Source organism: Bradyrhizobium sp. USDA 4506, assembly GCF_054058795.1.
In genome coordinates this window covers 4703217-4758598 of the sequence record NZ_JBSSBM010000002.1, presented here as the reverse complement: position 1 = coordinate 4758598, position 55382 = coordinate 4703217, and the positions used below count along the sequence as shown (strand labels likewise).

Below are 55382 nucleotides of genomic sequence, written 5' to 3'. Positions count from 1 at the left end.
CCCAACCGCATGTCCAGCAGCCGCCGGCCTTCGCCCTTCAACAGCTTCTTCACCGCGCTCGAGGCGATCACCTCGCCATTGTTGGCGTAGGCTTCGTGGTTCTTCTCGATGTCGTCGAGGCGGTAGAGGTAGTTGACCATGATGCCGGCGGATTCGCGCAGGCCCTTGGGTGAGAGGTCGCCGAGCCAGTTGATCCGCTCCAAGCGTGCGCCGTTGCCGAGATGGAAGCGCGCGACCGAATCGATCAGTCGTCCCTTCGGCGTGCGCGCCTTCAGGAAATAGTAGGCGGCAAGCGGCTCCAGCACGGCGCGCAGCTGGGTGGCGAGCTCGGCGTTCTCGAACCAGTCGGGCTTGCCGAGGCTTTCCAGCAGCTGGCGGTCCTCCTCTGTGAGCGGCACGTCGTCGGCCTGCTTGACCCACTGCATGAAGCCCGGCACCGGCGACAGAGTCACGAAGTTGTCGAGCTTCGGCAATTCGCGGCGCAGCTCCTCGACCACCTGCTTGATCAGGAAGCTGCCGAAGGAGATGCCGCCAAGGCCGCGCTGGGTGTTGGAGATTGAATAGAACACTGCGGTGCGGGCGCGCTCGACCGGCACCGGCTCGCGCTCTTCGGCCAGCAGCGGCGCGATTGCGCCCGAGATGGCTTCCGTGAGCGCGACCTCGACGAAGATCAGCGGCTCGTCGGCCAGCGCCGGATGGAAGAAGGCGTAACAGCGGCGATCGATCGGATCGATGCGGCGGCGCAGATCGTCCCAATCGCGGATCTCGTGCACCGCCTCATAACGGATGATCTTCTCCAGAATATTGGCCGGAGACGACCAGTCTATCCTGCGCAGCACGAGGAATCCCCTGTTGAACCAGGACGAGAGCAGATGCACCACGTCGCGATCGAGCGCGGCAAGGTCCTTGTTGCCCTTCATCAATGAAAGCAGATCCGAGCGGATCGACACCAGCTCGCCAGTGCCGCCCGGCGCGCGATTGAGCCGGCGGATCAATTCCTGGCGGCGCGGCTCGGAGGCGAAATGCAGGTCGCTGGCGTCGTCGCCATTGGCTTTGGCGCGCCAGCTTTCGATCGCCTGCGCCAGCTTGGCGTGATCGGGGCCGAAATCGCGGGCCAGCGTCTGGAAGAACGACAGCCGTCCGGCGGCATCGAGGTGGTGGTAGCGGTCGAGTACTTCGCGCGCCATCGCGGTGCCGGAGGCTTCGCCGCGGCCGGACAGCAGTGCTTCGCACAATTCCAGCAGTTCGGACGCATCCTGCTTGTCGTTGGCCGGGCTGGCGCGGCCGAGCAGGACGCGGCCGCGTTCGGAAATCGTCGAGAGCAGATCGGAGAAGAAGGCATTGGCCATGAGCAGGTCGTATCCAGCAGGTCGTATCCAATGAAGCCGGACCTTACACGGGATTTAAGGTCGGGAGCACAGCAATCAAGCGCATGGATCGTACGGAAATATGTCGCAGCGCGACAGCGGTATAATTCGTCGTCGCTGCGCCCGGTGACAAACCCGGTTCACGTTTTCTCGCACGTTTTCTCCGCGAACGCGGTCGGTGTCTTGCCGGTAACCTGGCGGAACGCGTGGGAAAATGCCGGTACGCTGGCATAGCCGAGGTCGGAGGCGACCTGCTTGACCGAAACATTCGCGCTGCTCGACAGGCGCTCGATCGCGGCCGCGATGCGGGCGCGCTGGCACCAGCTCTTGAACGAGAGCTGCGTTTCCGCCGAGAACAGCCGCGACAGCGTCCGCGCCGAGGTGCCGACGGTGCGCGCCAGCGCATCGATGTCGTGGTCCTGCGTCGGATCGGCCAGCACGAGGTCGGCGGCGCGGCGGCAGCGCGGCTCCTGCGGCAACGGGATGAAGGTCGCGGAGTCCTCGGCCTGGTGCAGCTCCAGCATCACGAGGCGGATCAACAGATCGGTGCGCTCGCGTCCGCATGAGGCGTCGAACAGCGCGAGGATCGCCTGGTGCACCAGCGGCGACACCCGCACCACGAATTCGTGGTCGAGGCTGTCACTGCGCTTTTCGCGCGCGAGCCAGGCCTGGTCGAAATACAGCGTGCGCATCTCGATGTCGGCAAGCACGTCGATCGCGTGCGGGAGCAGGGCAGGGACCCACACCGCGCGGTCCGGCGGCACCAGCCAGCGCCCCTTCGGCGTCGTCACCTGCATGGTGCCGCTGGCGGCATAGACCAGCTGTGCCTCGCGGTGCATGTGCGGGTCGAGCCGGACGCCCTTGCGGTAGGTGCGCGCCACCAGATGCACGCCGTCCCCGGTGACGCGCCGGTCCTGGTGGAGGGCTCTTATTGGCGGCTCAGCGATAGTCATTGGCGACATCCCGTCAGGACAAGCACCTATAACCTATTTTCGAGCAATTGAAGAATCGCGTGAGAGACGTGCCGATGAACAGTCCTAGCAACAGTCCAAGCCGGGTGATCACCTTCGTCAACGCCGCCCATTTCATCGATCACTACGCGATGCTGATCTTCGCCGCCGCCGTCATTATCATGGGCCCGGCGCTCGGCATGGCCTATTCGGAACTGCTGCCCTATGCGACCCCGGGCTTCATCGCCTTCGGCGCCGGCTCGCTGATCACCGGCTGGCTCGGCGACCGCTGGAGCCGCCGCCACATGATGGTGATCTTCTTTGTCGGCATCGGCCTGTCGATGATCTCGGTCGGCTTCGTGCAGACGCCGCTGCAGCTCGGCGCCGCGCTGCTGGCGATCGGCGTCTTCGCCTCGATCTATCATCCGGTCGGCACCGCGATGATCGTGTCCTATGCCGAGAAGCTCGGCGCCCAGATGGGGATCAACGGCGTCTGGGGCAATCTCGGCGTTGCCTCGTCGGCGCTGGTCACCGGCGTGATCGGCCAGTATCTCGGCTGGCGCTGGGCCTTCATCGTGCCCGGCACGGTCACCGTGCTGATCGGCATCGCCTTTGCGATGACGGTGGTGCATGAGGACCGCAAGGGCTCCAGGCAGGCCGCAGCGCAGGTGCGGGTCGCCAAGGAGGACATGTGGCGGGTGGTGCTGTCGCTGCTGATCGTGGTGATCGCGATCTCCACCACCTTCAACGCGGTGACGGTGGCGCTGCCGAAGCTGTTCGCCGAACGGCTCGCCGACCTGACCAAGAGCCCGGCGCTGCTCGGCGTGATCGCGGCCGGGGTCTATGTGTTCGGCGCGATGACGCAGTACACCATCGGCAAGCTGCTCGACAGATATTCGCTGAAGACGGTGGCGCTGCCGCTGTCGTTCCTGCTGGCGCCGTTCCTTTATCTGGCGGCGAGCCTAAACAACCTGCCGCTGATCGTGGTCTCGATCGGCATCGTGATGGGCGCGTTCGGGCAGGTCACGGTGAACGATGCCATGGTCGGCAAGTACACCACCGAGGAATGGCGCTCGCGCGCCTATGCGGTGCGCTATTTCGTCGGCTTCACCGCGGCCGGCGCGTCCGTCGGCCTGGTGGCATGGCTGTACGACCAGGGTGGCTTCTCGATGATGCTGCGCGCGTTCGCGGCGCTCTGCCTGCTGGCGATCGCCGCCGCGATCATCCTGCCGCGCGAGATCCGCACCCCGGCCGCGCAGGCGGGCTGACGCAGGCGTTTTGCCGCCCGTTTGCCGTTGCGACGAGGCGTGCCCGCCCGACCGGCGGGCCTCGGCCGACGGCGGACAACCGTGACATGGTCACGCTTCGCGAACTTTGTCCCGACCCGCAGGTGTGGTAGGTTGAAACGGGCCTCGGGGACGAAGGCGCCGGTTGCGCCTTGAACACGTCTTTGCGGAGCAGCCGGAGCGCTATGGGAGAAATTCGCGACTTCAAGTCAGGCCGGTCACAGGCCGACAATACCCAGCCTCCCGGCGATTCAATGCCGCGGCGCCTCGCGGCGATCGTAGCGGGCGATATCGCCGGCTACAGCCGGTTGATGCAGCTCGATGAGGAAGGCACGCATACGCGCGTCAAGCGGACCCTGCGCGATCTGATCGAGCCCACCATTGCCGAGCACCACGGCAAGCTGGTCAAGACCACCGGCGACGGCTTTATCGCGATGTTCGACAGTCCGGTCGAGGCCGTCCGCTGCAGCATCGTCATCCAGCAGAACATGATCGGCCGCAACGCGGCGATCGCGAGAGATCACTGGATCGAGTACCGGATCGGCGTCAACCTCGGCGACGTCATCATCGAGCCCGACGATATCTATGGCGACGGCGTCAACGTGGCCTCGCGCCTGGAAGGGATCGCAGCGCCGGGTGATGTCTTTATTTCCGGCGGCATCTACGAGCAGATCAAGCACAAGATGGTCTGCGGATACGAATCGCTCGGCGACCGCAAGGTCAAGAACATCACCGATCCGGTCCGGGTTTATCGTGTGCTGCCGGACGCCGCTGCGTACCAACGGACGCGCAGGCGCCGCGAGTCCGTCCTGCTCACGCTGCTCGGACTGGCGGTCGCGATCATCGCCGGAGGCGTGCTGTGGTATCTGCTGGCGCAACCGCGCGGCAAGCCGGCCGATGTGGCACAGGCGCCTCCGGCACCGGCGGCATCGCCTGCCGTCCAGCCGCCGGCACCAAGCCCGGCTCCGACCCAAACCGCAAGTCCGACCCCGGCGGCACCGACACAGCAAGCGTCGCCTCAACCCGCGCCCTCGGCGAGCCCTACCCCGGAGCTGCCGGAGCCCGAACTGGTCTCACTTCAAGCCGGCAGCTTCTCGATGGGAAGCAATGACGATCCGTCGGAGCGGCCGATCCGCCGGGTGACGGTCAAGCCCTTTGCCATGGGCAAGTATCCGGTCACGGTCCGCGAATGGAACGCCTGCGCAACGGCCAAGGCCTGTGGCTTCACGGCCAGCGGCAAGGACGACGTTCCGGTCACCAATGTGAGCTGGAGCGACGCGAAGCAATATGTGACCTGGCTCGCCGAGCGCACCAAGAAGCCCTACCGGCTTCCGAGCGAAGCCGAGTGGGAATACGCGGCGCGCGGCGGAACGCAATCGAAGTACTGGTGGGGCGACCAGGTGCAATCGGGCCACGCCGGATGCAAGGATTGCGGCGGCGACAGTTCGGCCGAGCAGCCGGTCAAGGTCGGCAGCTACAAGCCGAATCCGTTCGGCCTCTACGACATGGGCGGCGGGGTCGATCAATGGGTCGAGGATTGCTGGCACAGGAATTACCAGGGCGCGCCGACCGACGGTGCGGTCTGGTCCGGCGGCGACTGCGCCTCCCATGTCATCCGCTCCGGCTCGTGGAAGAATGACGCACGCTATGTGCGTCCGGCCAATCGCGATAATTACGACACCAATGTCCGTTATCCGACCCACGGTCTCCGGGTTGCGCTGTCTCCCTGAGCGATCATCCCTGATCGCCAGGCTTCATGGAGGGGCTATGAAAAGTTTGGGCTTGATCATGCTCGCTGCGGCACTGACGCTGTTCGCGGCCCCGGCCGACGCGCAGAACAAGCCGGCCGGCAAGGACACCAAGCTGTATTTCATCTGGCCACGCGACGGCGCTAAGCTGAAAAGCCCGTTCTGGTGCCGCTTTGGGCTGCGCAACATGGGCGTCACCCATGCCGGCGACGACTACCCGAACAGCGGCCATCACCACCTTCTGATCGACGTGAATGAGCCGTTGAATGCGAATGAGCCGATTCCGTCGGACAAGTCTCATCTGCACTTCGGTGCGGGCCAGACCGAGACGCAGCTCGATCTGGCTCCCGGCAAGCACACCCTGCAGTTGGTGCTGGGCGACGCCAAGCACTATCCATTCAGCCCGCCGGTCGTCTCCGAAAAAATCACCATCCGCGTGAGATAGGCCGATACGGATAGCTCCCTTGCGAGAACCGGCGCTTGCACAAGGCCGCGCCGTGCGGTTTGTTGCGCGCCTGCCGGACAGCAAGATTCGGTGTGGAGGACGTCCGATGTCGTCTCGACTGCTGCGTCTGGCTGGCTTCGTTCTGGGAGTGATTGTCATGGCCACATCAGCGGATGCCGACGCCTTGAAGGATCAGATCGCGCCGACCGGAAAGCTCCGGGTCGCGATCGCGATCAGCCCGGCCGGCGGCGCGTTCTGGTCGACCAAGACCGAGAACGGCTATGCGGGCGTTCCCGTCGACCTCGGCCGCGAGATGGCGGCGCAACTCGGCGTCCCCGTCGAATATGTCGTGCACCAGAATTCCGGCCAGATCACCGACGCGGCGGCTAAGAACACCTGGGACATCACCTTCCTGCCCAAGGATCCCGAGCGCGAGACCAAGATGACGTTCGGGCCGATCTACGAGGTTGCCGACGCCACCTATATCGTCAAACCCGGCTCGACGATCACGAATTTCGCCACGCTCGACCAGGACGGCGTCAAGGTCGCCGCCGTCAATGCCACCACCACGATGCGCGGCGCGATCGCCCATCTCAAGCACGCCAAGGTCACGGGCTATCAGACCTATGACGAGATCTTCAATCTGCTGAAGAGCGGCGAGATCGACGCCTTCGCATTGTCGCGCGATCAGCTCAATGCGATGGCGAAGAAGATCCCGGGCACGCGCGTGCTGGACGAGACCTTCAAGCAGACCGTCACCGCGGTCGCGGTACCGCTCAACCATCCGCTCGCCGCGGCCTTCGCCACCAGGTTCATGACGGAGGCGATCGCCAACGGCACGCTCCGCAAGGCCTACGACAACAACGGGCTGAAGGGCGCGCCGGTCCGCACCGAGGTGAAGTGACGTAGCGGTGCGTATCGACCCTTTCCCCGTCACCCCAGCGACAAAGGCGAAGCCTTTGCGCGGGGATGACGGTGATGGAGGGGCGCGCATCCTCTGGGCGACATCTGGGCATGCTGCATAATTCCGCGCCATCGCGCCATGCGGTTCCTGCGCCACCAGCCTAACTCATTGTATTAACGGGGATTTAAAGCCAAGCGCCAGCGTCGCCGCTTGGCACATCCATTGCTTTTGATTGCACCAGTCAATGACGACTGCCGTTCTCCGGATTGCCGAGGCCAGTGCTGGCCGAGGCGAGGGGATCAAGGTGCCCGGCCCGGGCGTCTCGAGCAATCGTTGCAGCCCCATCTCCCCGGACGGACGAGCATTTCAACCAACCCGCGTCGCTTCCGGCAGGCAACCGGCGCGGCCGAATTGCGCAAGGGGATTTTACGAATGGCCTATCTCGCTCCGTCCGAATTCGTCACCAAGATGGTGGATGCCGGCGAATCCAAGATCTTCATGTCGACCCGCGACACCGTGATCCGCGCCTATATGGCCGGCGCGATCCTCGCGCTGGCAGCCTGGTTTGCCGTGACGATCAACGTCAATACGGGTCAGCCGCTTGTCGGAGCATTGCTGTTTCCGGTCGGCTTCGTCATGCTCTATCTGCTGGGCTTCGATCTATTGACCGGCGTGTTCGTGCTCTCGCCGCTGGCGCTGCTCGACAAGCGCCCCGGCGTTACGCTCGGCGGCGTGCTGCGCAACTGGGCTCTCGTGTTCATCGGCAATTTCGGAGGCGCGCTCACGCTGGCGTTCATGATGGCCTTTGTCACGACATTCGGCTTCACGCAGGAGCCCGACAAGGTCGGCATGACCATCGGCAACATCGGCGAGGGCCGGACGCTGGGCTACGCGGCGCATGGCGCGGCCGGCATGGCCACGCTGTTCATCCGCGGCATGCTCTGCAACTGGATGGTTTCGACCGGCGTCGTCGGGGCGATGATCTCCACCACGGTGCCCGGCAAGGTGATCGCGATGTGGATGCCGATCCTGGTGTTCTTCTACATGGTGTTCGAGCATTCGGTGGTGAACATGTTCCTGTTCCCGTCGGGACTGATGCTGCATGCGAAGTTCTCGATCATGGACTACCTGATCTGGAACGAGATCCCGACCGTGCTGGGCAACCTCGCCGGCGGCCTCGCCTTCACCGGGCTCACGCTCTACACCACGCATGTGAAGACGGCGCCGAAGCGCCAGCGCCTCGCGGCTTGATCCTCGACGACTTATGGGGCTCTCCTGTCGCGGAGGGCCCCATTGACTTTGGGACGGTCGATGCCGCGCGCGCTGACAATATCGGTCGGGCAATTCTCTGATCAGGGCCGCAAGGACGCCAATCAGGACTTCCACGGCGCCTTGATCCCCGAGGAGCCGCTGCTTGGCCTGAAGGGCATCGCGGTGGTGCTTGCCGACGGCATCTCCTCGAGCAGCGTCGGCCGCATCGCCGCCGAGTCCGCGGTCAAGAGCTTCCTGACCGACTACTACTGCACCTCGGAATCCTGGTCGGTGAAGACCTCGGTGCAGCGGGTGCTGGAGGCGACCAATTCCTGGCTGCACGCGCAGACCAGGCGCAGCCAGAATCCCTACGACAAGGACAAGGGTTACGTCTGCACGCTGAGCGCCCTGGTCGTCCGGTCGACCACCGCGCACCTGTTCCACGTCGGCGACTCCAGGATCTACCGCGTCGCCGGCAACAGCCTCGAGCAACTGACCAACGACCACCGCGTCGTGATCTCCTCGCAGCAGAGCTATCTCGGCCGCGCGCTCGGCGTGAACCCGCAGCTCGAGATCGACTACCAGGCTTTCCCGCTGGAGCGCGGCGACATCTTCCTGCTGGTGACCGACGGGATCTACGAGCATGTCCCAGCGCGGCAGCTGGCGAAGACGATCAAGGACGGCGCCGCCGATCTCGATGTTGCCGCGAAATCGATCGTCGAGCAGGCCTATGAGAACGGCAGCCCGGACAATCTCACCGTGCAGATCGTCCGGATCGACGAATTGCCCGACGGCGATGCCGGCGAGGTGTTCGGCCAGCCGACCGAACTGCCGCTGCCGCCGCTGCTCGACGCACGGATGCTGTTCGACGGCTATCGCATCGTGCGCGAGCTCCACGCATCGCACCGCAGCCACATCTATCTCGCGGTCGATGAGGACAGCGCCACCACGGTCACGATCAAGATCCCCTCGATCGACCTGCGCGACGATCCCTCCTATCTGAAGCGCTTTGTGATGGAGGAGTGGGTCGCTCGGCGGATCGACAGCCCGCATGTGCTGAAGCCGTTTCTGCCGCAGCGCAAGCGCAACTTCCTCTACGTCACGATGGAATATATCGACGGTCAGACCCTGACGCAGTGGATCACGGACAATCCCGCACCGGCGCTGGAGACGGTGCGCGACATCACCGAGCAAATTGCAAAAGGGCTGCGCGCCTTCCACCGCAAGGAGATGCTGCATCAGGACGTCAGGCCCGACAACATCATGATCGACAGGACCGGCACGGTGAAGATCATCGATTTCGGCTCGACGCGGATCGCTGGTGTCGCCGAGGCAGTGCCGGCGGGCGTCGAGGACATCCTGGGCACCCAGCAATACACCGCGCCGGAATATTTCCTCGGCGAGGGCGGCACCGCGCGCTCCGACCTGTTCTCGCTCGGCGTCGTCACTTACCAGATGCTGACGGGACGCTTGCCCTACGGCGCGCAGATCGCGCGGGCACGGACGCGATCCGACTTCAACCGGCTGGTCTACCGACCGGCCGCGCATGGCGGCCGTGATGTCCCGACCTGGGTCGACGGCGCGCTGGAGCGCGCCGTGCATGCCAATCCGCTCAAGCGCTACGAGAGCTTTTCGGAATTCTTGTTCGACCTGCGCAATCCCAACGCAAAATATCTGACGACGTCATCGACCCCGCTGATCGAGCGCAACCCGGTGCTGTTCTGGAAGTCGACCACCCTCCTGCTGGCGCTGGTCGTGGTGCTGCTGCTCGCCTACGGCGCGCATCATTGGCGGTAGTGTATCTAGTCGCCATCTAGTCCCGTCACCCTGAGGAGCCCGCACTTGCGGGCGTCTCGAAGGGTCGACGGCCACCAGCCGGGCCGTGCATCCTTCGAGACGCCCGCAAGTGCAGGCTCCTCAGAGCCTGACTGAAAAATGGGTGAGTGATCTCAGTGGGGTGTGATTCCATCGGATTTGCAAAGATTCGAGGGAGAGCACGATGCCCTGGACCAAGATCACTCGGGAGCAATATCGGCGGGACGATCTGCGTTATGCAAGCGATATGACCGATGCGGAGTGGGCGCTGATCAGACGCCTGTTGCCGCGAGCGAACCGGCGCGGCCGGCCGCGTAAGACGGAGCTGCGTCGTGTGATCGAAGCGATCCTCTATATCGTTTCGACCGGCTGCCAGTGGCGGGCGTTGCCGCAGGAGTTCCCGCCCTATTCGACGGTGCAGGGCTATTTTTATAGATGGCGGGATACAGGCCGGTGGCAGAGGATTGTCAGCGTGCTTGTCCGACGGGCGCGAAAAAAGCTTGGACGGACACCGAAGCCGACGGCAGCCGTGATCGACAGTCAAAGTGCGCCGACCACGCAAGCTGGCGGACCGCGCGGCTACGATGCAGGCAAGCGCATCTACGGCCGCAAGCGGCATATCGTGACGGATACCAATGGCCTCCTCCTCGGGGTTCATGTTCATCCGGCCAACGTTCAGGACTGCCATGGCGCCGTACCGCTGCTGAAGAACGTGCGGATGAACTTCCCCCGGCTGCGCCACGTCTTTGCCGACCGGGTCTACCGCGGAAATCAACTCCTCGACGCGCTCTCAGACTGCGGTCCATGGACTGTCGAGATCGTCGAGCGGCCTCAAGGCGTCAAAGGCTTCCAGCTTCTGCCGAGGCGGTGGGTGGTTGAACGCACATTCGCTTGGTTCGGCAGATGCCGCCGCCTCGCCAAGGACTTCGAGGCGACGGTGGCAACCGAAGCTGCCTGGCTGCTGATTGCACACATCAGGCTCCTGACCCGCAGACTCGCGGCTGCAGCTAAGGTTGGGTGATTTATGAGTCAGACTCTCAGGATGACGGGGAGGGAGTAGAACGGGGAGAGAGTCGGACGCCGCTAATGCGTCCCACCCGCCGCAATCGGATCGAGGCCGCTCTTCACCAGCGCGTCGTGCGCATCCGGCGAGGCGAGGAAGCTGATCAGCGCCTTGCCGGCCTCACGCTCCTTTGCAACCGTCGCGATCCCGGCAGAAAACACCGTGATCTTCTGCAACGGCTCCGGCAGTGGGCCGACGATCTCGATGCCGGCGACCGGCTTCAGCTCGGAGATCTGCTGCAGGCCGATCTCGGCCTCGCCCTTGGCGACGATCTCGCCGACCGGGGTCGCCGGGATCATCCGCGCCTTGTCCTTCATCTGATCGGCGATGCCGAGCTTTGCGAACATCTCGGTCGAGACATAGACGCCGCTGGCGCTGTCGGAATAGGCGACAGACTTCGCCGCCAGCAGCGCCTGCTTGACGGTGTCGGCCGAGCCGATGTCCGGTTTTGGCGCGCCGGCCTTCACCGCGATGCCGATCGGCGACTTCACGAGGTCGACGCGGCTGTCGGCCAGCACTTTGCCCTGCTTGATGAGATCGCCGAGCGCATAGCCGACCATGATCAGCACGTCGGCCGGCTCGCCGCGCTCCAGCCGCACCGGAATGGCGTTCGTCGTGGTACCCATCGACGGCCCGAAGGCGGTCACCACCTTGTGCCCGGTCTTGCGTTCGAACTCCGGCACCAGCGCCTTGTAGGCCGCCGTCAGCCCGCCCGAGATCATGACATGGACTTCGGCGGCAGTTACGGCTGAGGTGAAGGCGAGGGCGCCGATCACGGCAAGCGTGAGGGCACGGAAGGCAGTGGGCGCGCGCATGGAGTTTCTCCCTGGACGATTCTTCGGAAGCGGGTCGTCGTGGCCGGGGAGACTACTGCGCGAGGGCAGGCATGGCTAGCGCCACACCGTCATTGCGAGGAGCGCAACGATACAGATGGAGCATTGTCGGGAGGCGAGATTTCGTAGCCCGGATGAAGCGGAGCGAAATCCGGGGGCGGCTTCTCCGCGGAAACACCTTCCCGGATTGCGCTTCGCTTCATCCGGGCTACGGGGAATCTGTCACGAATTCACATGCACGAAGTCGCGCAGCAGCGGGTAGATCTCGTTGTTCCAGCGCTTGCCGGAAAACACGCCGTAATGGCCGACGCCGGCCTGCATGTGATGCACCTTGCGATAGGTGCGGACTCCGGTGCAGAGGTCTTGCGCGGCGAGCGTCTGGCCGATCGAGCAGATGTCGTCCTTCTCGCCTTCCACCGTCATCAACCCCATGCGCCGGATCGCCGCCGGAGTCACCGGGCGGCCGCGATGCATCAGCATGCCCTGCGGCAACAGATGCTCCTGGAACACGTCGCGCACCGTCTCGATGTAAAACTCCGCCGGCAGATCCATGACCGCGAAATACTCGTCGTAGAAGGTCTTGATCACAGCGGCCTTGGCGGTCTCGCCCTTGGCGAGATGATCGGCGAGATCGATGTGCTGCTTGATGTGCCGCTCCAGGTTCATCGACACGAACGCCGTGAGCTGCACGAAGCCGGGATAGACCTGACGCAACGCGCCCTTGCACTGCATCGGCACGTAATTGATCAGATTGTCCTCGAACCATTTGATCGGCTTGCTCTTGGCGAATTCGTTCACCTTGGTCGGCTGGATCCTTGTGTCGATCGGCCCGGCCATCAGGGTGAGCGAGGCCGGCCGCGCCGGGTGATTGTCCTCCGACATGATCGTGGCGGCCGCCAGCGCCGACACCGAAGGCTGGCAGATCGCCACCATATGCGCGCGCGGGCCGAGCTGGCCGAGGAAGTCGATCAGATGGTCGGTGTAATCCTCGAGCCCGAAGCGGCCCTTGCTGCGTGGGATGTCGCGCGGGTTGTGCCAGTCGGTGATGTAGACGTCGTGGTCCTGCAGCAGCGTCTTCACGGTACCGCGCAGCAGGGTGGCAAAATGCCCGGACATCGGCGCCACCAAGAGCAGCCGCGGTTGCTCCGGTCCGTCCACCTTCCTGAAATGCAGCAGCGAGCCGAACGGCGTGGCATAGGCGACCTCCTCGGTCACCTCTAACTCCCTGTTGCCGACCGTCACGCTGCCGATGCCATAAGGGGGCCGCGCGTAGGTCAGGCTGGAGCGCGAGATCAGCTCGAGCGCGGCCGCGAGCCGGCCATACATCCGGTCAGCGGCGCCCTGCGGCACCAGATTGAGGTATTTCAGCGCCGCTGCAGCCCCGGTCCGCCATGGCGCCGTGAGGTCCATGTGGTTCTGATAGGCTTGGTACATCATTGACATCATACGCATCCACCCGTGGCCTGGCTTGCCATGCAATATCGACGCCAGAGGCGGGCCGGCCGCCCGGCAAATTGGCACGTGGCTTGCTGCAAAAGCTGATGGCTCCGGGTGCGCGGCGGCTGAACCGGCGCGCGATATCCGGGAGCTGAGGACGCGTTCAGGCGTGAGGGACCGATATGGCGAAAGCGACACTCACCATCAGCAGCAAGAATTACTCCTCCTGGTCGCTGCGCGGCTGGCTGCTGGCGAAATTCGCCGGGCTCGACTTCGAGGAGGTGGTCACCGCGCCCGACGACCCGTCGGCCCGCGCCGAGCTGCTGCTGCTGTCGTCCTCGATCCTGGTGCCCTGCCTGCGCCACGACGGTGCGACGGTGTGGGATACGCTGGCGATCGGCGAGTATCTCAACGAGATCATGCCGCATGCCGGGCTGTTGCCGGAAGACCGGATTCAGCGCGCGCATTGCCGCTCGATCTCGGGCGAAATCCATTCCGGCTTCACCACGCTGCGCTCTTCGCTGCCGGTCAATCTCAAGGGCCATTTCCCCGGCTTCAAGATCTGGTCGCGAGCGCAGGCCGACATCGATCGCGTCTGCACCATCTGGCGCGATTGCCTAGGCGCGTCGGGCGGGCCGTTCCTGTTCGGCGAGCGCCGCACCATGGCGGACGCGATGTATGCGCCGGTCGTGACCCGCTTCATGACCTATGACGTCAAGCTCGAGCCTGCACTTGCGGTGTATGCCAGCACCATCATGACGATGCCCGAGATGCAGGAATGGATCGAGGCCGCAAAGGCGGAGCCGGCCGACGTCGAGGAGCTCGAGGTCGAATATTAGGCAGCGCCCGTGCCGGCCTGCCTGCATCGGCGGCTCAAGCACGAGGCAAGCCTTGCTCAATGGACGTGCCACCGGCGTCGGGTACCTGCCATGCGCGACGGACGCGCGCGACAGCCACTGAGGCGCAAATTCGCGCCTCGCTCCAAATGCTTCCGCGGCGATATCAGCGCATGGCGAGACGGTTCGCCGCAGCCCAATCCGGCTGGCAAGGATTTCGCATGGCATGACCGAGCTGTGACCGCGACGATGCGACGCTGCCGAAAATTTGGACGCCGAGCCGCGCCGCGATCTCGCGAACACGAGAACCGTGGAGGCTTGAAATGAACCAGCACGCCGTCGTCAGCAAATTCTCCCACGTCAAACCCGGTGACACCGAGTTCAAGGGCGGAGGTCTGCGCGACTTCTTCCTGTATCGCGATCTCGGCATCGCCGATGCCACCAGCGGGCAGGTGATCTGCCACCTGGTCAAGGCCAATCCCGACATGCCGCCGGAGCAGGGCACCGGCTGGCACAAGCATCTGTGCGATTTTCAGATCGTCATCATGACCAAGGGCTGGGCGCGCTTCATGTACGAGGACAAGGAGACGCTTGTCGAGGCCGGCGACGTCATCCATCAGCGTCCCGGCATCACCCACTACCTGTTCGATTACTCGAAGGACATGGAATACCTCGAGATCGTCAGCCCGGCCGATTTCAAGACCGTGGACGTGCCGCCGGCGACCGAAGCGGTGCCGCCGATCACGCCGTGGAAATGATCGCCAGGCAGGACAGAGAGGAGGGATCGCAATGTCGTCTGCGGAGGAGTTAACTTTTGTTATCGGCCGCTGGCTGCGGCCGATCGTCATGCTTCTGTATGTGGTGCGCAGCCTGGGGCTGATGACCACATCTAGCCGTGAACAACGCAGTACGCTGCTCGATCAGTGATTCGGACGCGGTTCGTTCCACCCGCGTTCCAAATCTTAAGGCACGGTGTGCGCGCGTCGCGTTTTGAAACAGCGCGCGCCGATGCCGGCCTCAGGCCATGCCCGCCTGCTTCTCGCGCGGCTTCCGCCAGGCGATGACATTGGCTTCCAGCGCGCCGCCGGTGGTGTCATTGCGCCACTGGCCGTTGACGAAGCGGCAGGCGAACGGCAGCTGATACGTTCCGCTATGATCCTCACAAAGTACTTCCACGCGCTGTTCCGGCGCAGGTTCGCCATTGCCGTCGAATTGCGCCAACCGTTTTTCGCGCGTTGCCATGCGATCTGTCTCCACTGCCCAAGGTCGAGCCAAAAGGGATCGAACCAAACAAGTTCCGAAGGCCCCCGTCCCCACGAGTAGTCCCGTAATGGGTGAAGCACACCGCTTGAATGCGGTTTCAGTGTGGTATGTCTGCCTCGCTTTCAGCGTCGCGAGCACAAAACTGTGAATGACGCATTTGCCTGGAGACGCCGATGACCGCTCGTTTTGTTCTCGCCTTGCTGGCACCGCTCGCACTCGGCGTCGCCGGAACCGCGCATGCGCAGGACGTTCCCGGCATCGAGATCTGCACCGTCGAGAAAACCATGGAGCGGCGCACCAGCTGTCTGCAGAGCAATGTCGACTTCCTGCAGAAGACGATCAACAAGCTCACGTCGGATCATCAGCAGAAGCTCGACGCCGCCAACCGACAGATCGCGAGCTTGCAGAGTTCGGTCGCGAGCTTGCAGAAGCTCGTCACCGATCTGCAAACAGCGCAGGTCAAGCTGACCGAGGATCTGAAGAAGAAAGCCGACGCGCCGCCGGCGAAGGATGCCGCGCCGGCTGCGAAGGACGGGACGAAGTAGGAAATCGTCATTGCGAGCGAAGCGAGGCAATCCATCCCACCGCGCGTGCGGAACGATGGATTGATTCGTCGCTTCGCTCCTCGCAATGACAGGGTCTCAGCTACGCCACCCGATACTGCTCCATCACGTCGCGATCCGGCTCGTAGCCGAGGCCGGGTCCCTGCGGCACGGCGACATGGCCGTTGGCGTCGACGTCGATGCGGTCGCCCCACAGGCAGGCGGGACGCTTCATGAAGAACACCTCGATCAGCCCGGCGTCGCGGATCGCCATCAGATGCAGCGTGGCGAGGAAGCCCGGCCCGAAATAGGGCGAGTGCGGAATCACCTGGACGCCGAACTCGTCGGCGAGGACGGCCACCCTCAGAAATTCGGTGATGCCGCCGACCTTGATCACGGAGGGCTGCGCGTGACTGACCGCGCCCGCGGTCATCATCTGGCGGAATTGATGCACGGTGCAGGCGTTCTCGCCGGCCGCGATATCGAGCCGGCCTTCTCTGCGCACCTCGGCGAGCGTCGCAAAATCCTCCGGCGGCCAGACCGGCTCCTCCAGGAACAGCGGCGCGGCCTGCTTGCAGTCGCGCGCGAACTGGATCGCCGCGGGTCCGTCCAGCGGGCAGTTCATGTCGACCATCAGTGGCACGTCGGGGCCGATCGCCTCGCGCGCGGCGGTGACCGCAGGCACGGTGGTCTCGTGCAGCTTGATCGCCGAATAGCCCAGCTTGATCGCCTTCTTGCATTCGGCGGCGATATGCGCCGGATTGCCGATCCGCATCAGGCTCGCATAGGCCGGGATCGTGCTGCGCTTCGCGCCGCCGATCAGTTGATGCAGCGGCACGCCCTTCACCTTGCCGGCGAGATCCCATAGCGCGATGTCGAGCGCCGAGATCGCAAACATCGTGATGCCGTAGCGGCCGAACAGATGCAGGTTGCGCTGGATCTGCTCCATCGCGGCGGGGATGCTGGCGGCGTCGGGCACCTCGAGGCCGCGCGCCTGCGGTGCGATCATCTCGGCCACCGCCGTGCAACTCGTCTTCGGGCAGACATAGGCGAACGCATCGCCCCAGCCGGTGAGGCCGGCATCGGTCGAAACCTCGACCAGCACCATGTCGAGCGCCGAGATCGCGGAAGCTCCCTGGCGGAAGCTCGCGGGCCCGGCGTCGTAGGGAATGCGGATATGGTAGGCGCGGACGTCGGTGATTTTCATTGTTGTTGTCCTTCCGATCGCAGGATGTGCCTGGAATTCGTGGTGGCCGGACACTTGAGCTTGAAGAACGGCGGCGCTTCGGCTGGTCTGGGTTCCGGTCATCGCAAATCTTGCTCGTAACGAGTCTTGCTTGCGACAAGTCTTGCTCGTGAATCATGTCGAAGACGTGGATGCCCGGCGCACGGCCGGGCATCACGAACCGCAAAGTTGTGGAGGAAAGCCCTCAACTGCTCTTCTCGCCGCTCATGATGGGGCCGAACCGCTCCCAGCTCTCGCCCTTGAAGCGCATCATCTGCAACTGCTCGATCGGCGCATAGTCGTCCGGCCCGGTCTTGATCTTGGTGCCGGGCAGATAGATGCCGATCTCGAGGTTGAGGCTAGCCGCCTGCTTCATCAGGTTCTCGCGGGTGAGATTGTCGCCGCATTGCCGCAGCACCTGCTCGAGCCCCTTGGCGACACCATAGCCGAATACGGTGGCGGCGTCGTCGAGGTCGCCTTCGGGATACCACTTGGTCATGAAGGCGCGCCACTCGGTCATCGCCGGATCGTTCTTCCACTCGGCATCCTTGGGGTCCTTGAGATACGCCGTGGACAGCACGCCCTGGCTCGCTTCATAGCCGGCCGGCTTCATCACGCCACCGATCGAGCCGGAGACGTTGGTCAGGAACTGTACCGGATGCCAGTCGAGCTCGGCGGCTTTCTTGATCGCCTGCGCCGCGAATTTCGGCGTTGCAATGTTGACGAAGATGTCGGGGTTGGCGCCCTTGATCTGCACGATCTGCGAATCCACCGTCGGTGACGAAGTCTCGTAGGAGGATTCGACGACGATCAGCTTCTTGGCCTGGTCGCCGAGCCCGTCATGCAGGCCGATCAGATAGTCCTTGCCGAAATCGTCGTTCTGATAGAGCACGCCGATGGTCTTGCCCGGATAGTTCTGCAGAATGTACTTGGCATAGATGCGCGCTTCGACCTGGTAGCTCGGCTGCCAGCCCATGGTCCACGGGAAGTTCTTCGGATCATTCCACTTGGCCGCGCCGGTGGAGACGAACAGCTGCGGCACCTTCTTGGCGTTCATGTATTTCTGGATCGCGGTATTGCCCGGCGTGCCCAGCGGATTGAAGATCAGGAGCACCTCGTCGCTTTCGACCAGCTTGCGGGCCTGCTCGACCATCTTCGGCGGCGAGTAGGCGTCATCGTAGGAGATGAAGTTGACCTTGCGGCCGTTGATGCCGCCTTCGCTGTTGAGCTTGTTGAAATAGGCGGCTTCGGTCTTGCCGATCGTGGCGTAGGCCGACGCCGGACCGGAATAGGGCATGATGTTGCCGACCTTGATCTCGGTGTCGGTTGCGCCCGGATCGTATTTCTTCTGCGCGTTGGCGGCGCTGGCGACGGCGATGGTCAAAAGCCCCGCAAGCGCCGCTGATTTGACGCAGTTGGCATAGCTCAAGCGTTGGTGGTGCATCATTGTCCTCCCTGACATGCTGGCCGCGGCTCTTGCAGTCTTGATTATCGGGCAGCTTGATGAGCCGTCGGATCGATGCGTTGGCGAGTATGCACGATTGCAACATTGTTGCCAGCGACGGCTTTGCGGGTAAATTTCCGTGGAGCGGAACCGCGGTTTCGCCGTCGGGCAGCAAGGACTGTCAAATGCCGCGCGCGGCAGCCGTGCATGATGCCCGAGCTTTGCAGGAAAGCCGTCATCCATGAATCCAGCCCAGAAGGCGCTCTGGTATATCGAAAGCCATCTCGGCGCGCCGCTGACGCTCGACGAGATTGCCGCCGTAGCCGGCGTCTCGCGCTTCCATCTGGTACGGGCGTTCGCGGAGGCGACCGGGTTCTCGGTGATGCGTTATGTGCGGGCCCGGCGGCTCAGCGAAGCCGCGCGCCAACTCGCGGCCGGTGCGCCCGATATTCTCAGCCTCGCGCTGGATGCGGATTACGGCTCCCACGAAGCATTCACCCGCGCGTTTCGCGACCATTTCGGCGTCACGCCCGAGACGGTGCGCGCGACAACGTGTCTGACGACACTCAATCTCCAGGAGCCGATCACCATGATCTCGACAGCTCTCGACCACATCGATCCGCCGCGCATCGCCACCGGGAAGGCGTTCCTCGTCGCCGGCATCGGCGAGCGTTACAACCACGGCAATGGCAGCGATGCCGGCATTCCGAACCAGTGGCAGAGTTTCCACCAGCAATGTGTGCATATTCCCCGTCAGATCGGCAATGTCGCCTATGGCGTCTGCTGCAATGGCGATGATGCCGGCAATTTCGATTACATCGCCGGCGTCGAGGTCGCCGATTTCTCCGACCTGCCGCGCGAGTTCGCGCGCGTCCGGATTCCCGAGCAGAAATACGTCGTGTTCACCCACGCCGACCACATCTCGACCATCCGCCGCACCGTCAACACGATCTGGAATCGCTGGCTGCCGCAATCCGGCATGAAGGTCGCGGACGCGCCGAACTTCGAGCGCTACGACGAGAAGTTCGATGCGAGTACCGGCAATGGCGGGCTGGAGATCTGGGTGCCGGTGAAGGAGTAGCGGGCGCCGGTGCAGCAAACCCTGGTGTCGCCCCCGCGAAAGCAGGGACCCATGACCACCGATGCTTGTTATTTGCGTGACGCTAGAATGACGAGACCCACCTACAACTCTCGCCGCGGAGTATGGGTCCCTGCTTTCGCACTAGGGCATTTACACATCTCTTCGAGGCTAGAAAACCGACTCATCATCAAGGGGTTAGCTACTAGGCGAGAGCCGAAATCGGCGGGCGCAACCCTAGTGCAGATGAGTAAGTTCTCTGCGGTTTTCGGCCAACTCTTTGAGAAGACTCCGGAAAGACTGCGGAGGATATGTATATACGCTAGTGCTTTCGCAGGGACGACACCGTCGATCGTGCCGACGTTGTTGGGTGAGCCATACACCTGAGTTGCCCGGGCCAACAAACTCGATGTCGTCCTGGCGAATGCCAGGACCCATTACCCCAAATGGCAATTGTTGCGCGACGCCGGGGCCGCGATCTCTTTCACCATCAAATTCGGTGGCCATGGGTCTTGGCTTGCGCCAGGACGACAAATATTTTGCGACGGGCGGTGCAACAAACTGGGTGTCGTCCCTGCGAAAGCAGGGACCCATAACCGCCGATGCTGCTTATTGTGCGATGTTGGAACGACGAGTCCCCGTCACAACTTCGGCCGCAGAGCATGGATCCCTACTTCGCAGGGACGACACCGTCTTGTTGTTCGCGAGTGCCTAGATCAATGAGAGCGCGCCAGGCAGAACGCGACGACCTCTTCCAGCGCGGTCTTCATCGGCGAGGGTGGGAACAGCGCCAGCGCGTCGACCGCCATCGCGCCGTAGTGCTGGGCGCGGCTGATGGTGTCTTCCAGGGCGCGGTGCTTGGTCATCAGCCCGATCGCGTGATCGAGGTCGGCCGACCCGATCTCGCCGCGCTCCAGCGCGCGGATCCAGAACTTGCGTTCGGTATCATTGCCGCGGCGGAAGGCGAGCACCACCGGGAGCGTGATCTTGCCCTCGCGGAAATCGTCGCCGACATTCTTGCCGAGTTTTGCGGATTTGCCGCCATAGTCGAGCACGTCGTCGACGAGCTGGAAGGCGATGCCGAGATTCATGCCGACCGAGCGGCACGCGGTCTGCTCGGCCTTCGGACGGTTGGCGATCACGGGGCCGACCTCGCAGGCGGCGGCGAACAGCTCCGCGGTCTTGCCGCGGATCACCGCGAGATATTCGTCCTCGGTGGTCGCGGTGTTCTTGGCGGCGGCAAGCTGCATCACCTCGCCCTCGGCGATGGTGGCGGCGGCGGCGGAGAGGATGTCGAGTGCGCGGAGCGAGCCGACCTCGACCATCATCCGGAACGCCTGGCCGAGCAGGAAGTCGCCGACCAGCACGCTGGCCTCGTTGCCCCACAGCATCCGCGCGGACAATTTGCCGCGGCGCAGCTCGCTCTCGTCGACCACGTCGTCATGCAGCAGGGTCGCGGTGTGCATGAACTCAACCGCGGCGGCGAGCTTGATATGGCCGTCGCCGGAATAGTCCGCGAGCTGGGCCATTGCCAGCGTCAGCATCGGGCGCAACCGCTTGCCCCCGGAGGAGATCAGGTGATTGGCGACCTCGGGGATCATGGTGACCTCGGAGCCGGTCCGCGAAAGGATCGTCGCGTTGACGCGCTCCATGTCGGCGGCGAGAAGTCCCACCAGCCCGTCGATCGAAGCATTGGACGGGCTTTCGAAGGGTACAATAACCGCCACGCTGGTCTCCAATTTTGCCGAATACGCACTATGCTCAGCTATAACAATAGAAACTGAGCGGTGCAGCGGCAAGGCCATCAAGTTATTGACATGTGGCGCAAGTGCCGCACTGCCGGGGCGACAGGAGAGCGTATTTTGCGGGAATTGGTACGGACCAATGACATGGTGCTGGTCTCCGCCATCGGCGCGCTGCTCGACAGCGCTAACATCCATCATCTGGTGCTGGACCAGAACATGAGCATCATCGAGGGCTCGCTCGGCGTGCTGCCGCGGCGGATCCTGGTGCATGAGGACGACAACCACGAGGCCCGCCAGCTCCTGACCGATGCCGGCCTCGGCCACGAATTGCGGGCCGATGACTAGAGCGTTTTCGAGCGAAATGGGCCCCGGTTCGCGTGAAGAAAACGCGTCAAAAAGCGAGTCTCCGGCCGCCGGGATCACCGAAGACGGATTTCTCGGTGGCCAATTGCGCCTGCGGCAACCCCGCAGCGGCCACCGCGCCGGCCATGACGCGATCCTGCTCGCCGCGGCGACGCCGGCTCGATCAGGCGACCGCGTCGTCGATCTCGGCTCCGGCGTCGGCGCGGCCGGGCTGGCGGTGGCGCGGCGGGTGAGGGGGATCGATCTCGTCCTGGTCGAAATCGACCCGGCCCTGGCCGAGCTTGCGCGGAATAATGCCGCCACCAACGCGATCATGGCGAAGGTGATCGTGCTTGATGTCGAAGCCGGCGCCGCAGCCTTCGATGATGCCGGCCTCGGGCCGGATAGCGCCGACGTCGTGCTGATGAACCCGCCGTTCAACGATCCGTCGCGGCACCGCGCCTCGCCGGACGGTGTGCGCGAGCGCGCCCATGTCGCGAGCGCGACCACGCTGGCCGGCTGGGTTCACGCGGCGCGGCGGATTCTCAAGTCGAACGGGCAGCTTGCGCTGATCTGGCGGGCCGACGGCATTGCCGAGGTGCTGGCTGCGCTGGACCGTGGTTTTGGCAGTGTCGAGATCCTGCCCGTTCACGGCGACGGGGCGTCGCCGGCGATCCGAATCCTGGTGCGGGCGACCAAGGGCGGCCGGGCGCCGACGCGGCTGCATGCCGCACTGCTGCTCAATGAAGAGTCAGGCGTGCCCAATAAATGGGTGCAGGAGATTCTGGCCGGGAAGGGGGATTTGCCGCTGGCGCGGCGCTAAAAAGATCATGCTCGAACAAGAAGCCAAGGCGCGATGGCATTGCGCTTTAGCGGGCAGGCATGCTGCCCACGTCGTCAGAGGCACTAAATCACTGCGAAGCCGTTTCCGACTGGCGGTCCGGCGTGGACGTGAAGTGGATCGCCGCCAGGAGTGTACCGATCAGCAAAATCAGCAGATAGATTTTCATGAGTCCCTCTCCGCCCGCGCATTGCAGCCCCAATGACAAAATGCAAAACGCGTTCCACGGATTCCAATGACAGTGGCGTGATAAAAAGTGGTTAATTCGAGGTAACGGCATGAGTGAACAAATAAGTGATCACGCTGGACGTTCGGGACTGCTCGAACGCGTGCAGGCAGTGTTGCCGGCGCGCTTCAGGCGCGGCGCGGCCGTCGTGCCGGTGGTGCGGCTGGCAGGCGTGATCGGCGCGGTGACGCCGTTGCGGCCCGGCATGACACTCTCCGGCGTCGCCAAGATGCTGGAGCGCGCCTTTGGCACGCGGAATGCCAAGGCGGTAGCGCTGGTGATCAATTCGCCGGGCGGCTCGCCGGTGCAGTCGCGGCAGATCTATCTGCGCATCCGGCAACTCGCCGCCGAGAAGAAGCTGCCGGTGCTGGTGTTCGTCGAGGACGTCGCGGCGTCCGGCGGCTACATGATCGCCTGCGCGGGCGACGAGATCTATTGCGACCCGTCCTCGATCCTGGGCTCGATCGGCGTGGTCGGCGGCAGCTTTGGCCTGGAGGGGCTGATCAAGAAGATCGGGGTCGAGCGCCGGCTGTATACGGCGGGGAGCCACAAGGCGATGCTCGATCCGTTCCTTCCCGAGAACCCGGACGACGTTGCCCGGCTGAAGGCGATCCAGCGCGAGATCCATGCGATCTTCATCGCGCTGGTGAAGCAGAGCCGCGGCAGCCGCCTCAAGGGCGCCGACGACATGCTGTTTACCGGTGAATACTGGGCCGGCGATACCGCGATCGGTCTCGGGCTCGCCGACGGCATCGGCGACATCCGCTCCACGCTACGGGCCCGCTATGGCGACAAGGTGCTGACCCCGGTGATTGCGCCGGCCAGCGGCTTGCTGTCCGGCCTGCTCGGCCGGCGGGCGCCGGGGGCAGGGTCGCTGGCGGCGCTGGACGGGCTGGCCGCGCTGCCGGACGAGGTGATCTCGGCGCTGGAAACCCGGGCGATTTGGGCCAGATTCGGGCTGTGAACACAGGGATGTGAGCGCGCCATTTAGCCCCAAAACCGCGATTGCGGCGCAGGCCGCCTTGCGCGAGAATGCCTGTCGTTGGGGGCCTGACAGACGTGAACGACAAGGATCGACCGATGCCGCCGCTGATTGCATTCGCAGGCGTCTTGGGAAGCCTGGCCGTGGTCCGCTGGGCGTACAAGACGGCCGTCCGGATCAACCAGGAACTCGAAGAGGCGCGATTGTCCCGCGTGGCCGAGGCCACCCGCGCGGGCGAAATCAAGACCCTGCGCCGCGACCCCGTGACCGGGGCCTATCGCCCGGGCTAGGGCTTGGATCTCCCTCGCCCCGCTCTTGCGGGGAGAGGGGCTGTTTCCGCAGATTCGAAAGACCTAAGTTCGCGGAGAGTCCCCCTCACCCGAAATGCGCGCTGCGCGCGAATTTCGACCTCTCCCCGCAAGCGGGGCGAGGTGCAGAAACATCCTCCATCGCCTTGATTCCATTGGCTGCCGCCGATACGGTCCCGCGCGCCTCACACCCCCTCGCGAGATCGATTCCAACGATGGATGCCCTGCCTGACCACATGCGCCCGGAACGTTCGTTCCAGGGCTTCATCCTGGCCCTCCAGCGGTTCTGGGCGGAGCAGGGGTGCGTCATCCTGCAGCCCTACGACATGGAAATGGGCGCCGGCACCTTCCATCCCGCGACCACGCTGCGCGCGCTGGGGCCCAAGCCCTGGAACGCGGCCTATGTGCAGCCCTCGCGGCGGCCCAAGGACGGTCGCTACGGCGAAAACCCCAACCGCCTCCAGCACTACTACCAGTTCCAGGGTGATCATGAAGCCGTCGCCGCCGAACCTTCAGGACCTGTACCTGAAGTCGCTGGCCGCGATCGGGATCGACGCCGCCGTCCATGACATCCGCTTCGTCGAGGACGACTGGGAAAGCCCGACGCTCGGCGCCTGGGGCCTCGGCTGGGAATGCTGGTGCGACGGCATGGAAGTGTCGCAGTTCACCTACTTCCAGCAGGTCGCCGGCGTCGAATGCGCGCCGGTCGCGGGCGAGCTTACTTACGGACTCGAGCGGCTCGCGATGTATGTGCAGGGCGTCGACCGCGTCTACGACCTCAACTTCAACGGCCGCGAGGGCGCCGAGAAGGTCACCTATGGCGATGTTTTCCTGCAGGCCGAGCAGGAATATTCGCGACACAATTTCGAGCACGCCGACACCGCGATGCTGTTCGAGCAGTTCAGGATGGCCGAGGACGCCTGCCGCAAATATCTCGCCGCCGGCTGGCGTGAGGGTGGGAATCAAAAGGAACATCTGATGGCCTTGCCGGCCTACGACCAGTGCATCAAGGCGAGCCACGTGTTCAACCTGCTCGACGCCCGCGGCGTTATCTCGGTGACGGAGCGGCAGAGCTACATCGCCCGCGTGCGCGACCTGGCGAAGGCCTGCGGCGAGGCATGGATCCACACTGAAACGGGCAGGGCGGTCTGATGCCCGATCTTCTCCTCGAACTGTTCTCCGAAGAAATTCCCGCGCGCATGCAGGCGAAAGCGGCCGACGATCTGCGCCGCATGGTGACCGACAAGCTGGTCGCTGAAGGCCTGGTGTACGAGGGCGCCAAGGCGTTCGCAACCCCGCGCCGTCTTGCGCTCACCGTGCACGGCATCCCCGCGCGCCAGCCCGACCTGAAGACCGAACGTCGCGGCCCGAAGATCGGCGCCCCCGATGCGGCGGTGCAGGGCTTTCTGAAAGCGACCGGTCTCACGTCGCTGGAAGAGGCAAAGATCCAGAAAGACGCGAAGGGCGACTTCTACATCGCGCTGATCGAAAAGCCCGGCCGCGCTGCGATCGACGTGATCGCGGAGATGCTGCCGGTGATCATCCGGACCTTCCCCTGGCCGAAATCGATGCGCTGGGGCGCGCGCTCGGCGAAATCAGGCTCGCTCACCTGGGTGCGCCCGCTGCACGCCATCACCGCGACCTTCGGTCTGGAGACCGAGGAGCCCGACATCGTCAAGTTCTCCGTCGACGGCATCGAGGCCGGGCAGAGCACCTATGGCCATCGCTTCATGGCGCCGGGTGCGATCTCCGTGCGCCGCTTCGAGGATTACGAGGCCAAGCTGAAGGCCGCGAAGGTGATCCTCGATCCGCAGGCGCGCAAGGACATCATCCTCGAGGACGCCAAGGAACTGGCGTTCGCGCAGGGCCTCGAACTGGTCGAGGACCAGGTGCTGGTCGATGAGGTCTCGGGCCTCGTCGAATGGCCGGTGGTGATGATGGGATCGTTCGAGAAGGAATTCCTGTCGATCCCGGATGAAGTGATCCGCGCCACCATCCGCAACAACCAGAAGTGCTTCGTGGTCAGGGATCCCAAGACGGGCAAGCTGACCAACAAGTTCGTGCTGACCGCCAATATCGAGGCGCCCGACGGCGGCAAGACCATCGTCGCCGGCAATGAGCGCGTGATCCGTCCGCGGCTGTCCGACGCAAAATTCTTCTACGAGACCGATCTGAAGACCAAGCTGGAAGACCGGCTGCCGAAGTTCGAGCAGATCGTGTTCCACGAGAAGCTCGGCACCCAGGCGGAGCGCATCAAGCGGATCGAGCGGCTCGCCGCCGAGATCGCGCCGCTGGTCGGCGCCGACGTCGCGAAGACCAGGCGCGCCGCGCGCCTCGCGAAAGCCGATTTGCTGACCGAAGTGGTCGGCGAATTCCCGGAGTTGCAGGGCCTGATGGGCAAGTACTACGCGCTGGCGCAGGGCGAGGATGCGTCCGTCGCCGCCGCGAGCGAGGACCACTGGAAGCCGCAGGGGCCGACCGATCGCGTGCCGACCGATCCGGTCAGCGTCGCGGTCGCGCTGGCGGACAAGCTGGACACGCTCGCCGGATTCTGGGCGATCGATGAGAAGCCGACGGGTTCGAAGGACCCGTTCGCGCTGCGCCGGGCAGCGCTCGGCGCGATCAGGCTGATCGTCGAGAATACGCTGCGCCTGCCGATCCTGAAGACGGCCAAATCCGCGTTGCTCGGATTGTCGCTCAAGGCCGATGCCGAAACGCTGCCGAACGATCTGCTAGCCTTCTTTGCCGACCGCCTGAAGGTCCAGCTGCGCGATCAGGGTGCGCGCCACGATCTCGTCGATGCCGTGTTCTCGCTTGGTGGCCAGGACGATCTGCTGCTCGTCGTCCGGCGCGTCGAGGCGCTCGGCAAATTCCTCGACAGCGACGACGGCAAAAACCTGCTCGCTGGCACGAAACGCGCCAGCAACATTCTCGCGATCGAGGAGAAGAGGGACAAGCGGACCTTCGACGGCGCGCCTGACGCCGCGCTCTACAAGCTCGACGAAGAGAAGACGCTGGCCAAGGCGATCGACCAGGTGAAGGCCGAAGCGTCCGCCGCCGTCGCCAAGGAAGACTTCGCCGCCGCGATGAGCGCGATGGCCAAGCTGCGTCCGGCGGTCGATGCGTTCTTCGACAAGGTCAAGGTCAACGACGACGATCCGAAGGTGCGCGAAAACCGTCTGAAGCTGCTCAACGAGATCCGGGCCGCGACGCGCGCGGTAGCGGATTTCTCCCGGATCGAGGGCTGATCGATGGACCGCGCAACGCTCGCCGCTTACGACAAGGATGCGGCGGCGTTTGCGCAGGACTGGCACGACCAGCCGGCGCCGGTCGATCTGCAAGAAATCGTCGCGCGCTTCTTCATCAAGGGCGGCGCAACCGCCGATATCGGCTGCGGCAGCGGCCGCGAGGTGGCCTGGCTCAATGCCCACGGCTTTCCGGCCAAAGGCTATGACGCCTCCGAGGGTCTGCTCGCGGAGGCCCCGCGCCCGCTATCCGGCGCTGCGCTTTGCCCGCGCCGAACTGCCCGATCTGTCGGGCATCGCGGCCGGCAGCTTCGACAATGTGCTGTGCGAGACCGTGATCATGCATCTCGACCACGCGCTGATCGCGCCGTCGGTGCGCCGCATGTTCGATATCGTGAAGCCCGGCGGCATCTTCTATCTGAGCTGGCGCGTCACCGCGGGTGATGATGCGCGCGATGCGCATGGCCGGCTTTACGCGGCGTTCGATACCGCGCTGGTGCGGACCGAACTTGCAGCGGCCGAATTGCTGCTCGACGCTGAGGTCGTCAGTGCCTCGTCCGGCAAGGTCATTCACCGGCTGGTCGCCAGCAAGGGCAGGCGATGATGGCGCGGGTCGCGACATGCGCCTGCGGACGGCTCCGCGTCACCTGTCAGGGCGAGCCCACCACAGTAGCGCTGTGTCATTGCCTGGAGTGTCAGAAGCGAACCGGCAGCACCTATGGCGTCGCGGCGTTCTTTCCGCGCGCTGACGTCGAGCCGCAGGGCGAGGCGCGCGAATACAGCCGCATCGGCGGCAGTGGATCTGCCGTGGTGTTTCATTTCTGCCCGAATTGCGGATCGTCGGTCTATTGGGAGCCCGGTCGCGCGCCGGACCTGATCGGCGTTGCGGTCGGCGCCTTCGCGGACCCCGATTTTCCCGCACCGTCGCAATCGGTCTTCACGCAGCGCCGCCACGCCTGGGTCGTCGACAAATAGACCACCGCCGCAGCGATCTGCGTCGCGCTGGAAATATTTCGACACAATTTGCAATTTGTTAACCATGCCCTGCGAAGGTCCTGACGAAGCAACGATTTCTTAAGACATCGCCCCTCGCGCCAATGCAGGGACCGCCCGATGACCTCGATCGGCACCACGCCCAATCCCTACGCCCAATATGGTTCGGCCTATGCGCGGGCAGCAGCGACGCCCTCGCTGGCGGCGACCTTGTCGGGCGACGGCACCGCCGGCGATCTGTCGGCGTCCTCGACATCCAACGCCGCAACCAACCTCACGCTGTCGGACGCCGCCCGCGCGCAGCTCGCCAAGGCGCCGCTGCCGGATTTCGCAAGCGTCACCAGCGATGCACGTATCACGCTCGACCGGCTCTACACGGTCGCCGGCGTCAAGGCACCGATCGTCGACGGCAAGACCACCATCGATCTCTCGACGCTGGACCGTCGCTCGCTGTTTGCGATCTCAACCAACAATGGCGGCAAGTTCACCCCGGACGAGCAGGTGGTTGCGGCCACCGAGCTGAAGCAGCGCTTCGACAAGGCGATGGAGCCGTCGCTGGCGACCACGCGCCTGACCGGCGACTACAGCATCAGCTACAAGGCCGCGCTCGATTATCTCGATGGTGCGAGCGATGAGGAGAAGGCCACCGCAACCTGGGCCAGCCAGCGCGCCGCGGTGCTGAAGGGCTATCAGGCGACGCAGCAGGATCCGAGCACGGCGCCATCGGGAATTTCCGGCGATCCGATCGCGGCCGCGCTGGCGGGGACGGCGCCTCCCACAAAGAGCACGACGCGCGACTTCAGCAGCATCGCCAGCGACGTGCGCGCCTTCCTCGATCGGCAGAAGAGCGAGGCGGCGAAGAGCGGCAAGGAGCTGGTCTACGATTCCCGCCGCAAGACCGGACAGCTCGCCGACCTGTCCTCGCTTGACAACCGCTCGCTCTCGGCGATCTCGCTGAACCAGGACAAGAAGTTCTCCACCGAGGAGATCTTCGCGGCCAAGCAGGAACTCAATACGCGGACACGTCTCGCCGTGCTCGACGCGCTGAAGCAGAGCCAGACCGCCGGCGATCCGCGCCAGTTCAGCCTCGGCATCCTCAAGCAATATTCCTCGATGAGCGCGGAGGAGCGCCAGGCGGCCAACTGGACGCAGGATTTCCAGGACGCCGCGATCAAGAGCTACAAGTCGACCTCGACGTTGCTCTCGATCCTCAAGTCGTAACCCGGCACGGCATCAGAACGGAAGAGCCCCGCCCGGAGGGGAAACCGGGCGGGGCTTTCTGGTCCGGTCGATCCTCGCGCACATCCGCTTGCGCGGCGCCCGGACTGTCGTTCAGGCGATCGTGCTGACGTTGATCTAGTCGACCACCTGAACGATCCGTCGCGAACGCGGCTCGACCAGAACGGTCTCACCGTTCACGACGGTGTAACGATAGGGCGTCGCGCCGAACCGTTGCGGCACGTCGTAAGTGGTCACGCCGGCGTCCGGTAGCACTGTGCCGACCACGATGCGATCCGGAACCGTGTAGTTCGGCACGCGCTCGCGCACGATGTACTCGCGGAAGGCCGGACGCTGCTCGACAGTAATGCCCTCGTCATCATCGACTGCAACCGGCGGGCCACCGCGGACGACGCCAACGGTCTGGGCCTGTGCGGCAACAGCCGGCACCGTGATCGCGGCAGCAACCGCTGCAACGGCAAGTAATCTGTTTCGCATGGCTCGCTCCATTCTTTTTCGGTGCGCGCCAGCCATCGCCGATGCGCACGGCGAGCCAATGCATCGGCTGCGGTGATGTTCCGGAAAACCGCCGCCATATACGCGGCAATTTGGAGCAATTTTCGTGAGTTGCGGGAACTCGTCGGCGGGACCTGCGTCTTGATGTGGGAACTTCCCTCAGCGGATAAACTGCCGCTCGATTCGCTCCTCCAAGCAACCCCCGGAGAAAACTTCAATGACCATCACCGCTGGGCATCTACCTGCTATCGTGGCTCTGATCGCGGGCGTCCTGATCCTGATCATGCCGCGGCTCCTCAATTACATCGTCGCGATCTATCTGATCTTCGTCGGGCTCGTGGGGATGGGTCTGCTGCGCTGGTTGCACCTCTAGCGGGAAAGAGGGGTTTCGCGGCTTGCGCGGAACCCCTCAAAATGGTGTAAGGCGCGCATCTTCGACCCCTCCTTCCGGATTGTTGTCTGACATGGCCAAAGCCGTCGCGAAGTCCAAGAAAACTGCTGCGAAAACTGCCGAGAAAACAGCAGCGAAATCAAAGCCCTCCGCCGCAGCCCGCAAGGCCGCTCCGGCGCGCAAAGCACTGAAGAAGAGCGCCCCGAAGGCGGCGCCGAAAGCCGCCCCCAAATCGGCTGCAAAGCCCGCCGCAAAGCCCGCTGGCAAGGCGCCGGCGAAGGCCATTGCGAAGAAGGCGGCCCCGGCTGCGATCAAGGCCGGCAAGTGGGTCTATACGTTCGGCGACGGCAAGGCCGAGGGCCAGGCGACCTTGCGCAATCTGCTCGGCGGCAAGGGCGCCAACCTCGCGGAAATGGCCAATCTCGGCCTGCCGGTGCCTCCCGGCTTCACCATTCCGACCTCGGTCTGCACCTATTTCTACGAGCACGACAAGACGTATCCGAAGGAATTGAAAGCACAGGTTGAGAAGGCGCTCGACTATGTCGGCAAGCTGACCGGCAAGACTTTCGGCGACGCCAAGAACCCGCTGCTGGTCTCGGTCCGCTCGGGGGCGCGCGCCTCGATGCCGGGCATGATGGACACCGTGCTCAATCTCGGCCTCAACGACCGCACCGTCGAGGCGCTGGCCGAACTCTCCGGCGACCGCCGCTTCGCCTATGACAGCTATCGCCGCTTCATCACGATGTATTCGGACGTGGTGCTCGGCTTCGAGCATCATCACTTCGAGGACATCCTCGACACCTTCAAGGACGGCCAGGGCTATTCGCTCGATACCGACCTGACCGGCGACGACTGGGTCGAACTGGTCGGCAAGTACAAGGAAGCGGTTGCCAAGGAGACCGGTCACGACTTCCCGCAGGATCCGCACGATCAGCTGTGGGGCGCGATCGGCGCGGTGTTCTCATCCTGGATGAACGCCCGCGCGGTGACTTATCGCAAGCTGCACGACATTCCGGAATCCTGGGGCACCGCCGTCAATGTGCAGGCGATGGTGTTCGGCAACATGGGCGAGACCTCGGCCACCGGCGTCGCGTTCACCCGCAATCCCTCGACCGGCGAGAGCAAGCTTTACGGCGAGTTCCTCATCAACGCGCAGGGCGAGGACGTTGTCGCCGGTATCCGCACGCCGCAGGACATCACCGAGGAGGCGCGCCAGGAATCCGGCTCCGACAAGCTGTCGATGGAAGCCGCGATGCCGGTCGCGTTCAAGGAGCTGACGCGGATCTACACGCTGCTCGAGAAGCACTACCGCGACATGCAGGACATGGAGTTCACGGTCGAGCAGGGCAAGCTGTGGATGCTGCAGACCCGCGGCGGCAAGCGCACCGCGAAGGCGGCGCTGCGCATCGCGGTCGAACTCGCCAATGAAGGCCTGATCTCGCGCAAGGACGCGGTGACGCGGATCGATCCGGCCTCGCTCGACCAGCTGCTGCACCCGACCATCGATCCGGCCGCCAAGCGCGACGTGATCGCGACCGGCCTGCCGGCGTCGCCTGGTGCTGCCTCGGGCGAGATCGTGTTCTCGTCGGACGAAGCGGCCAAGCTGCAGGCCGACGGGCGCAAGGTCATCCTGGTCCGCATCGAGACCAGCCCGGAAGACATCCACGGCATGCACGCCGCGGAAGGCATCCTCACCACCCGCGGCGGCATGACCTCGCACGCGGCGGTGGTCGCGCGCGGCATGGGCAAGCCCTGCGTCTCCGGCTGCGGCACCATCCGCGTCGATTACGGCCGCGGCACCATGAGCGTGGGCTCGCGCACCTTCAAGACCGGCGACGTCATCACCATCGATGGCTCGGTCGGCCAGGTGCTGGCCGGCCGCATGCCGATGATCGAGCCGGAGCTGTCCGGCGAGTTCGGCACGCTGATGGGCTGGGCCGACGAGGTCCGCAAGCTCGGCGTTCGCGTCAACGGCGATACGCCAGACGACGCGCGCACCGCGGTGAAGTTCGGCGCCGAAGGCATCGGCCTCTGCCGCACCGAGCACATGTTCTTCGAGGAGACCCGCATCCGCACCGTGCGCGAGATGATCCTCTCCGAGGACGAGCAGTCGCGCCGCGCCGCGCTGTCGAAGCTGCTGCCGATGCAGCGCGCCGACTTCGTCGAGCTGTTCGAGATCATGCAGGGCCTGCCCGTCACGATCCGCTTGCTCGATCCGCCGCTGCACGAGTTCCTGCCGCACACCCAGGCCGAGATCGAGGAAGTGGCGCGTGCCATGAACACCGATCCGCGCAAGCTCGCCGACCGCGCCCGCGAACTCTCCGAGTTCAACCCGATGCTCGGTTTCCGCGGCTGCCGTCTTGCGATCGCCTACCCGGAGATCGCCGAGATGCAGGCGCGTGCGATCTTCGAGGCTGCCGTCGAAGCCGGCAAGCGCACCGGCAAGCCGGTCGGTCTCGAGGTGATGGTGCCGCTGATCGCGACCAAGGCCGAGTTCGATCTGGTCAAGGCGCGGATCGATGCGACAGCCAACGCGGTGATGAAGGAAACCGGCGTCAAGCTGAGCTACCAGGTCGGCACCATGATCGAGCTGCCGCGCGCCTGCCTGATGGCGGGCGAGGTGGCCGAGACCGCGGAGTTCTTCTCCTTCGGCACCAACGACCTGACGCAGACCACCTACGGCATCAGCCGCGACGACGCCGCGAGCTTCCTCGGCACCTATGTCGCCAAGGGCATCCTCGAGATCGATCCGTTCATCTCGGTCGATCGCGACGGCGTCGGCGAGCTCGTCAGGATCGGCGTCACCCGCGGCCGCAAGACGCGTCCGAACCTCAAGGTCGGCATCTGCGGCGAGCACGGCGGCGATCCCGCGTCGGTCGCGTTCTGCCACGAGGTCGGGCTCGATTACGTCTCGTGCTCGCCCTATCGCGTGCCGATCGCGCGTCTCGCCGCGGCGCAGGCCGCGCTCGGCAAGGAGATCGCCAGCCAGGCGTGAGCGATCTTACAGTTCAGAGAGTGCGATGGCCGGGACCAAGTCCCGGCCATTTTTGTTTGTTGAGGCAGCCTGAAAATATAGCGTCATTGCGAGCCAACGGGTCGCGCGAACGCGCGCCCGATGACAGGCTCCGCGAAGCAATCCATGTTTCCACTTGCCGAGCCATGGATTGCTTCGTCGCTGTCGCTCCTCGCAATGACGGCGGGTGGCTACCGTGCCTGCAACACTTTGTTCACCATCTCCGTTGACCTGTTGTTTACGACTTTCATGCGCCGCGCGTTTACCAAGGCGCGCAATGCAACGCGCGAAACATGCGCGATTGCTTGAGTGTAGCGCGCGAGCAACGCCGATTAACTCCGCGGCAACCTAAACGGTTTAGCAACGAGAAAGGTCGAATTGCGCGGATGTACCGCGTTCGATTGCACTCAGTAAGCGTTGCGTGAGCGTACGATGTTTGTGTCGCGTAACCAGCCGAAGGGCGCACGTCTTGCGCTCTTCGGTCTCGGTCTTGGCATCTTCGCACTGATGCCGACCGAGATCGGATATCAGGATATTGCCTCGCTCCTGGCCCGGCAGCCCGGCGTCGCCGAGCGCTGGCAGAAGCGCGTCTTCGCCTCCGCCGTCGCGGGACGTTGGCTCAATCCAGGTCGCGACCTACAGCTTCGGCCGTCCGATCGGCACGTCCGCGCCGCAAGCGCCGCAAATCCTGCTCGCAAGACTGGACAGTTCGAACCTCGACATCACCGGAACGGTGACGCGCAATCCGATCACAGCCCCGCCGCCGCGCTACCAGGCATCCGATTTTCCCAAGGTCGATCGCACCATGAAGGGCGATCGCCTCGTCGTCCGGCGGCCCGATCAGGTCGAACCGGCGGAGCCTGCAAATACGGCGCCGGCGAACGAGGATCCGGCGACATCGAATTCGTCGGTCAAGGGCATGAAGACCGCGACCGCACCGGCCGACAGCGCGCCGCTCGATCCTGAATTGCAGGAGGCGCTGCGCGCGCCGCCCTTGCCGCAATATGCCAAGCCGTCGCCGCAGCAGAACGACGTGTCGCTCTCGCTCGAGGCCAGCCCGCTCGACGATCTGAAGCCCGCGCCCGCAAAGCCCGCTGCTGCGCCCGCCGATGCGGCGCGCGAGCGCGACCCGTTCGCATTCCAGACCGCCAGCCTGTTCTTCGGCTCGTCGCTCGGCACGCCGGAGAACCTCGAGCGCTGGCAGCCCGGCGAGGCGCCGGTTGTCGTACCGCCGGCAGCAACGCCCGATCCCGACATGAAGGTGATGGCGTCACTGCCGGTCGATGCCGACGGTCCGGTCAAGGCCGGCGAGATGGGCGAGAGCATCGCGCCGAAGGGCGAGGTCAATGCGGACGACCAGCACACCAAGACGCCGGCGGAGCGGCTCGGCCTGTTCGACGAGAAGTCGCGCGCCAAGTCGGAGAAGTGCCTCGCCGAGGCGGTCTATTTCGAAGCCCGCGGTGAAGCGGTGCGTGGCCAGATCGCGGTCGCCCAGGTGGTGCTGAATCGCGCCTTCTCCGGCAAATATCCGGAGACGGTGTGCGGCGTGGTCTACCAGAACAAGAATCGCCATTACGCCTGTCAGTTCACCTTCGCCTGCGACAACGTCGCTGACGTCGTCCGCGAGCCCGACATGTGGGACCGCGCCAGGAAGATCGCGAGGGCGATGCTCGACGGCGAATTGTGGCTGCCGGAAGTCGACCGCTCGACCCACTACCACGCCTATTGGGTGCGACCGTCTTGGGTCAGCGAGATGAAGAAGATGTACAAGTTCGGCGTCCACACCTTCTATCGCCCGCGCGCCTGGGGCGACGGCAGCGACGCGCCGAGCTGGGGCAACCCGGCCGAGACCGCCAAGATCTCGGCGCAGCTCGCCGAGGCCGCCCAGAGCTCGGCCGAGCAGGCCAGCGCCCGGCGATAGGGCCTTCTGCCTCCCGTTCCGCGGCCGGCGTGCCCCGGAATGACGGTCATCATCCTCTCCGATTCTGCAGAGCAGCCCTGCAGGCGAATATTTTTCTCCGGCCCCTCTTGGGGTTTTCATGCACCTGCATTAACTCCCCGTAACGTTCGGCGGGGCGGCTCCCCGCGCAGCAGTTGCGGGGGAAGACAAGATGGCCGTTACCACCGGGGATCTTCGACCGACGTCGGGCACGTGGCGCACGCCGCTTGTCATCATCGTCTGTGGCTGCGCGATTGCGCTGCTGAGCTTCGGGCCGCGCTCCAGCCTCGGCTTCTTCGTGCAGCCGATGAGCCATGAATTCACCTGGGGCCGCGACGTGTTCGGCCTCGCGCTGGCGCTGCAGAACCTGTTGTGGGGGCTCGGCCAGCCGATCGCCGGCGCGATTGCCGACCGCTTCGGGCTGCTGCGTGTGATGGTCGTCGGCGCACTGCTTTACGCCGCGGGCCTGCTCCTGATGCGTTACTCGGCGACGCCGCTCTCGCTCAACCTTGGCGCCGGCGTCTTGATCGGCTTCGGCCTGTCGGGCTCATCGTTCAACCTGGTGCTGTCGGCGTTCAGCAAGCTGCTGCCGCCCGCGCAGCGCGGCATCGCGCTCGGCGCCGGCACCGCCGCGGGCTCGTTCGGCCAATTCCTGTTCGCGCCGTTCGGCGTCGCGATGATCGACAATTTCGGCTGGCAGACCGCGCTCCTCGTATTCGGCGCACTGATGCTGCTGATCCTGCCGTTGTCGCTGGCGCTCTCGACGCCGCCGGCGGAGACGAATGACGCCGCGCCGGCCGATCAGCAGTCGTTCAAGACCGCGCTGGCGGAGGCATTCGGCCATCGCTCCTATGTGCTGCTGGTGCTCGGCTTCTTCACCTGCGGCTTCCAGCTCGCCTTCATCACAGTGCATCTGCCGGCCTATCTCGCCGACCGCGGCATTCCGGCATCGACCGGCGGCTGGGTGATCGCGGCGATCGGCCTGTTCAACATCGTGGGCTCGCTCAGCGTCGGCTGGCTGCAGAACGTCTTCCCGAAGCGCTACATCCTGTCGGTGATCTACTTCACCCGCGCGCTGTCGATCGTCGCCTTCATCTCGTTCCCGATCACGACCTTCTCGGCGATCGCGTTCGGCGCGATCTCCGGCCTGACCTGGCTCTCCACGGTGCCGCCGACTTCGGCGCTGGTGGCGCTGATGTTCGGCACGCGCTGGTTTGCGACGCTGTACGGCTTCGCCTTCGTCAGCCATCAGGTCGGCGGCTTCCTCGGAGTCTGGCTCGGCGGCATCGTGTTCGAGCAGTACGGTTCCTACACCCCGATCTGGTGGCTGTCGGTGCTGTTTGGCGTGCTGTCCGCGCTGATCAACCTGCCGATCGTCGAAAAGTCCGTCGTCCGCCCGGTTGCGCAGCCTGCCTGATGGGGTAAACCATTTCCCCGAAACCAAGATTACGGGGAGTGCACATCGTGGCAACGTTCAAGGCAATCAGGATCGACAAGGCGGACAAGGGTACCACCGCCGCACTCACCCAATTCGACGAAGCCGAGCTGATGGACGGCGACGTCACCGTCCGCGTCGAGTGGTCGACACTGAACTACAAGGACGGCCTCGCACTGACTGGCAAGGCACCGGTGGTGCGCCGGTTCCCGATGATCGCCGGCATCGATTTCGCCGGCACGGTCGAGCAATCCAGCCATCCGGACTGGAAGGCGGGCGACAAGGTCGTCTGCAACGGCTGGGGCATGGGCGAGACCCATCTCGGCGCCTACGCTGAAAAGGCCCGCGTCAAGGGCGACTGGCTGGTGCGGCTGCCCGACGGCATCTCGGCCCGCGATGCGATGGCGGTCGGTACCGCCGGCTATACCGCGATGCTCTCGGTGCTGGCGCAGGAGAAGCATGGTCTCACCCCGAAGAGCGGCCCCGTGGTGGTCACGGGTGCCGCCGGCGGCGTCGGCTCGGTGGCGATCGCCGTGCTGTCGAAGCTCGGTTACCACGTCATCGCGTCGACCGGGCGGATGTCGGAGACCGACTATCTCAAGGGTCTCGGCGCCACCGAGGTGATCGACCGCGCCGAACTGTCAGGTGCGCCGAAGGCGCTGGCGAAGGAGCGCTGGGCCGGCGGCGTCGACAGCGTCGGGTCGACCACGCTCGCCAACCTGCTGTCGATGACGAAGTATGGCGGAGCCATCGCGGCCTGCGGTCTGGCGGCCGGTATGGATCTGCCGTCTTCGGTCGCGCCCTTCATTTTGCGGGGCGTGTGCCTTCTCGGCATCGATTCGGTGATGTGTCCGATCGAACTGCGGAGGACCGCCTGGCGCCGCCTTGCCAGCGATCTGGATAAGGCAAAACTGGCTGATATCACTCACGAAATCGCCCTGGACGAAGTCATGGGCTTTGGCGCGAAAATCCTCGGTGGCCAGGTCCGGGGCCGCATCGTGGTAAAAATAGTCTGAGGACGTTCAGACTTTACCAACCAAGCTGCTCCAATGTTGCCACTGTTGGTATGGTAAGCAGCGGGTAAAGAGACTTGCGGCATGATCCCGGGGGGCCGGGTTTCCTCGCGCAGACGTCGAAAAGCGTTGGTGCGGGGGTCATGCGCAACAAGGAGCGAGTGCCCGCGCTCGTCAGTGGAGTAGCTCATGCTTGCGCGTTTGGTGTTGGGGGCCGTCACGGCCGGAGCAATGGTCGTGCCGGCATTCGCGGGCATGATGAACGCCGATGAGGCCCGCAGATTCGTCGCCGGCAAGGTGTTCGCGTTCACCTGTTTCGATGGCACCCGCGGTGCCGGCCGCATCCTCGACGATCTGGGCGCGGCAGGCTCGGTCCAGTTCTCCGGCTCGGGGCCGATCCGTCACCTGCGCCTGCCCGGCAACACGCTGCAGATCCGCGGTCAGAGCGTTTGCGCGTCGCTGAAGGGCATTCCGTTCGAACCGTGCTTTAATCTCGACAAGCAGGACGACCGCTCGTTCCGCGGCTCGGTTTCCGGCATGGGCTTTGCCTATTGCGATTTCCATCATCAGGGCGGCCAGCAGATGCTGATGGCGCGCGCGGCGGCGCGTCCGCGCTCGCTGCATCCACGCACCCGATCCGCGGATGCCTCGCAGACCGAAGTGTCGCGCGTTGAGACGCCGCAGGTCGGAAGCGCGAAGCTCGAGCCGGTCAAGGCCGAGCCCGCCAAGGTCGAGAGCGCGCCGGAATTGCGCCGCTCCACCGACTAACCTTTCATCTGCGCGCTAGCGGGAATAGCGCCGCCAAGCCGTAGTCATACGGATGGCGGTCGCCACGCCTTGCTCGCTACTCAATACCTGGCGTTCGCCGTGAGGCGGGACATTGGGGACTCTGATTTTGAGTAGTCATATGGCGCAATATTTTTTTCGAATTAGTGATGGCGATTACGCTGGTGCATCCGACCACGCGACGGAGTTTGAAAGCCGCGACGTGGCCTGGGCCGAGATGACCAAGGTCTGCGGAAATTTCCTCGGCAGCATTTCGCGCAATCTGAAGCAGAACAGCGAATGGCACATGGAGCTGCTCGACGAGGGCAGAAAACCCGTGTTCAGGATTCGACTGGTCGCCGAGTCCGTCGACTGAAGCTGCCTTTCAGGACGGCAAGTCCTAACCCTCAGCTTGCGCGAGCGGCGGAGCGGTTCGCCTGCGAAACAGGATCCGCTGATACAGCCAGCCGATCGCGACCAGCACGATGCCAAGGCACATGAACGACAGCGCCCGGTAGACACCCGTGAGCGTCGACATGTCGATCAGGAACGCCTTCAGGATCGTCAGCCCGATCACCGCAGCCGACGCGAGCCGCGCCCGCTGCGAGTCGACGACGATGCCGATGCCGAGCAGCGCGACGCCGAACATCAGCCAGGCGATCGAATAGGTGTATTGCTCCGCGCCCGTGGTCTCGCCGCGCGTCAGCACCGGTCCATGGTAAAGCCTGCGGATCTCGAACGTGACGTAAGCGAGCGCGAGGACCAGCGCGCCGGCGGCGATCGTGTTGGCATAGCCGGCAGGACGATGGCCCGCCACCGCATAGGACAGCAGCAGCGCCAGCACCGCCGGCAGCGCGTAACCGAGCAGCAGCAGGTTGATGAAGCTGCCGCCGACGCTTTGCGGCCACAATATCGGGTTCTCCAGCGCCAGCAGCCCGAACAGGCTGGCAAGCCCGGCGAACGCGGTCAGCAGGATCGCGCCGATATTGTGCACGATGCTGCCGCTGCGCAGGCGTAGCCGCTCCAGTCCGATCGCCATCGCAAGCGTCGCGCCGACCTGCAGCGCGACCTCGGTCAGCCCGGCGCTGGCATAATAGACATCGCCGCTGTTGACCGCGTGGCGGATCTCCATGAAGGCAAGCAGCACCGTGAACAGGATCGCGGCGGATTCGACGATGCGCAGCGGGACGTCGTCGCCGCTGCGGCGCAGGAAATGGCTTGCCGCCCAGAATGACAGCGCCGGCACGCCATAGCCCCACAGCAGCCAGTTGAAGATCGGCGTGGTGCCGACGGCGTCGCCCGCGATCCGCGGCTCATAGCCGATGCGCAGCACGACGATGCCGGCCAGGATCGCGGCAAGCCAGCGCAGGAACGGAATCGGCCGCTGCACCGACAGCCACGCCGTGCCCATCGACACCAGCGCGAGCGCGATGGTGAGCCAGCCCTTGTCGAGCGCGAAGGTCAGCGCCAGCGCCAGCGAGGCGAGGGCGCCGGTGGCGGACAACGCAATCGAAGGCGACAGCTCCCGCCGCTCGTCGCGCCGGGTCAGCACCTCGGTCGCGGCTGCGTAGGCCGCCGCCAGCAGCACGGCGAGGACCGCGAACGGGATCGAGCGGTCGAGATGCGCGATGCGTGCATAGAGCGCGACCAGCAGCGCGACCGGCGTGAACACCGCCGCCGCGGCCCAGGTCACCGTGACCTTCGTGGTGGTAAAACGGAATTGCGCGAGGAAGCCGGCGATGCCGAAGGCGGCCGCGAACAGCGCGGCGGTGACGAGATGCAGCGAGACCGAGCCGTCGGTCGCGGACGGGCCGATGCCGGGAATCGCACCGCCAGGCAGCACCAGCATGTCGACGTTGCGGCGGACGGCCCATTCGCCGAACACAATGAACACGAAGATCGACGCGGCGCCGATCGCACGGGTAGCAGCAGGCGCGCGCCAGGCGACAAAAAGGCTGCCCGCCGTCAGCAAGGCAAAGCCGATCATCGCGACGTCGGCGTGCGCGCTGTTGAGCACAATCAGCATCGCGCCGAGCAGATAGGCGGCGAGCGAGCTAGTGTCCTGAATCAAAAGTTCGGCGGACTCCAAATCGACTCGATGATAGCGGACTCTCCTGATTTGGGGAGGATTGGCGATGGGTCGGCGCTTTGCTCCGCTGGAGCTTGATGAGGTGGAACGTGCTGAGTTGACATCGTTGGCGTCGCGTCGAAGCACTGCTCAGGCGTTGGCGCTGCGGGCTCGGATCGTCCTGGCCTGTGCTGAGGGCGAGCAGAGCAAGGTCGTGGCGGCCCGTTTGGCTGTCGATCCCGACACGGTCGGCAAATGGCGGCGGCGGTTCTCCGAGCATCGGCTTGAAGGTCTTTGGGACGAGCCGCGATCGGGGACGCCACGCACGATTGAGGATGCCCGGATCGAGGCGGTGATCGTTCGCACCCTTGAGACCCAGCCTCCCGGGGCCACCCACTGGAGTTCGCGCAGCATGGCGCGGGCCAGCGGGCTGTCAGTCTCAACAGTACAGCGTATATGGCGCGCTTTCGGCTTGCAGCCGCATCGGTTGGAGACCTTCAAGCTCTCAACCGACCCCGACTTTGTCGCCAAGGTTCGCGACATCGTCGGCCTTTACGTAGCTCCGCCCGAGCGCGCCATCGTACTGTGTGTCGATGAGAAGTCGCAAATCCAGGCGCTGGATCGCAGCCAGCCCATGCTGCCCATGCGACCTGGCCAGCCGGCGCGCCGTAGTCACGACTACAAACGCCATGGCGTCACCTCGCTGTTTGCCGCCCTCGACGTCGCAACCGGCCGGGTCATTGGCAAATGCTATGGACGCCATCGTGCCAAAGAGTTCCGCAAGTTTCTCGATGAGATCGAAGCTGCGGTTCCAGACGATCTGGACGTCCACCTCGTCATGGACAATTACGCAACCCACAAGACGCCGTTGATCCGCAACTGGCTGGCAAAGAGGCCGCGCTGGCACGTCCACCTGACGCCAACCAGTTCATCCTGGCTCAATCAGGTCGAACGCTTCTTTGCACTCATCACCGAGCGTAAGATTAGGCGCGGCATCTATCGCAGTGTGGCGGCGCTACGGGCCGAGATTGCCTCCTTCATCGACCATCACAACGCTGACCCAATGCCGTTCCGATGGACCAAATCAGCTGACGACATTCTCGGCTCAATCGAACGCTTCTGCGCTTACAATCTGCCCGCCAAGGCATAAAATGCCATGAACTTTTGGTTCAGGACACTAGATGAAATCGGCTCGATCTCCTCGCCGTCGCCGTCGGGACCGAACATGAAGCCGCAGACCACGAGCAGCGCCGCCAGCACGAAGCCCGCGATGACATGGAAGACGTGCGGCGCGATCATCTCGGGCCCGCATTGCAGGCAAGGGAAAGTCCACAGCAGCGCGAAGGCGATCGTCGTGACCGCGAGCCAGCGCCACAGCCGGATCCGGGCGAGGCCGAACGCCGCCGCCGTGACGATGGCGAGGTAGACATAGAGCGACCAGAAGTCGGGCTTGTCTGACGACACCAGGAGCGGCGTGACGAAGGCGCCGACGATGCCGAGCCCGGCCAGCGCGGGTCCGTGCAGCAGCGCGGCCGCCAGCGTGCCGAGCGCGACCATGCCGAGCAGGATGAAGGCGGTTGCCGGGGCGAGGAAGTCATACAGCGCGTAGGCGGCGTAGACGGTGGCGAATGCCACCGCGGTGCCGGCGGCGGTGAGGATCGCCGGGATGTTGGCGATCGGCAGCGCCGCGATGTTGGAGATGCTTTCCTGGCGCCTGGTCCATTCACCGGCGCCGAGCAGCGCCAGCGCAAACAATCCGCCGAGCATCGTGCGAACGCCGGGGCCGAGCAAACCGGCCTCGATCGAATAGCGCACCATGAAGAAGCCGCCGAGAGCGAGCGTCAGGCCGCCGATCCACACCACCCAGCGCGTGCCGAGCGTCTCCTCGAAGCCGGGCGCCGGCTGCGGCGGAGCTGGCGGCTCCGGCAGGGGCGGCGGTGCGGCGCCTGCAGCGTCCGCGGCTGGCTCGCTCTGCGCGGCCGGTTCGCCGGGAGCCGCCTCCGGGAGCGGTGGCGGCGCGACGGAAGGCGCCGTCGGCGGCGTCTGCTCGAACTCCTGCAGCGGAGTCAGCGGCGGCGGCATGGCCGTCCGCGCGGCGGCGCCGCCCGCGGCCTCGATCGCATCCAGGCGGCGCTGCAGCAGGTCGATCCGGCCCAGCGCCTTGCGCGCGAAAATGATCGCGACGATGGCGAGGACGAGCGTCAGGAAGTCGAACGGCGAATCGAACATTGGGCCTCCGGCAGGACGCGCCGGACTTGGCCAGCCGGCGGCCCGTCGCAACCTAGTAGTGCAGTGAGGAGGACCGGAAGTTCAAGCGATCGGGCGTGACCGGCCGCGCTTAGTCCAGATCGATGCGGAAGGGCCGGCCTTCGACGCTCATGCTGCCGGGACCCATCGCGTCGAGTGCACGCAGCATCCGGCCCTCGCGTCCCAGCGCCTTGTCGGCGAGGCTGACGATCAGCCGGTTGGGAGCCGCGATCGGCGAGGCCTCGCGGATCATCCGGGCGATGGACATTTCGTCGCGGTGCGGGTTGAGGGCGCAGACCGTCGCGAATGCGCTCGCGGTCGAGCGGCTGATGCCGGCGTAGCAATGCACCACCATCGGTGCTTGGCGATCCCAGCCGCGCACGAAGCTCAGCACCTTCTCGATATGCGACTCGTTGGGCGCAACGAAGCCGTCCATCTGTTCGATGATGTCGTCCATCGACACTTTCAGGTGGTTGGCCGGCAGCACGGAAGGCGGCCGCTGCACCTGGTCGACATTGGCCATCACGGTCAGCACATGGCTGGCGCCGGTGGCGCGAACCGTGTCGGAGAGTGCGGCAAGCGAGCAGACGTGAAGCATGATGATCCTTCTATCGGGGGTGCCGGACTATAACGGCTGCACCCGAACGGGCAAAGGCGGGGGTGCCATGCCGATTCGTCGTTTTGCGGCGCAACCAACGGCACGTTTTGCGGTGCCGCCCTACGAGGCGTGCAACGCCTTGAATCGCTCGAGAAACTGCTTTTCGGCCCGCGCTGCGGTCCATGGCGTCAGATAGTCGCGCTCGGTTGCTTCGGGCAGTTCCGGATCGCGGCCGAACAGCCGCTTGGCCTCGGCTTGCGAAAATCCCGCCAGATGCGTCGCCTCGAGATAGGCGGCGCCGCGATCGGCGGCCTTGATCTGCTGGGTGATCTCGTCCGCCAGCACGGCGGGCAGGCCGAAGCGGATATGGATCGCGCCGAGCAGCCGTTTCTCCACCGCTTTGTATTCGCCTGACAGCACCGCCTTGAACGGCGAGATCATGTCGCCGATGACATATTCCGGTGCGTCGTGCAGCAGTGCCGCGAGACGATGGCGGATGTCGACGCGCGGCATCTGCTGGCGCATCACGGCTTCGACCAGCAGCGTGTGCTGGGCCACCGAGAAGATGTGCGCCCCGCTGGTCTGGCCGTTCCAGCGCGCAACCCGCGCCAGTCCATGCGCGATGTCGACGATTTCGATATCGAGCGGCGACGGGTCGAGCAGGTCCAGCCGGCGTCCCGACAACATCCGCTGCCAGGCGCGGGTTGTCTCCGTCGATTTGCGCGCCGTCATTTCTTCTTGAGTCGCGGTGTGCGGAGCTTGCCGCTGCAGCTCTCGTGGCAGAAGCAGGTCACGAGGTGATCGTTGACCATGCCGGTCGCCTGCATGAAGGCGTAGACGATGGTGGGACCGACGAACTTGAAGCCGCGCGCGCCGAGCTCCTTGGAGACCTTGATCGAGACCGGCGTCGAGGCCGGCACGCTCGCGGTGGTCTTGAATTGATTGACCTTCGGCTTGCCGTCGACGAAGTCCCACATGAAATTCGAGAAGCCGGGGCCTTTCTCCATGATCTCCAGATAGCCCTTCGCACTCGCGACCGCGCCTTCGATCTTGGCGCGGTTACGGACGATGCCGGCGTCGTTCATCAGCGCGTGCACCTTCTTGGCGTTGTAGCGCGCGATCTTCTCGGGCTGGAAATCGTCGAAGGCTTTGCGGAAGTTCTCGCGCTTGCGCAGGATCGTGATCCAGGACAGACCGGCCTGGAAGCCGTCGAGGATCAGCTTTTCATAGAGCGCGCGGTCGTCATATTCCGGCACGCCCCATTCATTGTCGTGATAGGCGACGTAGAACGCATCCTCGCCCGGCCAAGGGCAGCGTGTCTTGCCGTCGGGGTGCAGTTGCGCGGTACGGCTCATGCGACGGTCTGCTTGGGTGTGATGCGGACGGCGTCAGGTTCGGCGAGGTGAATCGACAGCCCGCCCGCGGTCAGCGGCAGGCCGGCGTCGAGCGCATCGGCGACGCGGTCGATGCGGACCAGCGCGAGACCTTTCTCGCCGGCGGTTGAGCCGATGGTGCCGACCTGCTTGTCGCCAGCCAGGATGGTAGCGCCGGCTTCGGGCGCGGGGCCGTCGAGGACGATCTTCACCGTGCGGGTGCGCGCCGTGCCGCGGTGCTGCATGCGCGACACCACCTCCTGGCCGACATAACAGCCCTTGTCGAAATCGACGCCGTTGAGGCGATCCATATTGGTCTCGTGCGGGAAGGCGTCGCCATACATGAAGTCGAGCCCGCCGCGCGGCACGCCGGTGGTGATCCGATGCGCCTCGTAGGCGCTGGAGTCGACGAGATCGGCACCGATCAGCTCAGCGAGCTTCTGCTTCAAATCTTCCGGGATCAGGATGCGCCAGCCGAGCGCTGGGTTGCGCGGATCGGCGAACGCGAGATCCGGCGTCGCCGCCGGCTCGCCATCCCAAGCTGCCAGCACACCGAGGCTGTCGGACAGGTTCTCGACCACGACCTTGGCGCGCAGCTTGTAGAAGCCGAGCTTGTCGGCAAGGCCCTTGGCGAGCGCGCGCGGCGCGTCGATCAGGAAGCCGCCGCCATGACCTGAGGGTATCTCGGTGATCAGGAAATCGACGATGATCTTGCCTTGCGGCGTCAGCAGCGCGCCAAACCGGGCCTGTCCCGCGCGCAACTCGGCGATGTCGGCGGTGATGAGGCCGTTGAGGAAGTTGCGGGCGTCCTCGCCAGAGACCTTGACCACGCCCCGATCTGGAAGAAACGCTGCTTTCATTCGCAAATTGGCTCTTTTCCAAGTTCCTTGGGAAACGCGCAGGCCGCGATATCCCCTGCCAAGCTAAGGCGCTAGAGTGTGCCGAACAAGGCCCGCGCGACAGCCGAAAGCGGGCGTCGAGGACCGATGAATCAGCATTTTGACACCATTCTAAAATCCGGCACCGTGGTCAATCACGACGGCGAGGGCGTGCGCGATATCGGTATCGCGGGCGGCCGCATCGCCGCGATCGGCTCACTCAGTCAGGCCTCGGCCGGCGAGGTGATCGACTGCAAGGGCCTGCACATCCTGCCCGGCGTGATGGACACCCAGGTGCATTTCCGCGAGCCCGGGTTGACCCAGAAGGAAGACCTCGAGACCGGCTCGCGCAGCGCGGTGATGGGCGGGGTCACCGCCGTGTTCGAGATGCCGAACACCAATCCGCTGACGGTCACCGAAGCGGCCTTCACCGACAAGATCAAGCGCGGCCGCCATCGCATGCATTGCGATTTCGCGTTCTTCATCGGCGGCACCCGCGAGAACGTGCAGGATCTGCCGGAGCTCGAGCGCGCCCCGGGCTGCGCCGGCGTCAAGGTGTTCATCGGCTCCTCCACAGGCGCGCTGCTGGTCGAGGACGACGAGAGCCTGCGGCGGATCTTCCAGGTGATCCGGCGCCGCGCTGCGTTCCACGCCGAGGACGAATACCGTCTCAACGAGCGCAAGCCGCTGCGGATCGAGGGCGATGCTCGCTCGCATCCGGTGTGGCGCGACGAGACCGCGGCGCTGATGGCGACCGAGCGCCTGGTCAATCTCGCGCGCGAGACCGGCAAGCGCATCCACGTGCTGCACATCTCGACCAAGGAAGAGATTCTATACCTGCGTGACCACAAGGATGTCGCCTCCTGCGAGGCGACGCCGCACCACCTCACCATGGCCGCGCCGGAGTGCTACGAGCGGCTCGGCACACTGGCCCAGATGAACCCGCCGGTGCGCTCGGCCGATCACCGCGCCGGCATCTGGTACGGCATCGAGCAGGGCATCATCGACGTGCTCGGCTCGGATCACGCGCCGCATACGCTGGAGGAGAAGGCCAAGACCTATCCGGCCTCGCCGTCGGGCATGACCGGTGTGCAGACGCTGGTGCCGCTGATGCTCGATCACGTCAATGCCGGGCGGCTGTCGCTGGCTCGCTTCGTCGATCTCACCAGCGCGGGGCCTGCGCGCCTGTTCAACATCGCCCGCAAGGGCCGCATCGCGGCCGGTTACGATGCCGACTTCACAATCGTCGACCTGAAGCGCAGCGAGACCATCACCAACAAATGGATCGCCTCGCGCGCCGCCTGGACGCCTTATGACGGCGTGCGGGTGCAGGGCTGGCCGGTCGGCACCTTCGTGCGCGGCCGGCGGGTGATGTGGCAGGGCGAAGTCACGACGCCATCGACCGGCGAGCCGGTTCGGTTCCTCGAGACGCTGAAGCAGTAGGTTCGCGTTTGACGCGTTTTCTTGACGCGAACTGGCGACCCACTTCGCTCGAAAACGCTATCGTTTTACTGCTTGGCCAATGCCAGCGAGAACTCGCCGTTGCGCACGCGCGCGGCGAGGCCCTCGGCAAATTTCGCCACCGCGTCCTCGCCATAGGTGCCGACGAGCTCGGCGAGCGCCGCAAACAGGCTCGCCTGCGCGAGGCAGTCGCCATCGACGCCGTCGTGACGCGCTTCAGCCCAAGCCTCGTTCAGGTAGCCCAGCGCGGCCTGCTTCTGCTCGTGGTCGGGTCGCGGGTCTTGGTGATGGGGGAAGGACGCTGGATGGCGCATGAAACTCTGCAAATTGACTGCGCGCGGTCCGAGGAGCGAACCACTGCGACGTGCGAGATGTATCACGCATGCAGGTACCGCCTAGCCCACATCTTTCGAAAAGGTTAACGGCGGCCCCGGCATTTAAAGGGGAATTCCGGATATCCGGGCCGCGATCAGCCGAATGAGCTGTGGATATGGTCCAGCACCGCGCGCGGCGTGGCGCACAGATGGCTGGCGCCGGCCTCGGTCAGCTCCTCGGGCGTGCCGTAGCCATAGGTGACGCCGACCGCCCGGATGCCGTTTCGATTCGCCCCGATCACGTCGTGGCTGCGATCGCCGATCATCAGGGATTTGGCCGGATCGGCCCCGGTCTGCGCCAGCGCATAGGTGAGCAGGTCGACCTTGTTGACCCGGGTTCCGTCGAACTCCGAGCCGAACACGTGGTCGAAATAGCCGCCGAGGCCGAAATGCGCGATGATCCGCGTCGCGAACACATGCGGCTTCGAGGTCGCGACGAACATCCGGCCCGGTGCCCGGCGCAGCTCGGCCAGAACCTCCGCGATGTCGGGATAGACCGCGTTCTCGAACAGCCCGACATCGCCGAATCTTTCGCGGTAGAGCGCGACCGCGCGGTCGGCGAGCTCCTCGCCGCCGAGCAGCATCGCAAAGCTCGCCCTGAGCGGCGGCCCGATGCACCAGGTCAGTTCATCCTGCGAGGGAACCGGCCGGCCGAGCTTTTCCAGCGCGTACTGGATCGAGCCGGTGATGCCGGGCTTCGGGTCGGTCAGGGTGCCGTCGAGGTCGAAGAAGATCGCCCGTTCAGTTGGCATAGCGGGCCGTCAGGTCGCGCGAGATTTTCGAGCCCTCCTCGATGTAGCGGCGGATCGCCACGGTGGCCGCGGGCGTGCAGGTCCGGTAGGTCTGCTGGAAGCCGTTATAGCCGCGGTTGAAGCCTGCGATCATGCGGGCGCGGCGGTCGCCGGAGGGGGTCTCGGCATCGATCAGCGCCTGCATTTCGTTGCGCCATTTGGCGCCCTCGTTGGAGCCGCAGATGCCGCGCAGATAGTGCAGGGCGCCGAGGATCTCGGCCAGCCGCTGCAAATCGCCGTCGAACGGCGCAGCCGCGTCCTGCGCCCGGGCGGGCGTCGCAAGGCATGCCGACAACAGGATCACAAAAGCGAGAAAGGCTTTGATCATCGGGGTTCCGGAATGGCCGTGGTATGCCCCCTCAATGCGCCCGAGGCAAGGCGGCCGAGCCCCCCAAAGCCGCTAAAACGGGCCTCAAACCAGCCGCCGGGCGGCCGCAATCACCTCATGCAGGCCGCCGGTGACCTTGAGGTCGCCGATCTCCTCCGGCGCCAGCCATTTGAAATCGTCGTGCTCGTCGTTCAGGTGAGGCTCGCGGGACGCCCAGCGCGCCGCGAAGGTCATGATCAGATAGTGTCCGGTGCCGGGGCGGGTCGGCAGCACCTCGCGCCAGCCGGCGAGGCCGACGATCTCGACCTTGAGGCCGGTCTCCTCGTCGATCTCCCGGTGCAGGGCGGTATGCAGCGATTCGCCGAACTCGACCCGGCCGCCGGGCAGCGAATAGAAGCCCTTGCCGGGCGAGCGGGCGCGGCGCACCAGCAGCACCTTGTCGTCGCGGAAAATCACGCCTGACACGGCGAGCTGCGGGCGGATCGGAGGTTCGGGAGAGGTCAAGGTGATTGGCAGCCGGTTGTGAAGACCATCATGCCCGATATCTCAGGCGCCCGCCATGATGCTGTCGACATCGGCCTCTGCGGCGCCGTTGATGATGCCGGCGGTCTGCATCACCAGCGGCTTGACCCAGACGATCGCCTGCTCGGCGAGCGCGACCCGGCTCTTGTCCTGCTGCAATTGCCGCATCGCCGCCCCGACCTCGGTCAGGATCTTCGTCATGCTGTCGGTGAGCTGGTCGAATTCGGCCCGGATTGCGGCGTCCGCGGTCTCATAGGCCTCGATCGCGAGATCGCGTGCCCGGAAATTCGACGCGGTGAAATGCTCGGCATAGGACAGCGGCTGCCATTCGAGGAAATCGCTGGCGCATTCCGGCAGGTCTGGGACCATCTCCAGCAGCATGATGGCTTCGTTGAAGTGATTGAGGTAGTCGGTGGCAAGCCCGGTGCGGGGATTGATGTTGGCGGCGCGCAACAGCGCCGCCCGCGCCTCATCGGGGTACGTCGGTCGCGGGGAAGAGTCCGCTATGGCGGCCGTTGAGGTCATTGATCGCAGTCTTTAACGGTCCAAGTTAAGGCAGAATAAACGGATACCACTCTGGACGGCAAATGTGCGGACGCTTTGTCATAACCTCGCCGCCGGCGGCCTTGCGCGAGATGTTCGGCTATATCGAGCAGCCGAATTTTCCGCCACGGTATAATGTTGCGCCGACCCAGCCGATCCCGGTGGTGCTGCTGCAGAATGGCGGCCGGCATTTTCAATTGATGCGCTGGGGCCTGATCCCGTCGTGGGTCAAGGACCCCAGGACCTTCTCGCTCCTGATCAACGCGCGCTCCGAGACGGTGCGCGAGAAGCCGGCCTTCAAGAACGCGATCAAGCGGCGCCGGGCGCTGATCCCCGCCGACGGCTATTACGAATGGCAGGATGCCGGCGGCCGCAAGCGGCCGTTCTTCATCCATCGCCGCGACGGCCATCCGCTCGCCTTCGCCGCGCTTGCCGAGACCTGGATGGGGCCGAACGGCGAGGAGCAGGATACGGTCGCGATCGTCACTGCGCCGGCCAGTCCCGACCTCGCGCAATTGCATCACCGCGTGCCGGTCACGATCAGGCCCGAGCAATTCGCGCGCTGGCTCGACTGCCTGCCGAACGATGTCGACGACGTGATGCCGATGCTGAAGGGCCCCGAGGTCGGCGAGTTCGCCTGGCACCAGGTCACGATGCGCGTCAACGCGGTCGCCAATGACGATGCGCAATTTCTGCTGCCGATGACGGCGGAAGAAATCGCCGCGGAGGACGCGCCGCAGCCGAAGAAGGCCGCGCCGAGAAAGGCGCCTGTGCGGGAGGATGACGGGCAGGGGTCGTTGTTCTGAGGGCTCACTGAACCGGCGTGATGCAGCGCGGATTTGCGTCAGCTCTCTCCACATCGTCGTCCTGGCGAAAGCCAGGACCCATAACCACCGAATTTGCTTGTGAACGGGAACGCGGCCCCAGCGTCGCGCGACAATTGAGATTTGGGGTAATGGGTCCTGGCCTTCGCCAGGACGACGATGAAGATGGACCTCGATTCAACCGGTGCGCAATTGTGCACCTGAGGGCTCGCGCCAAGTGGCACGCTCCGGCATGACAGAGCCAGAGATCACCCCTTCACGTGTGCCACGCCCTCGATCTCGATCAGCATCTTCGGATTGGGCAGCGCCACCACCACGCAGGTGGTGCGTGCGGGGTAGGGGGCGGGGCCGAACGCGCCGGCATACAGCGCGTTCATCGTCGCGACGTCGCTGGAGCGCGTCAGCAGCACGTTGACCTTGACGAGATCGCGCATCGTCGCGCCCGCCTCGCTCAGCACGCGCTTGATATTGGTCACGACATTGGCGAACTGCGCCTCGAAGCCGTCGGGCAGCTCGCGATTGGCGTCAAAGCCGGGAATGCCGGAGATGAACAACAAATCGCCGACGCGGGCGCCGAACGAGAGTGGCGGCGCCTGGACGCCGGGCGGAGGGGGGAAGTGCTTGATTGTTGTCTTTTCAGTCATTGGGTCACCCGTCTGCGCGAGATGGAAGGGGAGAAGTTTCGATGGCGCGCGGCGCCGCGGCACGCCGGCGCCAAAGATTCCTGCCGAAGAGATTCTGGCCGATCATGCCGGCGAGCATCGCGACGACGAAGACCACGATCGGCAGCGAGAGGCCGGCGAGATTGACCAGTGCCGGCCCGGGGCAGATGCCGACGAGGCCCCAGCCGATGCCGAACAGCACCGCGCCGGCAACCAGCGGCGCATCGATGTCACGGCGGTCGGGCCAGAGGAAGCGCGCCGAGAAGGCGGGCGCGACGCGCCGCCGCGCGATCGCAAAGCCGGTTGCTGCGACCGCAACTGCGCCCGCCATCACGAAGGCGAGCGTCGCGTCCCACGCGCCGAACAGATCGAGGAAGCCGAGCACCTTCTGCGGATCGGTCATGCCGGAGATCAGAAGCCCTGCGCCGAAGATCAGGCCGCAGACAAAGCTTGCGAGAGGTGCCATCGCTAGCCTCCGATCCCGTGCCTGACGATTGCGACCGTCGCGATCGCCGTCAGCATGAAGATGCATGTTGCCACGATCGAACGGCCGGACAGCCGCGCGAAGCCGCAGACGCCGTGGCCCGAGGTGCAGCCATTGCCCATCCTTGTGCCGAATCCGACCAGCAGTCCCGCGATCGCGACCACCACAAGGCTCTCATTCATCGCCGGCCGCGGCAGCGGCGCGCCGAACAGCGCCGCAATCAGGGGCGCTCCGATCAGTCCCGCGATGAACGCGATGCGCCAGGAACGATCGGCGCTGCGGTCGGCGCTGCGGTCGGCGGTATCGGCCTGCAGCGCGCCGCCGACGATGCCGGTGACCCCGGCGATTCGCCCGATCAACAGCATCAAGAGCGCGGCGGCAAGCCCGATCAGCGCGCCGCCGGCAAGGCCGGAAAGTGGGGTGAAATCGTGCATCGATGCAGATCCTGTTGCGCAAACTCCTCAGCGATCCGGCAAAGCGGTGGGCGCGCATGCGCCAGTGGTCGCGCGGCTGCAGAGGCGATGATAGACTCCGCACCATCAGGAACAAGCGCAATCCCGCATGTTTCGCGGCATTTCAGCGATGCCGCCGGTCGGCTGGATTGCCGCGATTCGCTCTCACTTCGTCCGGAGAATCCCCCATGAAATTGCCATCCGTCGCCCGCGCCGCGCTGCTCGCGCTGGCGATGCTCACCGGAACGTCCGCCGCCCTGGCTGACGAGGGCGCGGTGACGCTCGTGATCTTCAAGGGCGGCTGGGTGTTCGGCGGCTCCGCCGGCAAGGGCGTCATGACCTTCCACGGCCAGACCTATGGGCTCACGGCCGGCGGGCTGGACTATGGGCTCGTGTTCGGCGGCTCGCAGACCACGCTGCAGGGGCGGGTGCGCAATATCCGCCGTCCGCAGGATATCAACGGCGTCTATGCCGCGGCGGGCATGGGCGTTGCGCTCGGCGCCGGCGTGCGCGGCATCCTCTTGACCAACCAGAACGGCGCGGTGCTCGAATTGAGCGGCAAGCAGGTCGGCCTGATGGCCAATGTCGATCTCAGCGGGCTTGCGATCACGTTGAAGGAATAAGCGTTCGGTCTCGTAGCGATCTCGTAGGATGGGTAGAGCCAAGCGAAACCCATCGACTTCGGTGCGCCGGGAGAGATGATGGGTTTCGCGGAGTTTATCATCGGGCCGCGCTTTGCGCGGACCCGTTGGCTCTACCGATCCTACGATCCTACGATTCCGTGATCCACTCGGCGAGTTCGCGCCACGGCTGTAAGGTCCAATGACCCGAGGCCGCGCCGGATGGCGACGGCAGCACGAACACTTCGGGAAAGCCATTCACCGATGGCTGCCGACCGAGCACGAGCGCGTTGGTCGGCCTGTTGTAGAACAGGCTCGCCGCCTTCCTGCTGGTGAAGGCGACGGTGTTCGGCCGATAGGTCTCGATCTTCGTCCGGAAGCCCGCCACGTCGAACGACTGCCTGTTGATTTCGTGATCCATCCCGGCGCCGGTCTTGGAGAGATCGGTGAAGCCGATGCCGAGCGCGAGCAGCGCCGCGAACTCGTCCGGCCGATAGCGCCGCGGCGTGATGCCGGCCTCATGCAGCGCACGCCAGAACCGGTTGCCGGGATGCGCGTAATAATGCCCGACGGCGGCTGACCGCGTGCTGGCCGCGGTGCCGACGAACACCAGGCGCAGATTGGCGCGGAGCTGGTCGGGGAGGCGGTGGGAATTGTTCGCGGGCATTCAAAAAAACAGGATGGAGCGTTAGTGGGAGGTGTAGCCCGCATGAGCGTAGCGATATGCGGGACGGAAACAAACCGGATGTCGCTTCGCTCATCCGGGCTACAGGCCATCGCCCTTGCATTGGACGATTGCATCACGCCGCCCGCAAAACCTTCATCGCAAATTGGCGCGAAGTTCGCGGACGCCTCTCCCCAAGCGCTCGCGCAGCAGCGTTCGCAGCGTGGCTCCGTCTTCATAGCCAACTTCGGCGGCGATCGCTTCGATGTCGAGGCCGCTGCCATGCAGCAGCGATTGCGCGCGCTCGACGCGAAGATCCTGGAAGTAGGACAGTGGTGATTTGCCGAGCACCGCTTCGCAGCGGCGCTGCAACGTGCGCGGGCTGGTCGCGAGCGCATCGGCCGCGTCCTGCAGCGAGAAGCCCTGTCTGAGATGCTCGCGGGCCCAGCGCTCGAAGCGCTGGATCAGCGGATCGGCCTGCGCCAGATGGTTCGGGATGATGAAGAGCGATTGCGACGAGCGCAGGTCCGCCAGCAGATAGCGCGAGACGACGGACGCCAATTCGGGGCTCACCTGCCGGATCAGCCAGAGCGCGAGATCGAGATGGCCCATCGCGGCACCTGCGGTGACGCCGATGCCGGAAGGAACGAGCATGCGCGCTTCATCGAGCCGGACATGCGGGTAACGCTGCCGGAAGAGCGGCGCGAGCCACCATGTCGTCGTCGCGTCCTGATGATCGAGCAGCCCGGTCTCCGCCACGATGAATGAACCGATGCAGGAGGCGGCGATCCGTGCGCCGCGTTCGTGCCACTGCACGAGTTGCTTCGTGGCTTGCTTCACGTCGCGCCGTTCGAGCGCGGGCACCAATTGCTCCGGCAGTCCCGTGTTGAGTGCGGGGACGACCACCCAATCCGGTTTGACGTCCGCCGTGACGGCCTTGACCGGAATCCCGAGGCCTTGGCCAGACCGCACCTTCTTGCGCATGCCATAGACCGAAACGTCAAAGCGAACCGTGCCGCCCATCTGCTGCCTGGAAAACTTGTCGGCGAGGGACAGGGCGTCGAGCATGGCCGTAAGCCCGGTGTCCCAAAGTCCCTCGAGCGCGAGGATCGCGATATTCATTGGCGTAAATGCCTTCAAAGTTGTCGCTTGCGACAATCGTCGTCCGGCCGCTGCCGAGCTAAGCCTCTTTCCGCGAACGCTCTGGACGACGCCGCACGTGACCGGAGAAGCCGGCCTAAATTACTGACAGAACGCGATTTCCGTCAATGATCGGCTTCCATCTGGCTTGGCGTAAACGGCATCAAAATTGTCGTTTCCGCCTGGCTCGGCGCGGATTGCGGCGTCGGTTCGTTCGCACCAACCCTCGACCAAACAGGAGAACAGTCATGAAAGTCTTCGCGATCGGATCGGCCACCAAGCCCATCACCGACGAGCAGCGGAAGGAGATCATGCCGAAGGAAGTCCCCGACACGCTGCGGCTCTACCTCGACGGCAAGATCGAGCAATTCTGGTTTCGCGACGACAAGCCCGGCGTGGTGTTTCTGATGAACGTCGACTCGGTCGATCAGGCCAAGTCGACCATCAACGCGCTGCCGCTCGCGGCCGGCGGCATTCTCGCCTTCGAGATGATTCCGGTCGGCCCGCTCAAGCCGCTTGGCCTGCTGCTTCAGGGCAGGTGAGCGGCGCGGGTATCAGCGGCGTCGGCACTGCGCTCCCTCTCCCGCTCGCGGGAGAGGGCTGGCGTGAGGGTTCGCTCCGCGAGCGATATCGTGGAGAGAGCCCCACGCAACTAGCGTACCGGCTCCTTGATCTCTTCTTCCGTCGTGACCGCTTGCGACGGCCCTGTTGCGCGCACCATCAGGAACGTCCCCGAGAACCTTGTGCCGCGAATGCTCCAGCGGCCGTCGATTTCGGTCGCATCGGCATTGACCGCACCTTCATAGTGGACGGTGTTGTAGCCGTAGCCCGGCGGCTCGTAGCGTTTGACGAACGTAACAGCGCTGCCGGAGCGCTGGCCCGCAAGCGAGGCAT

57 protein-coding genes and 3 pseudogenes (2 of these 60 cut by a window edge) are annotated in these 55382 nt (G+C 64.8%); 34 read left to right on the top strand and 26 right to left on the bottom strand.

Going from position 1 to position 55382, the window contains the following annotated elements:
- Window positions 1–1349, bottom strand: partial view of a malonyl-CoA decarboxylase gene (locus ACVIHF_RS24815; protein ID WP_310883473.1) — the 5' portion only. 4 nt of this gene lie to the left of the window's left edge; only the first 1349 of its 1353 coding nucleotides appear in the window; its start codon is at window positions 1347–1349; its stop codon lies beyond the left edge, outside the window.
- A 158-nt stretch (window positions 1350–1507) separates the two neighbouring features.
- Window positions 1508–2320 (bottom strand): AraC family transcriptional regulator, encoded by an 813-nt coding sequence (locus ACVIHF_RS24810; protein ID WP_310883474.1) that lies wholly within the window; start codon window positions 2318–2320, stop codon window positions 1508–1510.
- A 74-nt stretch (window positions 2321–2394) separates the two neighbouring features.
- Here ACVIHF_RS24810 and ACVIHF_RS24805 point away from each other — a divergent pair, with 74 nt between their 5' ends.
- From ACVIHF_RS24805 to ACVIHF_RS24775, 7 genes are all read left to right on the top strand, one after another.
- Complete coding sequence (locus ACVIHF_RS24805; RefSeq protein ID WP_253607465.1) at window positions 2395–3585, top strand: MFS transporter; 1191 nt, start codon at window positions 2395–2397, stop codon at window positions 3583–3585.
- Window positions 3586–3788: 203 nt separating this feature from the next.
- On the top strand, window positions 3789–5333 hold the full coding sequence (locus tag ACVIHF_RS24800; protein ID WP_310883475.1) for an SUMF1/EgtB/PvdO family nonheme iron enzyme: 1545 nt from the start codon (window positions 3789–3791) through the stop codon (window positions 5331–5333).
- Window positions 5334–5370: 37 nt separating this feature from the next.
- Window positions 5371–5796: a DUF4399 domain-containing protein gene (locus ACVIHF_RS24795; RefSeq protein WP_092085737.1), complete on the top strand. Its 426-nt coding sequence runs from the start codon at window positions 5371–5373 to the stop codon at window positions 5794–5796.
- Window positions 5797–5953: 157 nt separating this feature from the next.
- On the top strand, window positions 5954–6700 hold the full coding sequence (locus tag ACVIHF_RS24790; RefSeq protein ID WP_310883476.1) for a transporter substrate-binding domain-containing protein: 747 nt from the start codon (window positions 5954–5956) through the stop codon (window positions 6698–6700).
- A 432-nt stretch (window positions 6701–7132) separates the two neighbouring features.
- Complete coding sequence (locus ACVIHF_RS24785; RefSeq protein WP_310883477.1) at window positions 7133–7951, top strand: formate/nitrite transporter family protein; 819 nt, start codon at window positions 7133–7135, stop codon at window positions 7949–7951.
- A 60-nt stretch (window positions 7952–8011) separates the two neighbouring features.
- Window positions 8012–9748 (top strand): protein kinase domain-containing protein, encoded by a 1737-nt coding sequence (locus tag ACVIHF_RS24780; protein ID WP_456794120.1) that lies wholly within the window; start codon window positions 8012–8014, stop codon window positions 9746–9748.
- A gap of 202 nt (window positions 9749–9950) precedes the next feature.
- Window positions 9951–10787 carry an IS5 family transposase gene (locus tag ACVIHF_RS24775; protein ID WP_253608194.1) on the top strand — a complete coding sequence of 279 codons (837 nt, stop codon included), beginning with the start codon at window positions 9951–9953 and terminating at the stop codon, window positions 10785–10787.
- A 62-nt stretch (window positions 10788–10849) separates the two neighbouring features.
- Here ACVIHF_RS24775 and ACVIHF_RS24770 read toward each other — a convergent pair whose 3' ends face one another.
- Window positions 10850–11644 carry a substrate-binding domain-containing protein gene (locus ACVIHF_RS24770; protein ID WP_310883488.1) on the bottom strand — a complete coding sequence of 265 codons (795 nt, stop codon included), beginning with the start codon at window positions 11642–11644 and terminating at the stop codon, window positions 10850–10852.
- Window positions 11645–11884: 240 nt separating this feature from the next.
- Window positions 11885–13108 (bottom strand): polyhydroxyalkanoate depolymerase, encoded by a 1224-nt coding sequence (locus ACVIHF_RS24765; RefSeq protein ID WP_456794119.1) that lies wholly within the window; start codon window positions 13106–13108, stop codon window positions 11885–11887.
- A 173-nt stretch (window positions 13109–13281) separates the two neighbouring features.
- Between ACVIHF_RS24765 and ACVIHF_RS24760 the strand changes: the two genes are divergently transcribed.
- From ACVIHF_RS24760 to ACVIHF_RS24750, 3 genes are all read left to right on the top strand, one after another.
- Entirely contained in the window at window positions 13282–13938 is a 657-nt protein-coding gene (locus ACVIHF_RS24760; protein WP_168857485.1) for a glutathione S-transferase family protein, read from the top strand.
- Between the two features lie 320 nt (window positions 13939–14258).
- A complete protein-coding gene (locus tag ACVIHF_RS24755) occupies window positions 14259–14693 on the top strand; it encodes a cupin domain-containing protein (protein WP_057014914.1) in 435 nt (144 codons plus the stop codon).
- 31 nt (window positions 14694–14724) lie between these two features.
- Entirely contained in the window at window positions 14725–14862 is a 138-nt protein-coding gene (locus tag ACVIHF_RS24750; RefSeq protein WP_016848367.1) for a hypothetical protein, read from the top strand.
- Between the two features lie 90 nt (window positions 14863–14952).
- Here the strand turns inward: ACVIHF_RS24750 and ACVIHF_RS24745 are convergent, their stop codons facing one another.
- Window positions 14953–15177: a hypothetical protein gene (locus ACVIHF_RS24745; RefSeq protein ID WP_225161055.1), complete on the bottom strand. Its 225-nt coding sequence runs from the start codon at window positions 15175–15177 to the stop codon at window positions 14953–14955.
- Window positions 15178–15371: 194 nt separating this feature from the next.
- On the opposite strand from ACVIHF_RS24745, the gene ACVIHF_RS24740 reads away from it, so the two are divergent.
- Window positions 15372–15743 carry a hypothetical protein gene (locus ACVIHF_RS24740; protein ID WP_253607475.1) on the top strand — a complete coding sequence of 124 codons (372 nt, stop codon included), beginning with the start codon at window positions 15372–15374 and terminating at the stop codon, window positions 15741–15743.
- A gap of 100 nt (window positions 15744–15843) precedes the next feature.
- Here ACVIHF_RS24740 and ACVIHF_RS24735 read toward each other — a convergent pair whose 3' ends face one another.
- Both ACVIHF_RS24735 and ACVIHF_RS24730 read right to left on the bottom strand, forming a co-directional pair.
- The gene (locus ACVIHF_RS24735; protein ID WP_310883487.1) at window positions 15844–16947 is read right to left on the bottom strand and encodes a mandelate racemase/muconate lactonizing enzyme family protein; all 1104 of its coding nucleotides are present in this window, start codon (window positions 16945–16947) and stop codon (window positions 15844–15846) included.
- A gap of 223 nt (window positions 16948–17170) precedes the next feature.
- Window positions 17171–18412: an ABC transporter substrate-binding protein gene (locus ACVIHF_RS24730; protein WP_310883486.1), complete on the bottom strand. Its 1242-nt coding sequence runs from the start codon at window positions 18410–18412 to the stop codon at window positions 17171–17173.
- Window positions 18413–18650: 238 nt separating this feature from the next.
- Here ACVIHF_RS24730 and ACVIHF_RS24725 point away from each other — a divergent pair, with 238 nt between their 5' ends.
- Window positions 18651–19490, top strand: coding sequence for an AraC family transcriptional regulator (locus ACVIHF_RS24725; RefSeq protein ID WP_310883485.1), 840 nt, complete (start codon window positions 18651–18653; stop codon window positions 19488–19490).
- Between the two features lie 713 nt (window positions 19491–20203).
- Here the strand turns inward: ACVIHF_RS24725 and ACVIHF_RS24720 are convergent.
- Entirely contained in the window at window positions 20204–21214 is a 1011-nt protein-coding gene (locus ACVIHF_RS24720; RefSeq protein ID WP_057015096.1) for a polyprenyl synthetase family protein, read from the bottom strand.
- 135 nt (window positions 21215–21349) lie between these two features.
- On the opposite strand from ACVIHF_RS24720, the gene ACVIHF_RS24715 reads away from it, so the two are divergent.
- The 9 genes and pseudogenes from ACVIHF_RS24715 (at window position 21350) to ACVIHF_RS24675 (ending at window position 29390) form a co-directional block, all read left to right on the top strand.
- Window positions 21350–21577 (top strand): putative signal transducing protein, encoded by a 228-nt coding sequence (locus ACVIHF_RS24715; protein ID WP_026193157.1) that lies wholly within the window; start codon window positions 21350–21352, stop codon window positions 21575–21577.
- A 16-nt stretch (window positions 21578–21593) separates the two neighbouring features.
- A complete protein-coding gene (locus tag ACVIHF_RS24710) occupies window positions 21594–22397 on the top strand; it encodes a tRNA1(Val) (adenine(37)-N6)-methyltransferase (protein ID WP_310883029.1) in 804 nt (267 codons plus the stop codon).
- A 296-nt stretch (window positions 22398–22693) separates the two neighbouring features.
- Window positions 22694–23605 carry a S49 family peptidase gene (locus tag ACVIHF_RS24705; RefSeq protein WP_057014921.1) on the top strand — a complete coding sequence of 304 codons (912 nt, stop codon included), beginning with the start codon at window positions 22694–22696 and terminating at the stop codon, window positions 23603–23605.
- 116 nt (window positions 23606–23721) lie between these two features.
- Window positions 23722–23913 (top strand): hypothetical protein, encoded by a 192-nt coding sequence (locus ACVIHF_RS24700; protein WP_026193154.1) that lies wholly within the window; start codon window positions 23722–23724, stop codon window positions 23911–23913.
- Between the two features lie 233 nt (window positions 23914–24146).
- A pseudogene (locus tag ACVIHF_RS24695) lies at window positions 24147–25083 on the top strand (glycine--tRNA ligase subunit alpha).
- Window positions 25083–27179 carry a glycine--tRNA ligase subunit beta gene (gene glyS / locus ACVIHF_RS24690; RefSeq protein ID WP_310882998.1) on the top strand — a complete coding sequence of 699 codons (2097 nt, stop codon included), beginning with the start codon at window positions 25083–25085 and terminating at the stop codon, window positions 27177–27179. The pseudogene ACVIHF_RS24695 and the gene glyS overlap by 1 nt, the downstream one beginning before the upstream one ends.
- 202 nt (window positions 27180–27381) lie before the next feature.
- Window positions 27382–27780 carry a methyltransferase domain-containing protein gene (locus tag ACVIHF_RS24685; protein WP_456792673.1) on the top strand — a complete coding sequence of 133 codons (399 nt, stop codon included), beginning with the start codon at window positions 27382–27384 and terminating at the stop codon, window positions 27778–27780.
- A complete protein-coding gene (locus ACVIHF_RS24680; protein ID WP_310883000.1) occupies window positions 27780–28151 on the top strand; it encodes a GFA family protein in 372 nt (123 codons plus the stop codon). Before ACVIHF_RS24685 ends, ACVIHF_RS24680 begins: the two co-directional genes overlap by 1 nt.
- Before the next feature lie 138 nt (window positions 28152–28289).
- Entirely contained in the window at window positions 28290–29390 is a 1101-nt protein-coding gene (locus ACVIHF_RS24675) for a hypothetical protein (protein WP_310883001.1), read from the top strand.
- A gap of 135 nt (window positions 29391–29525) precedes the next feature.
- Here the strand turns inward: ACVIHF_RS24675 and ACVIHF_RS24670 are convergent, their stop codons facing one another.
- Complete coding sequence (locus ACVIHF_RS24670) at window positions 29526–29885, bottom strand: DUF1236 domain-containing protein (protein ID WP_310883002.1); 360 nt, start codon at window positions 29883–29885, stop codon at window positions 29526–29528.
- A gap of 235 nt (window positions 29886–30120) precedes the next feature.
- On the opposite strand from ACVIHF_RS24670, the gene ACVIHF_RS24665 reads away from it, so the two are divergent.
- The 8 genes and pseudogenes from ACVIHF_RS24665 to ACVIHF_RS24630 all read left to right on the top strand — a co-directional run bounded on the left by ACVIHF_RS24665 (window position 30121) and on the right by ACVIHF_RS24630 (window position 38835).
- The gene (locus ACVIHF_RS24665) at window positions 30121–30276 is read left to right on the top strand and encodes a DUF3096 domain-containing protein (protein ID WP_016844375.1); all 156 of its coding nucleotides are present in this window, start codon (window positions 30121–30123) and stop codon (window positions 30274–30276) included.
- A 91-nt stretch (window positions 30277–30367) separates the two neighbouring features.
- A complete protein-coding gene (ppdK, locus tag ACVIHF_RS24660; protein ID WP_310883003.1) occupies window positions 30368–33289 on the top strand; it encodes a pyruvate, phosphate dikinase in 2922 nt (973 codons plus the stop codon).
- Window positions 33290–33433: 144 nt separating this feature from the next.
- On the top strand, window positions 33434–33616 hold the full coding sequence (locus tag ACVIHF_RS24655; RefSeq protein WP_310883004.1) for a hypothetical protein: 183 nt from the start codon (window positions 33434–33436) through the stop codon (window positions 33614–33616).
- A gap of 123 nt (window positions 33617–33739) precedes the next feature.
- Window positions 33740–35228, top strand: a pseudogene (locus ACVIHF_RS24650) (cell wall hydrolase).
- A 190-nt stretch (window positions 35229–35418) separates the two neighbouring features.
- On the top strand, window positions 35419–36663 hold the full coding sequence (locus ACVIHF_RS24645; RefSeq protein ID WP_456792672.1) for an MFS transporter: 1245 nt from the start codon (window positions 35419–35421) through the stop codon (window positions 36661–36663).
- Window positions 36664–36710: 47 nt separating this feature from the next.
- Window positions 36711–37697, top strand: coding sequence for an acrylyl-CoA reductase (NADPH) (acuI, locus tag ACVIHF_RS24640; RefSeq protein ID WP_456792671.1), 987 nt, complete (start codon window positions 36711–36713; stop codon window positions 37695–37697).
- Between the two features lie 186 nt (window positions 37698–37883).
- Window positions 37884–38462 (top strand): hypothetical protein, encoded by a 579-nt coding sequence (locus tag ACVIHF_RS24635; RefSeq protein ID WP_028332627.1) that lies wholly within the window; start codon window positions 37884–37886, stop codon window positions 38460–38462.
- 139 nt (window positions 38463–38601) lie between these two features.
- Window positions 38602–38835: a DUF6894 family protein gene (locus ACVIHF_RS24630; RefSeq protein WP_016844381.1), complete on the top strand. Its 234-nt coding sequence runs from the start codon at window positions 38602–38604 to the stop codon at window positions 38833–38835.
- A gap of 24 nt (window positions 38836–38859) precedes the next feature.
- Here the strand turns inward: ACVIHF_RS24630 and ACVIHF_RS24625 are convergent, their stop codons facing one another.
- Window positions 38860–40530 (bottom strand): DUF2339 domain-containing protein, encoded by a 1671-nt coding sequence (locus ACVIHF_RS24625; protein ID WP_456792670.1) that lies wholly within the window; start codon window positions 40528–40530, stop codon window positions 38860–38862.
- Window positions 40531–40594: 64 nt separating this feature from the next.
- Here ACVIHF_RS24625 and ACVIHF_RS24620 point away from each other — a divergent pair, with 64 nt between their 5' ends.
- Window positions 40595–41677 carry an IS630 family transposase gene (locus tag ACVIHF_RS24620; protein WP_253604297.1) on the top strand — a complete coding sequence of 361 codons (1083 nt, stop codon included), beginning with the start codon at window positions 40595–40597 and terminating at the stop codon, window positions 41675–41677.
- 20 nt (window positions 41678–41697) lie between these two features.
- Here the strand turns inward: ACVIHF_RS24620 and ACVIHF_RS24615 are convergent.
- From ACVIHF_RS24615 to ygfZ, 5 genes and pseudogenes are all read right to left on the bottom strand, one after another.
- Window positions 41698–42756, bottom strand: a pseudogene (locus ACVIHF_RS24615) (DUF2339 domain-containing protein); the annotation flags it as partial.
- Window positions 42757–42865: 109 nt separating this feature from the next.
- Window positions 42866–43372, bottom strand: a complete 507-nt coding sequence (locus ACVIHF_RS24610) for a tyrosine phosphatase family protein (protein ID WP_028332625.1) — start codon at window positions 43370–43372, stop codon at window positions 42866–42868.
- 120 nt (window positions 43373–43492) lie between these two features.
- A complete protein-coding gene (locus tag ACVIHF_RS24605) occupies window positions 43493–44104 on the bottom strand; it encodes a YfbR-like 5'-deoxynucleotidase (RefSeq protein ID WP_057014933.1) in 612 nt (203 codons plus the stop codon).
- A complete protein-coding gene (locus ACVIHF_RS24600) occupies window positions 44101–44727 on the bottom strand; it encodes a DNA-3-methyladenine glycosylase I (protein ID WP_310883007.1) in 627 nt (208 codons plus the stop codon). The genes ACVIHF_RS24605 and ACVIHF_RS24600 overlap by 4 nt, the downstream gene beginning before the upstream one ends.
- Window positions 44724–45605, bottom strand: a complete 882-nt coding sequence (gene ygfZ, locus ACVIHF_RS24595) for a CAF17-like 4Fe-4S cluster assembly/insertion protein YgfZ (RefSeq protein ID WP_310883008.1) — start codon at window positions 45603–45605, stop codon at window positions 44724–44726. Before ygfZ ends, ACVIHF_RS24600 begins: the two co-directional genes overlap by 4 nt.
- A 126-nt stretch (window positions 45606–45731) precedes the next feature.
- On the opposite strand from ygfZ, the gene ACVIHF_RS24590 reads away from it, so the two are divergent.
- Window positions 45732–47066 carry a dihydroorotase gene (locus ACVIHF_RS24590; protein WP_456792669.1) on the top strand — a complete coding sequence of 445 codons (1335 nt, stop codon included), beginning with the start codon at window positions 45732–45734 and terminating at the stop codon, window positions 47064–47066.
- 65 nt (window positions 47067–47131) lie between these two features.
- Here the strand turns inward: ACVIHF_RS24590 and ACVIHF_RS24585 are convergent, their stop codons facing one another.
- From ACVIHF_RS24585 to ACVIHF_RS24565, 5 genes are all read right to left on the bottom strand, one after another.
- Window positions 47132–47398, bottom strand: a complete 267-nt coding sequence (locus ACVIHF_RS24585) for a hypothetical protein (RefSeq protein ID WP_253607501.1) — start codon at window positions 47396–47398, stop codon at window positions 47132–47134.
- A 155-nt stretch (window positions 47399–47553) separates the two neighbouring features.
- Entirely contained in the window at window positions 47554–48210 is a 657-nt protein-coding gene (locus tag ACVIHF_RS24580) for an HAD family hydrolase (protein WP_057014937.1), read from the bottom strand.
- The gene (locus tag ACVIHF_RS24575; RefSeq protein ID WP_310883010.1) at window positions 48200–48577 is read right to left on the bottom strand and encodes a TIGR02301 family protein; all 378 of its coding nucleotides are present in this window, start codon (window positions 48575–48577) and stop codon (window positions 48200–48202) included. The genes ACVIHF_RS24580 and ACVIHF_RS24575 overlap by 11 nt, the downstream gene beginning before the upstream one ends.
- 84 nt (window positions 48578–48661) lie before the next feature.
- Complete coding sequence (locus tag ACVIHF_RS24570; RefSeq protein WP_310883011.1) at window positions 48662–49081, bottom strand: NUDIX hydrolase; 420 nt, start codon at window positions 49079–49081, stop codon at window positions 48662–48664.
- Between the two features lie 42 nt (window positions 49082–49123).
- The gene (locus ACVIHF_RS24565) at window positions 49124–49624 is read right to left on the bottom strand and encodes a hypothetical protein (RefSeq protein WP_057014940.1); all 501 of its coding nucleotides are present in this window, start codon (window positions 49622–49624) and stop codon (window positions 49124–49126) included.
- Between the two features lie 62 nt (window positions 49625–49686).
- Between ACVIHF_RS24565 and ACVIHF_RS24560 the strand changes: the two genes are divergently transcribed.
- Window positions 49687–50448, top strand: coding sequence for an SOS response-associated peptidase (locus tag ACVIHF_RS24560; RefSeq protein WP_310883012.1), 762 nt, complete (start codon window positions 49687–49689; stop codon window positions 50446–50448).
- A 266-nt stretch (window positions 50449–50714) separates the two neighbouring features.
- On the opposite strand, the gene ACVIHF_RS24555 is transcribed toward ACVIHF_RS24560, so the two are convergent.
- From ACVIHF_RS24555 to ACVIHF_RS24545, 3 genes are read right to left on the bottom strand one after another with little or no spacing between them, the layout of a single operon-like run.
- A complete protein-coding gene (locus tag ACVIHF_RS24555; protein ID WP_310883013.1) occupies window positions 50715–51110 on the bottom strand; it encodes a RidA family protein in 396 nt (131 codons plus the stop codon).
- A gap of 4 nt (window positions 51111–51114) precedes the next feature.
- Window positions 51115–51594, bottom strand: coding sequence for a DUF6691 family protein (locus ACVIHF_RS24550; protein ID WP_310883014.1), 480 nt, complete (start codon window positions 51592–51594; stop codon window positions 51115–51117).
- Window positions 51595–51596: 2 nt separating this feature from the next.
- The gene (locus ACVIHF_RS24545; protein ID WP_310883015.1) at window positions 51597–52046 is read right to left on the bottom strand and encodes a YeeE/YedE family protein; all 450 of its coding nucleotides are present in this window, start codon (window positions 52044–52046) and stop codon (window positions 51597–51599) included.
- A 206-nt stretch (window positions 52047–52252) separates the two neighbouring features.
- Between ACVIHF_RS24545 and ACVIHF_RS24540 the strand changes: the two genes are divergently transcribed.
- The gene (locus ACVIHF_RS24540) at window positions 52253–52687 is read left to right on the top strand and encodes a hypothetical protein (RefSeq protein WP_028332611.1); all 435 of its coding nucleotides are present in this window, start codon (window positions 52253–52255) and stop codon (window positions 52685–52687) included.
- A gap of 148 nt (window positions 52688–52835) precedes the next feature.
- Here the strand turns inward: ACVIHF_RS24540 and ACVIHF_RS24535 are convergent, their stop codons facing one another.
- Window positions 52836–53351, bottom strand: a complete 516-nt coding sequence (locus ACVIHF_RS24535) for a mismatch-specific DNA-glycosylase (protein WP_310883016.1) — start codon at window positions 53349–53351, stop codon at window positions 52836–52838.
- Between the two features lie 153 nt (window positions 53352–53504).
- Window positions 53505–54470 carry a GlxA family transcriptional regulator gene (locus tag ACVIHF_RS24530; RefSeq protein ID WP_310883017.1) on the bottom strand — a complete coding sequence of 322 codons (966 nt, stop codon included), beginning with the start codon at window positions 54468–54470 and terminating at the stop codon, window positions 53505–53507.
- A gap of 266 nt (window positions 54471–54736) precedes the next feature.
- Here ACVIHF_RS24530 and ACVIHF_RS24525 point away from each other — a divergent pair, with 266 nt between their 5' ends.
- Window positions 54737–55030, top strand: coding sequence for a hypothetical protein (locus ACVIHF_RS24525; protein ID WP_310883018.1), 294 nt, complete (start codon window positions 54737–54739; stop codon window positions 55028–55030).
- A 110-nt stretch (window positions 55031–55140) separates the two neighbouring features.
- Here the strand turns inward: ACVIHF_RS24525 and ACVIHF_RS24520 are convergent, their stop codons facing one another.
- Window positions 55141–55382: the 3' portion of a hypothetical protein gene (locus tag ACVIHF_RS24520; RefSeq protein ID WP_310883019.1), read on the bottom strand. The gene runs 154 nt beyond the window's last position; the window shows 242 of its 396 coding nt (coding positions 155–396); its start codon lies off the right edge, out of view; its stop codon occupies window positions 55141–55143.

Coding starts and splice junctions, on each gene's coding strand:
- ACVIHF_RS24770 (WP_310883488.1), bottom strand. CDS start 11,644: ATGCGCGCGCCCACTGCCTTCCGTGCCCTCACGCTTGCCGTGATCGGC.
- ACVIHF_RS24705 (WP_057014921.1), top strand. CDS start 22,694: ATGAGTGAACAAATAAGTGATCACGCTGGACGTTCGGGACTGCTCGAA.
- ACVIHF_RS24735 (WP_310883487.1), bottom strand. CDS start 16,947: ATGAAAATCACCGACGTCCGCGCCTACCATATCCGCATTCCCTACGAC.
- ACVIHF_RS24560 (WP_310883012.1), top strand. CDS start 49,687: ATGTGCGGACGCTTTGTCATAACCTCGCCGCCGGCGGCCTTGCGCGAG.
- ACVIHF_RS24565 (WP_057014940.1), bottom strand. CDS start 49,624: ATGACCTCAACGGCCGCCATAGCGGACTCTTCCCCGCGACCGACGTAC.
- ACVIHF_RS24780 (WP_456794120.1), top strand. CDS start 8,012: ATGCCGCGCGCGCTGACAATATCGGTCGGGCAATTCTCTGATCAGGGC.
- ACVIHF_RS24730 (WP_310883486.1), bottom strand. CDS start 18,412: ATGATGCACCACCAACGCTTGAGCTATGCCAACTGCGTCAAATCAGCG.
- ACVIHF_RS24605 (WP_057014933.1), bottom strand. CDS start 44,104: ATGACGGCGCGCAAATCGACGGAGACAACCCGCGCCTGGCAGCGGATG.
- ACVIHF_RS24710 (WP_310883029.1), top strand. CDS start 21,594: ATGGGCCCCGGTTCGCGTGAAGAAAACGCGTCAAAAAGCGAGTCTCCG.
- ACVIHF_RS24575 (WP_310883010.1), bottom strand. CDS start 48,577: ATGATCAAAGCCTTTCTCGCTTTTGTGATCCTGTTGTCGGCATGCCTT.
- ACVIHF_RS24755 (WP_057014914.1), top strand. CDS start 14,259: ATGAACCAGCACGCCGTCGTCAGCAAATTCTCCCACGTCAAACCCGGT.
- ACVIHF_RS24810 (WP_310883474.1), bottom strand. CDS start 2,320: ATGACTATCGCTGAGCCGCCAATAAGAGCCCTCCACCAGGACCGGCGC.
- ACVIHF_RS24750 (WP_016848367.1), top strand. CDS start 14,725: ATGTCGTCTGCGGAGGAGTTAACTTTTGTTATCGGCCGCTGGCTGCGG.
- ACVIHF_RS24725 (WP_310883485.1), top strand. CDS start 18,651: ATGAATCCAGCCCAGAAGGCGCTCTGGTATATCGAAAGCCATCTCGGC.
- ACVIHF_RS24555 (WP_310883013.1), bottom strand. CDS start 51,110: ATGACTGAAAAGACAACAATCAAGCACTTCCCCCCTCCGCCCGGCGTC.
- ACVIHF_RS24585 (WP_253607501.1), bottom strand. CDS start 47,398: ATGCGCCATCCAGCGTCCTTCCCCCATCACCAAGACCCGCGACCCGAC.
- ACVIHF_RS24805 (WP_253607465.1), top strand. CDS start 2,395: ATGAACAGTCCTAGCAACAGTCCAAGCCGGGTGATCACCTTCGTCAAC.
- ACVIHF_RS24540 (WP_028332611.1), top strand. CDS start 52,253: ATGAAATTGCCATCCGTCGCCCGCGCCGCGCTGCTCGCGCTGGCGATG.
- ACVIHF_RS24620 (WP_253604297.1), top strand. CDS start 40,595: ATGGGTCGGCGCTTTGCTCCGCTGGAGCTTGATGAGGTGGAACGTGCT.
- ACVIHF_RS24675 (WP_310883001.1), top strand. CDS start 28,290: ATGACCTCGATCGGCACCACGCCCAATCCCTACGCCCAATATGGTTCG.
- glyS (WP_310882998.1), top strand. CDS start 25,083: ATGCCCGATCTTCTCCTCGAACTGTTCTCCGAAGAAATTCCCGCGCGC.
- ACVIHF_RS24535 (WP_310883016.1), bottom strand. CDS start 53,351: ATGCCCGCGAACAATTCCCACCGCCTCCCCGACCAGCTCCGCGCCAAT.
- ACVIHF_RS24530 (WP_310883017.1), bottom strand. CDS start 54,470: ATGAATATCGCGATCCTCGCGCTCGAGGGACTTTGGGACACCGGGCTT.
- ACVIHF_RS24655 (WP_310883004.1), top strand. CDS start 33,434: ATGTTTCCACTTGCCGAGCCATGGATTGCTTCGTCGCTGTCGCTCCTC.
- ACVIHF_RS24670 (WP_310883002.1), bottom strand. CDS start 29,885: ATGCGAAACAGATTACTTGCCGTTGCAGCGGTTGCTGCCGCGATCACG.
- ACVIHF_RS24545 (WP_310883015.1), bottom strand. CDS start 52,046: ATGCACGATTTCACCCCACTTTCCGGCCTTGCCGGCGGCGCGCTGATC.
- ACVIHF_RS24665 (WP_016844375.1), top strand. CDS start 30,121: ATGACCATCACCGCTGGGCATCTACCTGCTATCGTGGCTCTGATCGCG.
- ACVIHF_RS24800 (WP_310883475.1), top strand. CDS start 3,789: ATGGGAGAAATTCGCGACTTCAAGTCAGGCCGGTCACAGGCCGACAAT.
- ACVIHF_RS24580 (WP_057014937.1), bottom strand. CDS start 48,210: ATGCCAACTGAACGGGCGATCTTCTTCGACCTCGACGGCACCCTGACC.
- ACVIHF_RS24745 (WP_225161055.1), bottom strand. CDS start 15,177: ATGGCAACGCGCGAAAAACGGTTGGCGCAATTCGACGGCAATGGCGAA.
- ACVIHF_RS24685 (WP_456792673.1), top strand. CDS start 27,382: ATGACGCCTCCGAGGGTCTGCTCGCGGAGGCCCCGCGCCCGCTATCCG.
- ACVIHF_RS24765 (WP_456794119.1), bottom strand. CDS start 13,108: ATGATGTCAATGATGTACCAAGCCTATCAGAACCACATGGACCTCACG.
- ACVIHF_RS24590 (WP_456792669.1), top strand. CDS start 45,732: ATGAATCAGCATTTTGACACCATTCTAAAATCCGGCACCGTGGTCAAT.
- ACVIHF_RS24630 (WP_016844381.1), top strand. CDS start 38,602: ATGGCGCAATATTTTTTTCGAATTAGTGATGGCGATTACGCTGGTGCA.
- ACVIHF_RS24610 (WP_028332625.1), bottom strand. CDS start 43,372: ATGCTTCACGTCTGCTCGCTTGCCGCACTCTCCGACACGGTTCGCGCC.
- ACVIHF_RS24550 (WP_310883014.1), bottom strand. CDS start 51,594: ATGGCACCTCTCGCAAGCTTTGTCTGCGGCCTGATCTTCGGCGCAGGG.
- ACVIHF_RS24740 (WP_253607475.1), top strand. CDS start 15,372: ATGACCGCTCGTTTTGTTCTCGCCTTGCTGGCACCGCTCGCACTCGGC.
- ACVIHF_RS24790 (WP_310883476.1), top strand. CDS start 5,954: ATGGCCACATCAGCGGATGCCGACGCCTTGAAGGATCAGATCGCGCCG.
- ACVIHF_RS24600 (WP_310883007.1), bottom strand. CDS start 44,727: ATGAGCCGTACCGCGCAACTGCACCCCGACGGCAAGACACGCTGCCCT.
- ACVIHF_RS24645 (WP_456792672.1), top strand. CDS start 35,419: ATGGCCGTTACCACCGGGGATCTTCGACCGACGTCGGGCACGTGGCGC.
- ACVIHF_RS24680 (WP_310883000.1), top strand. CDS start 27,780: ATGGCGCGGGTCGCGACATGCGCCTGCGGACGGCTCCGCGTCACCTGT.
- ACVIHF_RS24525 (WP_310883018.1), top strand. CDS start 54,737: ATGAAAGTCTTCGCGATCGGATCGGCCACCAAGCCCATCACCGACGAG.
- ACVIHF_RS24700 (WP_026193154.1), top strand. CDS start 23,722: ATGCCGCCGCTGATTGCATTCGCAGGCGTCTTGGGAAGCCTGGCCGTG.
- ygfZ (WP_310883008.1), bottom strand. CDS start 45,605: ATGAAAGCAGCGTTTCTTCCAGATCGGGGCGTGGTCAAGGTCTCTGGC.
- ppdK (WP_310883003.1), top strand. CDS start 30,368: ATGGCCAAAGCCGTCGCGAAGTCCAAGAAAACTGCTGCGAAAACTGCC.
- ACVIHF_RS24785 (WP_310883477.1), top strand. CDS start 7,133: ATGGCCTATCTCGCTCCGTCCGAATTCGTCACCAAGATGGTGGATGCC.
- ACVIHF_RS24635 (WP_028332627.1), top strand. CDS start 37,884: ATGCTTGCGCGTTTGGTGTTGGGGGCCGTCACGGCCGGAGCAATGGTC.
- ACVIHF_RS24775 (WP_253608194.1), top strand. CDS start 9,951: ATGCCCTGGACCAAGATCACTCGGGAGCAATATCGGCGGGACGATCTG.
- ACVIHF_RS24795 (WP_092085737.1), top strand. CDS start 5,371: ATGAAAAGTTTGGGCTTGATCATGCTCGCTGCGGCACTGACGCTGTTC.
- ACVIHF_RS24760 (WP_168857485.1), top strand. CDS start 13,282: ATGGCGAAAGCGACACTCACCATCAGCAGCAAGAATTACTCCTCCTGG.